Origin of the sequence: Kitasatospora sp. NPDC091207 (assembly GCF_044768625.1) — a bacterium.
Taxonomy (GTDB): domain Bacteria; phylum Actinomycetota; class Actinomycetes; order Streptomycetales; family Streptomycetaceae; genus Kitasatospora.
Genome location: NZ_JBIVVS010000005.1, coordinates 1 through 57,671, shown reverse-complemented (window position 1 = coordinate 57,671; position 57,671 = coordinate 1). Strand labels below are relative to the sequence as shown.

The following is a 57,671-nucleotide window of genomic DNA, read 5'->3' as shown; positions in this document are numbered from 1 at the left end:
GCGGTTCGGGGTGCGGCGGGCCGGCGTCAGCGCCTTCGGGTTCGGCGGCACCAACGGGCACGCGGTGCTGCGTGGGCTGACCGACGTCGAGCGGGCGTCCCGTCCGGTCCGCCGTTCGCCGCTTCCACCGCCGGTGTTCCACCGTCGGCGCCACTGGGTCGAGCGGGTCCGCCCGCAGCCGGCCGCACCGAGCCTTCTCCCCCTTCTCGATCTGGAGGAAGTGATCCAGCCATGACGGAGAACCGACCTGAGCAGACCGCGGGCACGGAGGTGCTGCGGACGCTGGCCGGCCGCCGGGTGGCGACGACCGTCCGCCCCGAGGACGAGGCCGTCCGCAACCATCTCGTGCACTCCGTGCCGGTCCTTCCCGGGGTCTTCCTGCTCGATCTGGTGCTGCGGCTGGTCCGGCACACCGGGGTCGACCCGGCCGGGGTCGAGCTGCGACGGATCCTGTTCCTCGCGCCGGTCGTCGGACAGGGGGCCGGTCGCCGGGTCGAGGTGGTCCTGGGCGAGGCGGTGGGGGAGGCCGGGTGGCTGTCGGTCACGGTGCGCAGCCGGCCGGCGGACGCCCCGGATGACCCTTGGCAGACCAACTGCCGGGCCGAACTGCACCCTGCCGACGAACCGCACGCCGCCGACGAACGGAGTCCTCGCGCCGGCCGGCCGATCGCCGACCTCGTGGCCGACGCCGGCGGGGCCGCCCGGCAGGTGGTCGACATCGACGAGCTCTACGGCTTCGTACGCGCCCTGGACATCGTCCACCGGGGGTTCATGAAGGCCTCCGGGACGGTGGAGGTCGTGCCGGGGCACGCCCTCGCCAGGATGCGGCTCGCCCCCGAGGCCGAACCGTACCTCGGCCACTTCCACGCCCACCCGGCGGTTCTGGACTTCGCCACGCTGGTACCGATGCTGCTGTTCGACCGCGACCGGCTGGAGGCCGCCGGGGCCGCCTTCATCCCGATCTTCATCGACTCCTTCCACGTCGCCGGGCCGCTCGGTGCGGAGAATCTGGTGCACGTCCCGGGGCCGGTGCGCGGAGGGCTGGACGCCGAGCTCTTCGAGGCGGACCTGCGGATCTGCTCGCCCGACGGGCGGGTCGTGGCGAGCCTCACCGGCTTCCGCGCCAAGCGGATCCGGTCCGCCGACCTGATCACCCGTCTGCTCGCCGGGCCGGCCGTTCCCGAGCGGCCGGAGCCCGCCCCGATCGCCGGGGCCGCGCTCCCCGTCGCTGACGGGAAGGAGGGACCGGACGGGCAGGACGGGGCGGGCGGAGGGCTGTACTCCCTGGTGGCCGCCCTGGCGGCGGGCCCGCTCGGCCGCCCCGAGACCGAGATCGACCCGGACGCGGGATTCTACGAACTCGGGCTCTCGTCGATCGACCTGCTGGCCATCGCCGGCAAGCTGGAGGAGCGGCTCGCCACCCAGCTGTACCCGACGCTGCTGTTCGAGTACCCGACGGTCCGGGCGCTGGCCGAGCATCTGGACTCCCGGGGACTGGCGGCGGCCGGCAGCCCGGAGCCGCCGGCCCCGGAGCCCGCCGTCCCCACCGCCCCACCCGCACCGGTGAGCCGGTCGGCGGCCGACGACGAGCCGTTGGCGATCGTCGGCCTGGCCGGACACTACCCCGGCGCATCGGACCTCGACGCCTTCTGGGAGGTCCTGAGCAGTGGCCGGGACGGCGTCACGGAGATCCCGGCCGACCGCTGGGACCACGCCCCGTACTGGACCGCCCAACGGGGCGTGCCGGGGCGCAGCTACGCCAAGTGGGGCGCGTTCCTCGACGGCGTCGCCGAGTTCGACGCGCCGTTCTTCCACCTGACCGCCCGACAGGCCGACCTGATGGACCCCCACGAGCGGCTCTTCCTGCAGACCGCCTGGGAGGCGGTGGAGGACGCCGGACACTCCCCGGAGAGCCTGGGCCGTCAGACCGACGGCGCGGTCGGCGTCTTCGCGGGCGCGATGTGGAACGACTACCAGCTCACCGGGCTCGACCGGCTGCGGGACGGCGCGCCGGAGGTCGCCGGGTCCTGGGCCTCGTCGCTGGCCAACAGGGTCTCCTACGCCTTCGACTTCCAGGGCCCGAGCCTGACCGTCGACACCGCCTGCGCGGCGTCGTCGACGGCCCTGCACCTCGCGGCCGAGAGCATCCGGCGAGGTGAGTGCCGCGCCGCCGTGGTGGGCGGCGTCAACCTCTCCCTCCACCCCTACAAGTACCTGCGCTTGGCCGAGTTGGGTCTGCTCTCCGCCACCGGCCGGTGTCGCCCGTTCGGCCGGGACGCCGACGGCTACGTCCCCGGGGAGGGCGTGGGCGCGGTGGTCCTGCGGCCACTCGGCGACGCGCTCGCCTCGGGCGACCACGTGTACGGCCTCCTCCTCGGCTCCGCGCTGCGGCACAGCGGGCGCACCGGCGGCTTCTCCGTTCCCAGCCCGGAGGCCCAGGCCAAGGTGGTGTCCGCGGCCCTCGCGGACGCGGGCGTGCCGGCCGCGACGATCGGTTACCTGGAGGCTCAGGCCGGCAGCACCACACTGGGCGACCAGATCGAGATCGAGGCACTGACGGCGGTGTACGGGCCGGCCGGAACGGGAGCTTGTGCGCTCGGTTCGGTGAAGAGCGGCATCGGCCACTTGGAGGCGGCGGCCGGGATCGCCGGGCTCACCAAGATCCTGCTCTGCCTGCGGCACGGGACGATCCCCGGGATCGGCGACATCGGGGAGCTCAACCCGGGGATCCGGCTCGACGGCACGCCCTTCCGCCTGCCCCGCAGCACCGAGCCGTGGCCGGCTCCGGTGGATCCGCAGCACGGAACGCCGCTTCCACGCCGGGCCGCCCTCAGCACCTTCGGTGCCGGCGGGACCAACGTCCACCTGGTGGTGCAGGAGTACGAGGCCGCGCAGGCCCAGCGCCCCGCCGCCGGCGCCGAACGGGTCGTCCCGCTGACCGCGCGGACCGAGGAGCAGCTGCGCCGACAGGCCCGCCGACTGGCCCGGCACCTGCGCGACCACCCGGAGCGACACCTGGACGACGTGGCCCACACCCTGCAGAACGGCCGCCGGCCGATGGAGCACCGGCTCGCCGTCGTGGTGCACGGTACGGACGAACTCGTGGCGCTGCTGGAGGACTTCGCCGCCGGAGGCCCGGCGCAGACGGTCCATCGCGGCCGGGTCCTCGGCCGGGGCCCTGCCGGTCCGGCCCCCGAGGGCCTGTCGGCGGACGAGCTGGCACGGCGGTGGACGGCCGGCGGCCCGATCTCCTGGCCGCCGATACCGGGCGCCCGCCGGGTGCCGCTGCCCACGTACCCCTTCGAACGGACACGCCACTGGGTGGGCGGGTCCGCGACCGCCACCGGTGGCACCGGGCCGGACACCCGTCTCTACGCGCCGCGCTGGCAGCCGCAGCCGCCGGCCGGCGCCACGGACCGGTACGCCCGGGCCGTGGTGCTCGCCCTGGACACCGACGAGCAGCGGGTGGCCGACCTGCGGGCACGGTGCGGCCGGCTGATCCAGGTGCGGCCCGGCGTGTCCTTCGCCCGGGTGGCCGAGGACTGCTACGAGATCTCGCCGACCGACGACACGCAGCACCGGGAGCTGGCTCGCGAGTTGCGCGAGCGGGGCATGGAGCCGGAGGCCGTACTCCACCTGTGGGCGCTGCGCCCCGGCGGCGCCGATCCGGTCGCGGACACCGGCGGGCTGCTGTCCGTGTTCTCGCTCGGCCGGGCCTGGCTGCTCGGTCGCCGCGAGCCGCTGCCGGTCCTGCACGCGTACCTCGCGCCGGACCGGGAGCACCCCGCCCAGGCCGCCGTCGGCGGCCTGGCCCGGAGCATCCGGCTGGAACAACCCGCACTGGCCCTCACCACGGTACGGTTCACCGCCCTGCCGTCCGCCGAGGTCCTGCTGGCGGAGGCCGCCGCCTCGGTCGGAGGCCCGACCGAAGTCCGCCACACGGCCGAGGGCCGGTCGGCGCTGGCGTTCGCGCCGCTCGCCGCCGCGCCCGGAGGGCCGGCGACCCCGCCGGCCCGCGACGGAGGGGTCTACCTGATCAGCGGGGGTGCCGGCGGGCTCGGCCGGCACACGGCCGGCCTGCTCGCCGAACGCGCGGACGTCTCCGTCGCACTGCTCGGACGCTCCCCGGCCGGCCCGGCGAGCGAGGCCGCCGTCGCCGAGCTGGAAGGGCTCGGTGCCCGGGCCCTCTATCTGTCCGCCGACGTCACCGACCACGCCGCCGTGGAACGCGCGGTCGCCACGGTCGAACAGCGCCTCGGTCCGCTCACCGGTGTGATCCACTGCGCGGGCAGGGTCGACGACGGACTGCTCGTCACCAAGTCCGGCACGACGATTGCCGGGGTGCTGGCCCCGAAGCTGTACGGGGCCGTCCACCTCGACGCGGCCACCCGCTCCTGCTCCCTCGACTACTTCCTGCTCTACTCCTCGGTGGCGTCGGTGCTCGGCAACGAGGGCGCCACCGACTACGGTGCGGCCAACCGCCACCTCGACTCCTTCGCGGCCTGGCGCGAGAGCCTGCGTCGGGCGGGCGAGCGCAACGGCCGGACGATCGCCGTGAACTGGCCGCTGTGGCGGGACGGCGGGATGCGGATCGCCCCGGCCGCCGAGGGCCCGGTGCTCGCGCGGACGGGCGCCCGTCCGTTGGAGACCGCCGAGGGCCTCGCCGCGTTGGAGGCCGCCTTCCGTCTCGACGAGAGCCAGGTGGTCGTGCTGCACGGCGACCTGCCCAGGCTGGAGGAGCGGCTCGGCGTCGTGCCCGGGCCGGAGCAGCGGCGCGGTGTCGCGGGTGGCGACGGCGGGGAAGTAGGCGCGCCGGATCGCGGCCTTCCGCCCGCCGACGGACCCGACCTCGCGGAGCGCGCACTCGATCTCCTCACCCCGCTGCTGCGGTCGGCGCTCGGTACCCCGGAGGCGGACACCGCGCACCTGCACGGCGCCGGATTCATGGCACTCGGACTGAGCTCGACCGGGGTGGTGGACCTCGTCGACCGGCTGGCCCGAACGCTCGGCGTGGAGCTGCGGCCCACGGTGCTCTTCCGCCACCCGGACGCACGCTCCCTGGCGGCCCATCTGGCGGCCGAGTACCCCTGGGCGGTGAGTGCGGCGCCGGACCTCTCGGTCTCCCCGGTGCCGGCACCGTCCGCCGTACCCGCCGTGACAGCGACCGGCCGCGAGGGCGGGGAGCAGCCGATCGCCGTGATCGGGATGGCCGGACGCTTCCCGGGATCCGACACCGTCGATGGTCTCTGGGCCGATCTGCTGGCCGGCCGCGACCTGGTCACCCCGGTGCCCGCGGACCGCTGGGACCACGGGCTGCACCACGATCCCGAAGGGCTGCGGCCCGGGGGTACCGACTGCGGCCACGGGGCGTTCCTGAGGGACGTCGCGCGGTTCGACGCCCGGTTCTTCGGCGTGCACCGGGCCGAGGCCGAGGGCATGGATCCGCAGGCCCGGCTGCTGCTGGAGGTGCTCCACGAGGCGGCCGAGGCCGCCGGTGTGGCGCCTGAGCTGCGCGGCTCGCGGACCGGGACCTTCGTGGGCCGGTGCTTCAACGACTACGAGGACGAGATGCTGGCCCGGGGCCTCGCCCCGAGGGCCCACGACGTGACCGGCACTTCGGTCGCGATGGCGGCCAACCGGCCCTCCTACGTCTTCGACCTCACCGGTCCCAGCCTGACCGTCGATACCGCCTGCTCCTCCTCGCTGCACGCCCTGCACCTCGCGGTCAACGCGCTGCGCCGAGGCGAGTGCGACATGGCCTTCGCGGCCGGCGCCAACCTGATCCTCAGCCCGCAGCACTACCTGCGCAGTTCGGCCCTGGGCGCGTTGTCGCCGTCGGGCCGCTGCCACAGCTTCGACGCCCGCGCGGACGGCTACGTGCCCGGCGAGGCGGTGGTGGCGGTGCTGCTCAAACCGCTCGACCGGGCTCGCGCCGACGGCGACCCGGTCCATGCGGTGATCAGGTCCGTGGCCGTCAACCACGGGGGCCGGGCCGGCTCCGCGACGGCGCCGAACCCGGCCCGCCAGACCGAGCTGCTGCTCCGGGCCTGGGAGGAAGCCGGCATCGACCCGCGGAGCATCGGTCTGCTGGAGGCCCACGGCACCGGCACGGCCCTGGGAGACCCGATCGAGGTGGAAGGCGCCGTCGAGGCCTTCCGGCGGCACACCGACGCCGTGGGCTTCTGCGCCCTCGGCACCGCGAAGGCGCACCTCGGCCACACGGAGGGCGCGGCCGGCCTGGTCGGGGTGGTCAAGGCCGTTCAGTCGCTGCGGCACCGTCTGCTGCCCGCGATGCCGGACTTCCGGACGCCGAACCCGCATCTCGGTCTGGACGGTGGCCCGCTCTACATCAACACCGAGCCGGTCCGCTGGGAGGGGGCCCTGCAAACACCGCGCCGGGCGGCCGTCAGCTCGTTCGGGTTCGGCGGTGCCTACGCACACGCGGTGCTGGAGGAGGCCCCGGAGGCCGAGACCCCGCCGCAGGTGCGCGGGCCGCTGTTCTTCCCGTTCTCGGCGTCCGACCCGGACCGGTTGCGAGCGCTGGTCCGGCGGCACCGGCACTTCCTGGCGGCGCGGCCGGAGCTGCGCCCGGACCGGGTCGCCGCGACGTTGTGCCACGGACGCGCTCCGATGGCGGCCAGGTTCGCCGTCGTCGCCGAGTCCCTGCCGGAGCTTGTCGGCCGGCTCGACGCCTTCCTGCGCGGGGACTCCCGTCCCGGCACGGTGGTCGGTGACAGTGAGCCGGGCGAGGCCGCCCGTCGCTGGGTCGAGGGTGGGCAGGCGCTGCCGGCGTCGCCGCCGGTGCGTACGCCGCGGTTGTCGATGCCGACGCACCCGTTCGAGGGTGAGCGCTACTGGTTCGACGACGTTCCCTGGTCGGTGGCGGGAGCGGACGGGCCTTCGCCCGACCCGGCCCCGGTGGCAGCGGACGACCCGGCTCCTGTGCCGGCCGTCGCAGCAGCCGCCGACGACACGGGTCACGTGGTCGAGAGCACGATCCGCTTCGTGGCCGGCTCCGGGTTCTCCGGGCAACGGCTGTCGGCCGGGATGGACCGGCTGGACGAGCTCTTGCGGCGCTGGTGCTCCGCGCTGCTGGCACCGGAGGGCCGTACGACCACCGCGGCCGAACTGCGGTCCGGGCTAGCGGACCAGGAGCGTTTCGGCCGCCTGGTGGACGCACTCGCGCCGCTGATCTCGCGCGCGGCGCGGCCCGGAACCGCCCCGGCGGCGCCGCAGTTCACGGCCGAAGCGGCCGCGCTGGCCGCCGACCACCCCGAACTCGCCCCCTGGCTGGACCTGGTGGCGGTCTGCATGCCGCGGCTGCCGGAGATGCTCGCCGGCATCGTGGATCCGCTGGAGGTGTACTTCGCCGGCGACAACCCGGACCTCCTGCTGCGCATCTACGACGGCAATCCGGTGGCGGACCACCACAACGAGATCGCGGCCAGGCTGGTGGCCGCCCAGGTGGCGGCCGTGCGTCGGAGGCGGCCGGACGGACCGGTCCGGATCCTGGAGATCGGCGGTGGCACCGGCGGTACCACCCGGAGGCTGCTGGAGGTCCTCGCCGAGCACGGCCCGGGCGTGGACTACACGTTCAGCGACGTGTCGCCGGCCTTCTTCCCCGCCGCGCGCGCCCGCTTCGGCCAGGCTCCCGCCTTCGTGACGAAGGTGCTCGACCTGGACATCGAACCCGAGCAGCAGGGCTTCACCCCGGGCTGCGCGGACGTGGTGGTCGCGGCGAACTCGGTGCACGCCACCCGGTGCATGGCCGACAGCCTGGCCCGGATCCGTCGCCTGCTGGCACCCGGCGGAGTGCTCGTGCTGGAGGAGCTGGTCCGCAATCGGGACTGCATGACCGCGATGATCGGTGCGCTGCCGGGCTACTGGGCCGCCACCGACCAGGAGGTGCGCCTCCCGCATTCGCCGTTCCTCGACGTGCCGGGCTGGCGGGCCGCCCTCGCGGCCCAGGGCTTCGAACGGACCTGGGCCCTGGGCGCACCCGACCTGGCGGAGACGGAGTTCGACAACGCGGTGCTGTTCAGCCGGGTACCCACGACGGTGGTGACGCCGGTCGAGGTCGGGGCGACCGAGGCGGCCGAGCCCGAGCACGTGGCGCCCGCGGTGGTGCCCGGGCCGCCGGCCGACCGGTCCGGTAGCGAGCAGGGCGTCCCGGCGGCCGTCGCCGACGCCGCCGAGGTCGGCGAGCTGCTGCGGCCTGTCTTCGCCCGCTTCTTCGGTCTCCCCGTCGACGACGTGGACGTGCACAGCCCGTTCGACGCCTACGGAATGGACTCGTTGAGCGCGATCCAGCTGGCCCGCACACTGGAACCCACCTTCGGCCGGTTGCCCAAGGTGCTGCTGTACGAGCACCCCACCATCGCCGCTCTCGCGGCGCACCTGGCCGAGCACGCCCCGGTGCCCAGTACCCGGTCGGTGGCCGCGACCACGGTGCAGGCGGGTCCGGCCGCGGAGGTCGAGCCCGCTCCGCACGACTCGGCCGTGACCTCGGTCCGTGTGCGCGAGGACGACCCGGTGGCGATCGTCGGCATGGCCGGCCGGTTCGCCGAGTCGCCCGACCTCCGCACCTGGTGGCACAACCTGCGGGACGGCGTCGACCTGGTCACCGAGATCCCCGCCGACCGCTTCGACTGGCAGGAGGTGTTCGGCGACCCGCACCGGGCACGGGGCACCGTGAACAGCCGCTGGGGATCGTTCATCGACGGCGTGGACCGCTTCGACGCGGAGTTCTTCGGCATGACGCCGCTGGAGGCGGAGCTGATGGACCCGCAGCAGCGCCTCATGCTCCAGACCGCGTGGCACGCGGTCGAGGACTCCGGCCACAGCCCCGCCGAACTGCGCGGCAGCCGCACCGGGGTGTTCATCGGGGCGACGTCCCGCGACTACGACTGGCAGCTCCACCGTGCGGGCCGGCACCGGGAGGCACATGTCGTCAGCGGGAACGGACACTGTCTGATCGCCAACCGGATCTCCTACCAACTCGATCTGCGCGGCCCCAGCGAAGCCGTGGACACCGCCTGCTCCAGCTCCCTGACGGCCCTGCACCGCGCGGTCCGTTCGGTGCGGTCCGGCGAGTGCGAGGCCGCGATCGCCGGCGGTGTGCACCTGTTCCTGACCGCCGACCTGTTCGTCGCCCTCGGCCAGCTCGGCGTGCTGTCGCCCGACGGTCGCTGCGCCGCGTTCGACCGGCGGGCCAACGGAATGGTGCGCGGCGAGGCGGTGGTCGCGGTCCTGCTCAAGCCGTTGTCACGGGCCCTGGCCGACGGCGACACGGTGTACGCGCTGGTGCGGGGCAGCGGTGTCTCGCACGGCGGCGGCGGCCACATGGACTCGCTGATGATGCCCAACCCCAACGCCCAGGCCGACCTGATCGCCTCGGTCCACCGGGAGGCCGGCGTCGCCCCCGAGACGATCGGCTACGTCGAGGCGCACGGCACCGGCACCGAGATCGGGGACCCGATCGAACTGCGCGGCCTTCGCAAGGCGTTCGCCGCCTCTGCCGGACGGCCCGAGAGCGAACCGGTCGAGCCGTGGTGCGGCATCGGCTCGGTCAAGTCCAACGTCGGCCACACCGAAGCGGCGGCCGGCCTCACCGGTGTGGTCAAGACCGTCCTGGCCATGCGGTACGGGCTGCTCCCGCCCACCCTGCACTTCACCGAGCCCAACCCGCTGCTGGACCTCGACGGCAGCCCCTTCCGGGTGGTGGACCGGCTCACCCCGTGGCCGTCCGGCGCGGGCCCGCGCCGGGCCGGGGTCAGCGCCTTCGGCCTCGGCGGCACCAACGCCCACGTGCTGCTGGAGGAGTACCGCGCCCCGCGTCCCTCGGTCCCGGGGCCGACCGGGCCCGAGGTCGTCCCCCTCTCGGCCCGCACGCCCGAGCGGCTCCGCGACCAGGTGCGCCTGCTGCACGACTTCCTGGCCGCGGGGGAGGAGGACAGGGCGGTACCGCTGGACTTCGCCGCGCTCGCCCACACCCTGCGGGAGGGTCGGGACGCGATGGGTCACCGCCTGGCCGTGGTGGCCCACGACCTCGCGGAGGTGCGGCTGCTGCTGCGCGGGCACCTGGCGGGCGAGGCCGACGAACGGGTGGTCACCGGCCGGGTGGGCCGGCCGCGGCCCGCCGGTCCGGACGGGGACCTGCCCGTCCCCGAGGATCCGTACGAGGCGGCTCGTGGCTGGGTGGGCGGTGGTCCCCGGTGGCGCCGCCCGACGGACGGCCCGCCACCGCGCCGGGTCCCGCTCCCGGCGTACCCGTTCGAGGCCCGTCGGCACTGGGCCGACGTCGTTCCCCCGTCGCCTGACGAGCCCTCGCCCGGGGCCTCGACGCCCGGGCAACCCGATGTTCCGGAGCTGCTGCGGGCCCTCCAGGAGGGCCGGGTCTCCGTCGATCAGGCCGAACAGTTGCTGGAAGGTGTGCTGTGATCCCCAAGTCGTTCCGGCGGGACATCCTCGACCGGGTGCGCCGCGGCGAGCTGACCCCGGCGGAGGCCGCCGCGCTGCTCACCACCGCGCCGCCGCTGGTGTTCCTGCGGCCGGGGTGGGAGGCGCGTCCCGTGCCGCCATCGGCCGGAGCCGGAGCCGGAGCCGGAGCCGGAGTCGCGCGAGGCGTGCTGATCGTCGCCGACGGCGAGGTCGCGGTGCGGGTCCCGGACGGCGCCGTGCTGGTGCATGCCACTCCCGGCGCAGGCCTTCGGAGTGACGGCACCGGCCGCTTCCGGGTGGGGACGGACGAGGACGCCGGCTGGGAACGCCTCTGGGGCGAGCTGGAGCGCGGGGGCGTGACGGTGGAGCGCGTCGTCCTGGTGACGTCGGGCGGTCCGCAGCAGTGCCTCGACGCCGTGTACCCCCTGGTGCGCACGCTGATCCGGGGCCGGATCGGCGAGCGACCCCGGGTGGCCCTCGTCGCCTGCGGCCCGGACCAGGCCCAGTCAGCCGACGCCTTGGGGGGCTTCTGCACGGTGGCGGCCCGCGAGGACCGCCGGCTGAGGATGGTCGCGGTCGGTTGCGCCGACCCGTCGGCCGATCCGGTGCCGCTCGCGCTGGCGGAGCTGGCCGCGGCAGAGGAAGCCGCCCTGTGCCAGGTCCGGTACGACGACGCGGGCCGGTGGGTCCGGGCGCTGCCGGCCGTCGAACTCCCGATGGACACGCCGCACCGTCTCGCCGACGAGGCAGTCCACCTGGTGACCGGTGGCGGTGGCGGGATCGCCCTGCGGCTGGCCGAGCTGCTGGCCGCCCGGTCCCGGGCCAGGCTGGTGCTGCTGGGGCGTTCCGAACCCGACACCGCCCGGCGCGCCGCCTTCGCCCGGATCGAAGCGGCGGGCGGCCTGGTGCGCTGGAGCCGGGGCGACGTGACGGTCCCGGAGGACGTGCGGCGGGCCGTGACGCTGGCCCGTTCGGAGTTCGGACCGATCACCGGGGTCCTGCACCTCGCGGGCGTCAACGAGGACGCGTACATCGTGAACAAGCGGCCCGGCGCTCACCGGAGGGTGCTCGGCCCCAAGGTGCTCGGTGCCCGGAACCTGGACGAGGCCACTGCGGCCGAGCCGCTCGAAGCGTTCGTGCTCTTCTCCTCGATGGCGGGGTACCTCGGCCATGCCGGCCAGGGCGACTACGCGGCCGCCTCGCGGACGCTCGGCGCATTCGCCCGGGCCCGGGCGGAGGCCGTCGAGGCCGGTCGCCGTTCGGGCCGGACGGTCTCGGTCGGCTGGCCGCTCTGGGAGGGCGACGGGATGGCACTGGCCGCGGAGGACGCCAGGGCCGTGGAAGAGCTCCAGGGCATGACGGCGATGCCCGCCGGAACAGGGCTCGACGTCATGCTCGCCGCGCTGCGCGCCGGCGAGCCGGAACTCCTGGTGGTGCATGGGGACCGGCAGCGGATCCGGGAGTTCGTCGACGGGCGGACCGCGCCGGGGCCCGGACGGTCGGACCGTGCCGAGCGTGCGCCGGCGCCGGCCGACGGGCTCGCCGAGGCGGCCCGGGCCTTCGTCGCCGGTGTGATCTGCGGGCTGACCGGGATCGAGCCCGGGCTGTTCCGGGCTGACCAGGAGTTCTCCACCCTGGGCGTGGACTCGGTCATGATCAAACGGATCTCGGTGGCGCTGGAGGACCGCTTCGGCGAGCTGCCCGCGACGTTGATGTTCGAGTACCGCTCGGCCGCCGAGCTGGCCGGGTACCTGGCCGAGCACCACCCCGAGCCGCTGCGGGGCATGGCGGGGCCGGCGGCTACGAGCGGCGGACCACGGCGTTCGGTCCGGACCGAGGCCGCCACGACCGTCGTCCCGGTCGGTCCCGCCCCGGAGCCGGTGGCCGAGGACGCCATCGCGATCGTCGGCATCGCGGGCCGCTACCCGGGCGCCGCCGACCTGGAGGCGCTCTGGGCGGCGCTGCTGGCGGGGCGCGACCTGACCGGCGAGATCCCGGCCGACCGCTGGGACAAGGAACGCTGGTTCGACCGGGGCGAGCGCCGCCCCGGCAGCAGCTACGGGCGCTGGGGCGGCTTCCTCGACGGCGTCACCCGCTTCGACTCGCTGCACTTCGCCATCGCGCCCCGAGAGGCGGAGCGGATGGACCCGGCCGAGCGGCTGTTCCTGGAGGTGGCCTGGTCGGCCATCGAGGACGCCGGCTACTCCCGGACGCGGCTGCACCGGACCACGGCCGGTGAGGACGGACACGCCCTGGGGGTGTTCGTCGGCACCACCGGGATGGCGTACGAGCTGGTGGCGGCCGAGGAGTGGGGCAAGGGCAACCCCGTCCCGGCCTACTCGATGGAGTTCTCGCTGGCCAACCGCCTCTCCTACCTGCTGGACGCGCACGGGCCGAGCATCGTCGTCGACACGGCCTGCTCGGCCTCCCTCACCGCGCTGCACCTGGCGTGCGAGAGCCTTCGGCACGGCGAGTGCCGGATGGCCGTGGCCGGCGGGGCCTATCTGAACCTCCATCCGATGAAGTACGCGATGCTCGCCGAGCAGCGGATGATCTCCGCCGACGGTGTCTGCCGTGCGTTCGGCGAAGGCGCCAACGGCTTCGTGCCCGGTGAGGGGATCGGCGCGGTCGTGCTCCGGCCGCTGGCCGACGCGCTCGCCGACGGCGACCATGTGCATGCGGTGATCCGGGGTACGGCCGTCAGCCACGGCGGCCGGACCAACGGGTACACCGTTCCGTCGCCCCGGGGGCACGCCTCGGTGATCCGAACGGCGCTGCGGCGCGCCGGCGTCGACGCCCGCCGGATCGGCTACGTCGAGGCGCACGGCACCGGCACCGAGCTCGGCGACCCGATCGAGATCGACGGGCTGACCCGGGCCTTCGCCGAGCACACCGCGGACCGCGGATACTGCGCGATCGGGTCGGTGAAGCCGAACATCGGCCATGCCGAGGCGGCGGCCGGAATCGCCGGGCTCAGCAAGATCGTCCTTCAGCTGCGGCACGGCACGCTCGCGCCCACGCTGCACAGCGAGCCGGCCAACCCGAAGATCGATTTCGAGTCGTCCCCGTTCCGGCTCCAGCGGACCGCCGAACCCTGGGCACCGCCCGCCGGCGGTGGTCCGCGCCTGGCCGCCCTCAGCTCCTTCGGCGCGGGCGGTGCCAACGCCCACGTCGTGGTCGAGGAGTACCGGGCGGCCGCGCCGCCGACCACGGAGCCCGAGCCGGGCGAGGAGCACCTCGTCCTGCTGTCGGCCCGGACCGAGGAGCGGCTTCCGGTCCTGGCCGCCAGACTGGCCGACCGCATCGACGCGGCCGACGCCCCGGCATCGCTGCGGGACATCGCCTTCACACTCCAGGTCGGCCGCGACGCCCTGGACCACCGGCTCGCCACGGTCGTCCGGAGCACCGGTCAGCTGCGTGACCGCCTGCGGCGGTTCGCCGCCGGGGCCGAGGACCCCGGGCTGGTCACCGGCCGCGCGGACCCGATCCGCCCGGGACCGGCCGCCGGGGCCGGCCCAGCGGGCTCCCGCCACGACTGGGACAGCCTCGGCCGGGCCTGGGCGGACGGCGCGGACATCGACTGGCAGCCGTTCCATCCGGTGCCGACCGCCCCGGACGCGCCCCGGGTGGTCCCGCTGCCCGCGTACCCCTTCGCCGGGCCCTCCCACTGGCCGGCGACCACGCCGCCCCCGCGAGGGACCGGCACCCGCCTGCCGGTGCCCGAGCCGTTCACCTCCCGCGCCGACGGGCCGTGGTCCGGGGACACCACCTTCACCGTCGTCCTGGACCCGGCGGAGCCGGTGGTCGCCGACCACGTCGTCGACGGGCGGCCGGTACTGGCGGGGGTCGCCCATCTCGAACTGGTCCGGGCCGCGGCGGGCGCCGCGACCGGCCGCCGGGTAGCCGCGCTGACGGACGTGCGCTGGCGCTCGCCCCTGGCCGTGACCGGCGCCGCCGTGACCGTGCGGGTGAACCCGGGAGGCACCTCGGCGGACATCGGCGTCACCGGCACGGGCGACGACCTGCACGCGACGGCCACCGCCCACCTCGCCGACGGGCCGACGCCGCAGCCGGAGCCGCTCGACCAGGCCTCGGTCCGGGCGCGGTGCCGGCGCGAGCGACCGGCCGGGCAGCTGTACGGCGACGCCGAGCGCCAGGGCCTGCGCTACGGCCCCTCCTACCGACTGGTACGACGGCTGCTGTGCGGACCGGACGAGGCACTGGCCGAACTCGCCCCGCCGCCCCGGGGATCCGCCCGGGGGTGGTGGCTGGAGCCGGGCATCACCGATGCCGGCCTGCACGCCGTCCAGGGTGCGCTCCCGGCCTGGCCACGGCCCGCGACCGTGCCGGCGTCCCTCGGCCGCGTCGACCTGTACGCACCCACCGGCACGGCCCGGTTCGCCCACGCCAGAGTCACCTCGGCCGACGAGGAACACGGCATCGTCCACTGCGAGGTGACGATCGCCGACGCACACGGCGCACCGCTGGCACGCTTCACCGACCTCGTGGTCGTCCGCTCCCGGACGGTGCCGGAGGAGGTGCCGTACTACCGGCCGGTCTGGCGGGTCGACCCGCCGGCGACCGCACCGCAGGTACGCCCCGCCGACGGGCCCGTGCTGGTGCTGACGGCCGGTCACGACCACGGTCTCGCGGACGCGCTGGTCGCCCGGCACGCCCCGCGGGCGCGCCGGGTCGACCTCGCGGGGCTCCGCGACACGGAGGCCTGCCGGGCACTGCTCGCCGGCGGGCCCGGGCCGGCCGCGGTGTACTTCCTCGGCGGCGTGGACCACCGCCGGTACTCGGCCACCGACCTCGACCACCTGGAGGAGACCCAGCGTGACGGCAGCCTGGCGCTGCTCCGGCTCGCCCGCGCGCTGGCCGAGCGACGACCGCGCGGGGCCCGGCTCACCGTCCTGACCAGCGACTCCCAGCAGATCGACGACCTCGTGCCGGCGGAACACCCGTTCGCCGCCTCGTTGCACGGGCTCACCCGCACCATCGCTCGGGAACTCCCGTTCCTGGAGGTCACCGGAATCGACCTGGCCGGCGCCGACCTCACCCGGCACGCCGAGGCCGGCGACTGGGACGCCCTGCTCGCCCTCATCGACGCCGAGCCGGCCGCCTCACCACCCACCGAGACCGCGCTGCGCGACGGGGCCCGCCTCGTCAAACGCCTGGAACCCGCCGTTCTGGACGAGCCCGAACCGGGGCGCCTCCCGCTGCGCCGAGGGGGCAGGTACCTGCTGGTCGGCGGCGCCGGCGGACTCGGCCAGGCCATCGGCGAGCACCTGCTGTCGGAGTACGGCGCCCGCCTGCTGCTGGTCGGCCGCAGGACCGTGGATCGTCTGCCCGAAGGGCTGCTCGACCGGCTGCGCCGGATCGGCGGAGAGGTCGACTACCTGTCCGGCGACATCACGGACCCGGAGGCCGTACGGGCCGCCGTCGACCGCATGCGGGAGCGCTTCGGCGGGATCGACGGCGTGGTGCACACCGCGTTCGTGCTCGCGGACCGCACCGTCGCACGGATGGACGAGGCCACCTTCCGGGCCGCCCTCGACCCCAAGACCCGTGGGACGGTCGCGCTCTGTGCGGCGCTCGGCGACGAGCCGCTCGACTTCGTCGCCTTCTTCTCCTCCGCGATCGCCCACACCGGCAACCCGGGGCAGTCCAACTACGCTGCCGGATCGACGTTCCTGGACGCCTACGGCCGCTACCTCCAGAGCAGCCGGCACTGGCCGGTGACCGTGTTCGACTGGGGCTACTGGGGCGAGCAGGGGGCGGTCGCCACCGACGAGCACCGCGAACGCCTGGCGAGCTGGGGTGTCCGGCCGCTCTCGGCAGCCGAGGGGGTCCAGGCGTTCCGTCGGGCCCTGGGCGGCGGAGTGGTCCAGATCGCCCCGCTGAAGGCTTCCGCCGCGCTGGCCGAGGCGACGCCGGTGGCCACCGGCGTCGTGCACCGGGCCGAGGCGGTGCCCAGGAGCCCCGTGGCCGAGCGGGCCGCCGCGGCGATCCGCCGGGCACAGACCGCCCACGGGGCACCGTTCGACTCCGGTTACCTGGACGCCGTCGACGCCTACGGTCGCCGCCAGGTGCTCCGGGCACTCGCCTCGACGGGCCTGCTCCGACGGTCCGGCGAGGACCACGACGAGGTGGCGCTGCGGACTGGGTTCGGTGTGACCGACCGGCAGCGACCGTTGTACGAAGCGCTGCTGGCCGCGATCGACCGCGGCGGCTGGATCCGGCGCTCCGGTGGGCGGATCGTCACCTTGCCGGGGCTTGACGAGGTCGTCGCTGGCGGGAGCGGGCCCTGGACGCGGGGCGCCCTGCTGGAGTCCTTCCCCCAGGCCGGACCGACGCTGGACCTGCTCGACGACTGCGTGCGGGCCCTGCCGGACGTCCTCACCGGCGCCCGCCGGGGACTGGACGTGCTCTTCCCCGGCGGCTCGGACCGACGGGTCGCCGCGCTGTACCACGACGACCCGCGCACCGCGTACTTCAACGCGTTGTGTGCCGCGGCGGTCCTGGCGGCGGTGCGGTCCGCCGATGCGGCCGGCGACGCACCGGTGCGGATCCTGGAGATCGGGGCCGGAACGGGCGGGACCACCCGGCCGGTCCTCGACGCCCTCGATCCGCTGGCCGACCGGGTGAGCTACACCTGCACCGACCTGGCCGCCACCCTGGTCGCGGGTGCCCGCGAGCGCTTCGGTGCCTCTCGGCCCCAGGCCGAATTCACCGTGCTGGACATCGCGGGCGACCTGGCGGAGCAGGGCTTCGGCGGTGCCAGGTACGACCTGGTGATCGCGACCAACGTCCTCCACGCGACGGCGGACCTGCGCCGCACCCTGCGCAACGTCGCGGCGCTGACCGCGCCGGGCGGCCTGTTGCTGCTCAACGAGGCGACCAGGGTGCTGGACGCCGTCACCGCGATCTTCGGCCTCACCGACGGCTGGTGGCTCGCCGAGGACGGACGGCTGAGGCTTCCCCACTCGCCGTTGGCGGGGCCCGGGGCCTGGCCCGCCCTTCTCGTGGAGGCCGGCTTCGCAGGGGTGTCCCGCCACGGTGTTCCGGGCCTCGGCGCCGACCAGGGGGGCCAGCACCTCTTCCTCGCCCGGCGCGGCTCCTGGCGGGAGCACCCCGTCCGAGTACCGGCGCGCGGGCCGGCCACCTCGTCGGACCCGGGTCGGCCGGACCGCGCACCGGCACCGGTCCCGGTGCCCGACAGCCTGGTCGCCAGGACCGTGGGTCACCTCACCGGCCTGTACGCACGGCTGTTGAGGATGCCGGTCGAGGAGCTCGATCCCTCGGCTCCGCTCAGCGCCTACGGCAGCGACTCGCTCACCACCATGGAGGCGGTCGAGCAGCTGGAGCGGGACCTCGGGCCGGTACCGCAGGGAGCGCTGCTCGGCGGCGAGTCCGTGACCGGCATCGCGGAGACGCTCGTCGCCCGGATCGGCGGGCAGCTGTCGGAGCGTCTGGCACCGCTCGAAGAACGAGTCTTCGTGCCGACCGATCCTCCGGCGGAAGCAGCGGCGCCCACTACGGAGTCGCGGAGCACCGAGCCGCGGGCCATCGAGCGGCAGACCCCGGAACCGCGAGCCAGCGAGTGGTACACCACCCCCCGGCCGGGCCCGGCCGGGGGCGCTCACGAGCCGATCGCCCTCGTCGGGATGGCCGGCCGCTATCCGATGGCCGCCCACCTGGACGCCTTCTGGGACAACTTGCTGGCCGGCCGGAACGCGATCACCGAGGTGCCGGCGGATCGTTGGCCGCTGACCGAGCACGACGATCCGACCGGCACGGACCCGACCCGCAGCTACCACCGTTGGGGGGCGTTCCTGCGCGACGTCGGCCACTTCGATCCGTTGCTGTTCCGGATCTCTCCGCGCGAGGCCGAGCGCATGGACCCGGCCGAGCGGTTGTTCCTGGAGACGGGATGGGAGGCGCTGGAGGACGCCGCCTGGCCGCCGGCGCGGCTGCGGGAACAAGCCGGTGGAGGCAGCCCGAAGGTCGGCGTGTTCGTCGGCGTCATGCACGGTGACTACCAGCTGCTGGCGACCGAGCAGTGGGGCCGCGGCAGGCGACTGCTCGCGCACTCGTCCCCCTGGGCGATCGCCAACCGCGTCTCGCACTGCTTCGGCTTCTCCGGCCCCAGCATCGCCGTGGACACGGCGTGCTCGTCCGCGCTCACCGCCCTCCACCAGGCCGCCCAGAGCCTGCGACTCGGTGACTGCTCCGCGGCGCTGGTCGGCGGCGTCAACCTGATCCTCCACCCGAGCCACCACCTGGGCCTGTCCGCTTCCCGGATGCTCTCGCACGACGGGCGGAGCCGGGCCTTCGACACCGAGGCCGACGGCATGGTCATCGGCGAGGGAGTAGGCGCCGTAGTCCTGAAGCGGCTGTCCGACGCGCTGAGGGACGGCGACCGCATCCACGCCTGCGTGATCGGATCGGCCGTCAACGCCGACGGTGGGCGCGAGGCCTACGCCGTTCCCAGCACCGAGGCGCAGGTCGACCTGATCACCACCGCACTGCGCTCCGCCGGGGTCGATCCGGCCTCGGTCCAGTACGTCGAGGCCCAGGCGACCGGTTCGCCGGTCGGCGACCCGGTCGAACTCGCCGCGCTGCGTGAGGCGTACCGGCGGGGCGAGAACGGGGTGCCGCTGGCGATCGGTTCTCTCAAGCCGAACATCGGCCACCTCGAAGCTGCCTCCGGAATGGCGCAACTGGCGAAACTCGTCCTTCAGTTGCGGCACGGCGCCGTCGCGCCGACGCTCGGTACCGACGGCCCGGCGACCGCGGACGACTTCTCGGTGGCCCGGCGCCCGACCCCGTGGCCGGAGCGCCCGGCCGGCGCGCCGCGCCGGGCGGCGCTCAGCTCCTTCGGCGCAGGCGGGGCCAACGCCCACATCGTTCTGGAGGAGGCGCCGCCCACGGAGACCGGGGCGCCGGAGGCCGAAGGCCCGGAGTTGCTGGTGCTCTCCGCCCGGCGCCCGGAGCAACTACGCGAACAGGCCCGTCTTCTGCGGGACTTCCTGGGGCGGGCGGCTGGACTGCCGCCGCTGGCCGACATCGCGCACACCCTGCGGGTCGGCCGGGAGCCGCTCGCCGCGCGCCTGGCCATGGTCGTGGGTGCCACTCCCGAAGCCGTCGAGGTGCTCGACGCCTTCCTCGACGGGCGACCGCACCCCCGGATGCTGACCGGCGCGTCCGCCGAGGACCGTCCGGCGCCCGAAGGGCCCACGAGCAGTACGACGAGTGAGGCGGAACTCGTCGAACTGGCCGCCGCCTGGGCAGCGGGTCGGTCCGCCGGACCGCTCCGGATCGACGGCGGGCCGCGCCGCGTCGTCTCGCTGCCGCACTACCCCTTCGCCCGCCGGCGGTACTGGCTCGACCTCTCCGTCGCCGACCCGGCCGAAGACCCCTTCCGGGCGCAGCCCCGGCCCACCGAGGAGTACCGCGTGACCGAACCGACCGAACCGACCGAACCGACCGAACCGACCGAACTCATGGCGCTGTGCCCGGCCCGGCAACCCGCGGGCCCGTCGGTCGATCAGTCGTCCGTCGAGCAGGCCGTCGTCGAGGTGATCTGCGATCTTCTGGGACTCCGGCCGGAGGACATCGACCTCGGTGACCACCTCAGCGACTTCGGATTCGACTCGGTGACCATGGTGCATCTCGCCGACCGGATCGCCGGGGAGCTCGGGGTGGAGATCGGGCCCGCCGTCCTGTATGGCTTCCGCGACCTCGCCGCCCTGATGGCCCATGTCGCCGTTGCCCGCCCCGAGGACGCGGCCGCACCGTCCGAACCGGTCCGGCCGGCCGCGCTCAGGCTGCCGGTGACAGCCGGGCCCATGGCCACGGACGCTCCCGCACCGGCGACCGCCCCGCTGTCGCCGAACTCTCCGCCCACGAAGCCGGACCGGGCGGAGTTCCCGGTACACCCTGCCACCGGCGCGGAGGCCGAGCCGGTCGCGGTCGTCGGAATGGCCGGAGCCTTCCCTGGCTCACCGGACCTGGACTCCTACTGGGCGCACCTCGTCGCCGGCCACGACCTGATCGGACGGGCGCCTGCCGATCGGTTCGGCGAGGATGTCCCCGGCTCGCCCCGCTGGGGCGGATTCCTCGACGGGGTCGACCGGTTCGACGCCGGCTTCTTCCGGATCAGCCCGCGCGAGGCACGGCTGATGGACCCCCAGCACCGGCTCTTCCTGCAGACCGTGTGGGCGGCGATCGAGGAGTCCGGCCACGACCCGGCCTCGCTGGCCGGAACCGCCTGCGGGCTCTTCGTGGGCGTCGCCTCCACCGAGTACGGCGAACTCGCCCGGGCCCGCGGCGCCGAGGCCGACGGCCAGTTGATGACCGGCAACGACCACAGCGTGCTGGCCAACCGGGTCTCCTTCCTGCTCGACCTGCGCGGCCCGAGCGAACCCGTCGACACCGCGTGCTCCAGCTCCCTGGTGGCACTGCACCGCGCCGTCCGGTCCATCCAGACCGGAGAGTGCGACCTGGCCGTCGCCGGCGGGGTCAACGTGATCCTGACCCCGACCGCCTTCGAGGCGTTCGACCGCTCCGGGATGCTCGCCGCCGACGGACGGTGCAAGGCCTTCGACCACCGCGCCGACGGCTACGTCCGCGGCGAGGGCGTCGGGGCCGTGCTGCTGAAGCCGCTCTCCCGCGCTCTGGCCGACGGTGACCACGTCCATGCGCTCATCACCGGCAGCGCCACCAACCACGGTGGCCGGTCGGCCTCGCTGACGGCTCCGAACCCCACGGCCCAGGCCGAGGTGATCGCCCGGGCACAGCGGCGCGCCGGTGTGACACCGTCGCAGATCGGCTACGTGGAGGCCCATGGCACCGGCACGGCGCTGGGTGACCCGATCGAGTTCACCGGTCTGTGCACCGCCTTCGGCTCCGACGAGAGCGGGCGGCGGCAGTACTGCGGTCTCGGCAGTGCCAAGACCAACGTCGGCCACCTGGAGACCGCCGCCGGCATGGCCGGACTGTTCAAGGTGATCCTCGCCATGCGCCATCGCATCCTGCCGGAGACCCTGCATCTGGAGCAGGTCAACCCGTTGATCGAGCCGGCCGGATCGCCGTTCTACCTGGTCGGATCGGTCCGCCCTTGGGAACGGATGTCGGACGCGGCCGGCCGGGAGCTTCCGCTGCGGGCCGGGATCAGCTCGTTCGGGTTCGGCGGGATGAACGCCCATCTCGTCGTCGAGGAGCCACCGACCGGGACCGCGGCCGGCGCCGACCGGGAACCGGCCGGGACGCAGGTGTTCGTCCTCAGCGCCCGTGACCACGAGCGGCTGCGCCACGCGGCCGGTGGCCTGGAGCGGTTCCTGCGCCGGCAGGAGCGTGAGGGCGGCCTGCGGACGCTGTCGCCGGCGGACGTGGCTCACACCCTCCAGGCGGGCCGAACCCCCTTCGAGGCCCGGCTCGCGGTGGTCACCGATTCGTTGGTGGAGCTCGCTGACGCCCTGCGTGCCCATGGCGAGGCGCAGACGCACCCGGGCCTGTGCATGGCCCCGCCCGGAGGTGCGGCGGCCGACCCGGACCTGTTCGCGCTCGCGGTCGAGCAGGCGCGCGCCGGCGAGCCGGGTCGGCTCGCCGGGCTGTGGACGGCCGGCGCCGACGTCGACTGGAGCGTGCTCCACCCGGAGCGGAGCCGTCGCCGGGTCTCGCTGCCCGGCTACCCGTTCGCCCCGGAGCGGCACTGGGTGGACGCGCCGGCCGAGCCCGTTCCGGTGCCGCAGCCGGCCGAGAGCGGGGTGCCAGACCCGTCCCCGAGGCACGTGCCCGAGGCGGCCGTGGTCCCTGCACTCCCCTCCGCGCCTTTCCCCATGCCCCTTCCCGACCCCGCCCCCGTCGTGCCCGCCCCCGCCGCGGCCGCCACCGAGGACCGGCTGGACGCCTTGCGCCGCCACGTCCGCGAGGCCGTTGCCGAGGGGATCGGGATTCCGGCCCAGGACATCGACCCGGCACGGGAGTTCGCCGGCTACGGCGTCGACTCCATCGGCGCCATGCGGATCATGCAACAGATCCAGGCCCGGTACGGGGACCACATCCCCATGGCGGCCATCCTGGAGTACCCGAGCGTGGACCGGCTGGCGGTCCACCTGGACGAGAGCTATGTGCTGCCCGACGAAGTCCCCGAGGACGGCGAGGTACCGCTGCCGCCGGAGGGCACACCGGTGCCTCAGCCGGAGCTTCCGGCACCCCGTGTCGTGGAGTTCCCCGGACCCGACACCGGTGTCCCCTCCTACTGCCTGTTCGGCGACACCGGTGAACTGACCTGGCTGCTCCACCTGAGTGCCCGTCTGGCCGAGACCGGCCCGGTGGTCGGCCTGGAGGCTCCGGGCTTCGACCGGGAGGGCGGCCCCGCGGGGGACGTCGAGGAGCTTGCCGAGCGCTGTGCCGCGGTGATCGCCGAACGGCACGGCACGGACGGTCCCTGCCGCATCGTCGGGCAGGGACTGGCGGGCCGCGTCGCGGCGGAGACGGTACGCGGCCTGCTCGACCGAGGCGTCGACGTGGCGGAACTCCTTCTCCTCGGTACCCCGGACCCGGCGCTCGCTCTGCCGCCGGAGAGCCGGGCCGAGGCGGTGGCAGAGGTCGCGGGCGTGTTCGCGGCCTCCTGGGGCGCACCGCCCGTACCACGAGCCGACAGCGGGTCGGCGCAGGAGCTCGCAGACCTGGCCCAGGGCGCGGCTCGGCACCTCGTCGCCCACGCCCCGCTGGCGGGGGAGGCGCTGACCCTGCTGATGCGGCGGGCCGCGCGCTGGCGGATGTTCATCCGTGCGGCGGTCACCGGCCACACGCCGCGCCCGCTGAGCGGAATCGGCGCGGGAGTCGTCGTCCGCGCGACGCGGGGGGTGACCGGCCGCCTCGGAGACTTCGACCGCTGGATCGCCCCGCCGCCGCTCGTCCACGACCTCGACCGCGAGCCCTGGACACTGGCGGGCCCGGAGGCCGTGGATGAGATCGCCGAGCGGCTGGCCGGCCGGAGCACGTCTACCGTGGCCGCCTCCGGCGCACCGTCGCCGCTGGTCGCGATCAACCAGCACGGCAACGGGAGGCGATCCGTCTGGGCCCACAACCTCTACGGGGAGGTCAGCTACGCGATGTACCTCTCCCGCCATCTGGGGCTGGGCAAGCCGGTGGTCGGTCTGGAGCAGATCGGCGCCGCGTCGCTGACCGTCGAGCCACGCGCCTACGACTCGGTGGGCGAGATGGCCGCCCACTACGTCGACGAGCTGCGCAGTCGGTTCCCCGGTGAGGCGTATCTGCTCGGCGGCTGTTCGTTCGGCGGAGTGCTCGCCTACGAGATGGCCCGCCGGCTGCAGCAGGCCGGTGAGGAGGTGTCCCACCTGATCGCGATCGACCCCATCATGCCCGGTACCGAGGCCTGGGACAGCGTCGACTGGGGCACGGTGACCGCGGTCGAGGCGGAGGCCTTCTCGGTGGTGATGCTCGGCAACGCGATGTGCCAACGGTGGGGCGTGACCGAGCAGATCAGGCTCTCCGACCTCGGCGGGCTCGATCTGGACGGGCAGCTGCGGGTGGTGGCCCGGCACATCCACGACCGCTCGCCGTCGCATCCCGACCCGGCGGTGATCACCCGGCAGATCCTGGTCCGCCACGAGGTGATGCTGCGCAACGGCGACCTGCTCCAGGACTACCGGCCCGAGCCGCTGCTCGCACCGGTGCCCACCACGCTCTTCCACGCCACCGAGGGATTCCTGGGCGAGGGGAACAGCAACGACCTGCCGGCCGTGCCGCGTGCCAGCTCCGACACCACCAACGGCTTCGCCGCGTTCGTGGGCGGACCGATCACCGTTCACGAGATGGCGGCCGACCACCACACCATCGCCCACAGCGAGAACCTGGAGCGGATCGCACGGATCCTCTCGCCTCTGCTGGACGACGGAGGATTCCCGGTCAGCCTGTTCCCGGCCTCGCTGTATCCGGCCGCGCCCAGGCCGGCCGGCCCGAACGGGAGCAGGTGAGGACCTGATGGAGTTCAGCGTCTACTTCTTCTCGGCCAACGACCGCCACGACTTCGGCGACCGCTACCGGTTCGTCCTGGACGTCGCCCGGTTCATCGACCGACGCGGCTTCACCGCGATCTGGACCCCGGAGCGGCACTTCCAGGAGTTCGGCGGGAGTTTCCCCAACCCGGCCGTGCTGTCCGCCGCCCTGGCGGTAGCCACCGAGCGGCTCTCCATCCGGGCCGGCAGCGTGGTGCTGCCCCACCATCACCCGGTGCGGGTGGCCGAGGAGTGGGCTCTCGTCGACCAGCTCTCCCGAGGCCGGGTCGGGGTGTGCGTGGCCACCGGTTGGCACCAGGGAGACTTCGTCTTCTACCCGGACAACTATCCGACCCGGCGCGAGTACACGCTCGGCCATGTCGACACGCTGCGCGCGCTGTGGCGGGGCGAGACGGTGAGCTTCCCCGGGCCCGACGGCCGGGAGCTTCCGGTCCGCACCTATCCGCGGCCGCACCAGCCCGAGCTCCCGCTCTGGCTGGTGCACACCTCCAACCCCCGGACCTGGCGCGAGGCCGGCGCCCGAGGTCTCAACGTGCTCTCTCTGCTCACCAGTTGGGAGAAGCTTGCCGAGGACGTCGCGGGCTACCGCAAGGCGCGGGAGGCGGCGGGCCACGACCCGGCTGCAGGCGTGGTCACCGTCGGCATGCACACCTACGTCGGTGTGGACGAGGACCAGGTGTGGGAGACCGTCCGGGGGCCGGTCAAGAACTACCTGGCTTCCTTCATGACCCAGCAGCGCGCCGGCGAACGGGCCGGCGGGACCGCCCGGGGCACCGATGCCGTGGAGCAGGACCGCCTGGCGGAGCTGATGGCCGAGGACTACTACCGGCGCCGGTCGCTGCTCGGGACCCCCGACAAGTGCGCGGCCACCGTCGAGCGGCTGCGCGACTGCGGGGTCGACGAGGTCGCCTGCCTGGTGGACTTCGGGCTGCCGTTCGACACCGTCCTGGCTGCACTGCCCGCTCTCGACGACCTGCGCCGCCGCTTTCCCCCGGCCCGGCAGGGGCGGCCCGAACCCGCTACTGCCGACCCCCTGAACTGGTACTACGACCGCTGACCGAACCGGTCGCCAGGACCGGACGAACCGGCCGCGCTGCGGCCGGCTCCGCGCACCGAGCGCGGCACCGACGAGCCCGAAGGAGCACGGGATGACCGAGACACCGACACCGCCGTCCAACGCGGAGGACGTGGCGGACCTGTACGACGAACTCAGTGAGTTCCACGCCCGGATCTGCGACAACAACCTTCACCTGGGCTTCTGGAAGGACGAGCACGACCTCTCGTCCTTCCAGGCCGCCACGGAACAGCTGACCACGGAGATGGTCACCCGGCTGGCCCCGGAGGACGGGCAGCGGGTGATCGACCTGGGCTGCGGCATCGGCCAGCCGGCCTTCGGGCTGGCCCGTGCCCACCGGGTCGAGGTGGTCGGGATCACCGTGAGCGTCCGGCAGGTCGAGCGGGCCACGGCCCGGGCCCGCGAGCTGGACCTGGCCGAGCGGGTCACGTTCGAGCGTGCGGACGCCCTCGCCCTGCCGTACGCGGACGCTTCGTTCGACGCCGGTTGGTTCTTCGAGTCGCTGATCCACATGCCCGACAAGGGACGTGCGCTGGAGGAGGCCGCCCGGGTGCTGAAGCCGGGCGCACGGCTGGCGATCGCCGACATGTTCCACGAGCCGGAGCTCGACTGGTCGGCCATTCACCCGCTCGCCTCGGCCATCCAGCTCGATCGGTACGCCCCGCTGCTGGAGCAGAGCGGCTTCGAGGTCCTCACCGTCGAGGACGTGACCCCGCACATCCTCGTTCCCGATCCGGTCCGAGTCGAGCTGCGTCTCCAGATGCTGGAACACCGCGACGACTGGGTGCGGATCGCGGGGGAGGACGTGGTCAAGGCGATGCTCGACCCGGAGGTGAACACCTTCTACACCCCTGGCCTCGGCTACGCGCTCATCACCGCCGAGCGTCGCCGACAGGTCTGAGCACCACGCCGACGGCCCACCGGAAACGGTGGGCCGTCGGCGTTGCCGGAGCGGTCAGGGTGCCAAAGTCCGCAGCAGCAGCGGCGCGAGTTCGTCGAACAGCGGCCCGCGGTGCGACTGGAGGAAGAAGTGGCCACCGGGCAGCAGCGACGACGAAGCGCCACCGTCGGTCAACTCACCCCAGGAGGAGAGGCTTTCGAGCGACATCTCGGGATCCTCCGCCCCGCCGAGCGCCACCACCGGGCAGCGCAGACGCCGCCCCGCCCGGTACCGGTAGGTCTCCAGGAGCCGCACGTCCCCGCGCAGGAGCGGCAGATAGACGGCCAGCAGACCGGCGTCCTCGCGGATCGCCGGCGGGATGGCCCGGTACCGCAGGTCCAGGGCGGCGAGGAAGTCCTCGTCCGACAACTGGTGCACCGTGCCGACATGGCCGCGCAGATGGGGGGCGTTGCGGGCCGACACCACGAGGAGCGAGGCGTCGAGACCCCAGCGCTCGGCGAGGGACCGTACGGTCTCGAAGGCCACGAAGCCGCCGAGGCTGTGCCCGAAGAAGGCGAAGGGCATGTCGTGGAGTATCGGCGCCAACGCCTCGGCCGCCTCCGCGGCCGCCCGGACGAGATCGGTCGCCGGCGGTTCCGCGAAGCGTGCCTCCCGGCCGGGCAGCCTGAGTACCCAGGGCTCCACGACGGCCGGCAGCCGGTCCGCCCAGCCGTGGAAGACGGCCGCGCCGCCTCCGGCGTACGGGACGCAGACCAGCCGCAGCCGGCTGCCGGGGCGCGGTGCGGCGGGGCGCAGGACCCAGCGCTCCGCTGGTGAAGCGCCCCCTGGCGCACGGGGCATCGTGACGGTTGCCAGGGGGCGCGGCTCAGTGGTGCGACCGTTCACGGTCGGCCCGTCCGGGGCGGCGCTCCGACCAGTTCGACGATCGCACAGGAGAAGGCGATGCCGGCGCCCGCGCCCAGCATCATGACCCGGTCCCCCGCGCGCAGCTGACCGGTCGACAGCAGATGGTGGAGGCCGCTGGTCTGGTCGTTGGCGCCGGTGTGGCCCGTGGACCGGCCGAAGTCCCAGACGCCGCGCGCCACCGCGTCCGGCCCGAACGGCTCCAGCAGCCGCTGGAGGATTCCCGCACTTCCGACGAACTGGTGGGCGATGCGGGTGATCTCCTCGGGCTTCAGGCCGGCCTCGTCCAGGGTGTCGAGGATCAGCGCCCGCTGGGTCTCGCCCATCAGCTGCCCGGCCTGGACCAGATCCTGGCCCCCCTTGTACGTCGCGGCCCGTTCCCGCAGATCCACCCGGGTACCGGTGGTGGCCCCGGGTGGGAACAGCGGCTCCCCGCCACGGTTCAGTTCCTCGAGCTCGGGCAGCGAGAAGGTGCGGATGTTCACCAGGCGGGCGAAGCCGGACCGCTGCGAGAGCACCATGGCGGTCGCCGCGTCACCGAAGAGGCCGCCCGGTGTCGCTCGCCACCGGTCGACCAGCGGGTCACCCCAGTTGTCGGCCGACGTGACCAGGGCGGCGGTCCGGCCGGGTGCCGCACCGAGATAGCAACCGGCCAGTTCCATGGCGGCGAGGAAGCCGTTGCACCCCTGCTTGATCTCGATCGCAGGGATGTTCCCGCCGACCGTGTGGCGCAGGACGTAGTGCTGCGGGGACCACATGTCGGGCCCCTGGTGATTCGCGGTGGCGTGCAGCAGCAGGGCGATCTCCCGCGGCTCGTGGCCGCTGTCCGCGAGCGCCTTCCGGGCGGCTCGCACGGCCATGTCCGGTGCCGATTCGTCGCCCGCGACGGCGACCGAGAGCCAGTCGAGCTGCCGGGCTTCCTCGGCGTCGTACCAGCCGGCCGCGACGGCCTGTTCGGTGGTGACGAGCTCCGGGATGTGCGCACTGAGGGCGGAGATCCAGAGGTTGTCGAACTTCACGGGCACCCCTCGGGGTTCGGGCGGCTCACGGCCGGACTGCGGTGGGCTCGGTGGCCGGGCGTGGAGCCGGACGCTCCTCCAGCCCGTGGTTGCGCAGGGAGAAGAACCGGTGGTTGAGCCACATGCACGGCTGGATCAGGGTGTCGACGAAGACCAGGAAGCAGAGCGTGCCGACACCGACCGGCCCGCCCAGGAGGTAGCCGGACACCAGGAGCAGGAGTTCCAGGCACCCCTTCGACACCCAGAAGGGCCAGTTCCAGCGGTGGGTCATGGTGATGGCGATCAGGTCCATCGCGCGAATCCCGGTGCCGCTCATGATGATCAGCGCCGATCCGTAGGTGCACAGGGCGACGCCGATCAGCATGCGGGCGGCATCCGGTACCGGGACTCGTCCTGCGGCGTCCACGGCACGCAGGACGTCGATCACGCTGCCGCAGAGGAAGAAGGTGATGAACGGCGAGATCACCGGGCGCCGACGGTTCCAGGCCGACCAGACGAGGATGCAGACGGCGGCGACCAGCGACTGGGCGATGCCGATGGTGAGCGGTACGTGCTTCAGCAGGCCGAGCGCGAAGACATCGAGGGGATCGGTGCCCAGGTCGGACCGGATGAAGAAGGCGGCGCCGGTGGAGAACAACAGGCAGCCGAGCAGGTAGACACCGTAGCGGGCACGATGGGCGCGCAGCCGGCTCACCGGGCCGGGCGGGGGGCCGAGGTCGGGCATTCCTTCAGGGCTCCCTTCGAGAACCGGCGCTACTCCGGGACATCCGGGCGCGCCGACCTACGACCCTGGTCGAGAGAGCACCTGCCCGGCGCCGATAGCACCCCCAGCAGTCACCCCAGTTCGCGGCGGACCGGGGTTCGACCACTGGCAGGATCCCCGGCCTTTTGGCGCAATCCCGTGCGGGCGGCCTCACCCGGGCCAACGTTCCGCAACGGGAGCGGTAGGGCGGTCGCGAGCTCAGGCTCTGCTGGGCTCGACGGCGCCGGGCTGGCAGGATCGCCCGCATGAGGATCCTTGCATTGGGCGGAGGCTGGTTCCTGGGCCCGGCAGTCGTGAGTGATGCCCTGACGCGAGGCTGGGAGGTGACGACGTTCACGCGCGGGCGGTCTGGAAATCCCGTGCCCGGCGCGAGCGCTGTGCACGGCGATCGGGAGCGACCCGAAGACCTCGCCCGACTGGCAGCGCACGGCCCGTGGGACGCGGTGATCGACACCTCGGCCTCTGCGCTCCACCCCGGAGCCGTACTCGCCGGCGCCCGCGCCCTGGAACCGGTCGCCGGCCGGTACGTGTACGTCTCCACGGTGGCGGTGTACGAGGGCTGGCCCACCGAGCCCCTGACCCCCGACTCACCGGTCTGGGAGGCTCCGGCCGATGCCGGCGCGGAACACGGTCAGCCGCCGGAGGGAGCGTCCGGGGTCAATCCCTACTACGGGCGGCGGAAGGCCGGCACCGAGCGTGCGGTGACCGAGACGTTCGGCCTCAGCCGCACGAGCCTTCTCAGGCCAAGCGTGATCCTCGGACCGGGGGAGTACGTGGGTCGGCTGCCGTGGTGGCTGCGCCGTGCCGAACACGGCGGCCGAATCCTCGCGCCCGGGGATCCTGCGAGGAGCATCCAGCCGGTGGACGTCCGGGATGTCGCAGCGTTCGCGCTCGACCAGGCCCTGCGCGTCGACCACCAGGTCCACAATATCGCCGCACCGGCCGGCCAGGAGACGATGGGCACCTTCCTCCAGGCGTGCCTGGACGTGACCGGCAGCTCCGGAGAGCTGGTGTGGGTCGAGGACGAGGTCCTGCTGCGCAACGGCCTGCGCCAGTGGACTGAGCTCCCGCTGTGGTGGACCCACCCAGGGGTGTCAGTCATCGACTCGTCAACGGCGGTCGCGGCCGGCTTCCGCAACCGGACTCTCGCGGAGACCGTTGCGGACACGTGGTCCTGGTTGAGTCAGGGCAACGTCCCTGTACCTCACCGCCGTTGGGCCAGGCACGGCATCGACCCGGCCAAGGAGCACACCATCCTGGAGAGCGTCCGCTAGGCGGTCCGCGGGTCGAGGGCGAGCCGCACCGCGCCAGGCCCGAGGATCTGGGGTGCAGCCACCACTGTGAAATCGTCGATCTGTTCCGCGAGGTCCCGAGCCAGCTGCGTGTTGCGTAAGGTCGGCGACGCCAGTTCGGCTCGGATCGCGTTCACACGGACGGTGAGGCCTGCCCCGCGCCACTCCCGGGGCAGGCTGAAGACGGGGCGCAAAACATCGGCGGCGCCGTCCAAGTCGTTGCGCATCAACAAGGCGGTGGCCAGATCAGCGCCGGCCTGGGGGGCCACGACCAGCGGGCTGGAGCCTGTGGAACGAGCCGCGATCAGTTCCAATGACTGCCGGGCAGAGGCCTCGGCGCCGGCGCCATCCCGTAGGAGCAGGAGGCTGGAGCTGTTGCTCATCGCGACCCGTTCCACGCTGAAGTCGAACTCGCCGGCCACGTTGTCGTGAAGATCATCCACGGCAGGGCCGCGGTCGGCCACGCTGCGTTCTATCGCTCGGTGGGCCTCCTCGGCGCGGCCGAGGTGCGCGTAGGCGCGTGCCGCGATCGCGGCGAGCCGCGCGTTGCCCGTAGCACCAACGCCGGGGAAGGACTGGGCCTGCTCGATCTGGCGGACAGCCTGGGCAGGGTTGCCGTTCCAGTAGTACAGCACGGCCAGGTAGCCGTGTGCATAGGCCTGGAGCGGCCCGTGTTCGGCGACCTGGCCGTACAGGGCGGCTGCCCGGGTCAGTTCGAAGGCGTTGGGCATGGATCCGAGGTCGAAGGCGCAAGCGGCCAGCAGCGCCGATGCCTGGCCGGCGACGAGGAACAGGCGCCCCCGCTGCGACAGTACCTGGGTGCGGTCCAGCATCACCGTCGCGAGACCAAGCAGCTCCTTCGCCTGCATGAAGATCACGTGAGGCGGTGTGAAACTCGTGGCTCGGACCAGGCGCACCAGGTCGTCTTCGAGTTGGTCGAGGCTGAGGTCGGGCAGCAACTGTGAGGCCGCGTCGGCCGCGTGGGCCCGGGCATCTCGTGCGGTCATGGCCAGTTCTCTTTCATCGAGTACAGGAGCCGGCGCTGAGTGCAGCGCTTGGACCTGCTCGTCGGTGCAGGGTGCGAGGAGTTCGTGCGCGGGCTTGCCGAACATGCGCTTGAGGATCGCGGGGGTCGGGTGATGGGGCCGGGTGACATCGCCTGCACGCCACCGCCCGAAGCTCTTCTCCGTCAGAGTGGCGTTCCTGAAGGCGAGATCGCCGCTCTCCTGGTGGAGAGCCCCGGCGACCTGCTTGTACTCGGCGAGGAAGCTGCGGAAATCCATCTTCGCCTGAGTGACCAGGGCATCGAACAGTGTGCTCATCGCGGTCCCTTCGGAGCCGCAGCCCCAGCTGCGAACGACCTTCATCCCCTTGCCTACCACCACCGGGCGGCTGATCACAGAGGACTTGGAGAAGTGCCGGCGAACTGTCCGCACTCTGTCTGCGCTGTCACCTGAACAAGGACCAAGTGTCGCTGCTTAGGCGGTGGTTATGTCCCGATAGCCGGTCCACTGTTGATCCCCGCAAGCGAACCAAGAACGGGGCGTGCAGACGCTCCTGATGACGGGAGCGATGCAGATGGTGGCCGTCAAGCAGCCGAGGTCACGTCTCCGCCAGTGGGGGACCACCCTTGAGGCGACGCAGACGATGGTTGCCGTCGCGCGCCGAGGCGTACGGTCGGTGCTCACCGAGTGGGGATGGGAAGGCGAGCGAGCGGACGACCTTGTCACCATCTGCTCGGAGCTGGTGACGAACGCCATCCGGCACGCGAGCCGGCCAGGCGACACGGTCGATCTGCGGCTCCAGGAGATCGATGGCGACTGCCGGATCGAGGTCCTGGACTCACGCCCGGACCTGTCGTTGCCGAGGCTCTCTGTCCCCTGCGGGGAGAGCGGCCGTGGACTGATCCTCGTCCGTGAGCTCGCGGACGACATGGACGTGGCGGCGACCCCCACGACCAAGAAGGTGTGGGCGAGGGTTCTGCTCACCGCCGCCGCTTCGCTGAGGAGCACCGCGTGAAGCGCACGCGACAGCCCGAAGTTCCGTCCGCCATCCCGCCCGCCAACGTCGCCGGGCTGCGCTGGCTCGCCGGATTCCACCGCGACGCGGTCGCTTGTCTGGACACCTGGCACTCCGGCGACCTGGCCGAAATCCCCCTGAAACACCTCGCGGCCGTGCAGGTGAGTGCCACGCTCGGCATACGGGCGGTGCAGCGGCTCGATCCGATCGGACCCGTGCTCCACAGCGTCGGCCGAGGCACGGTCGAATTCCTCGTCGCGCCGACCACGATGCTCGTCGACCAGCCCGGGGTGCGGCTACTCAGGGATGGGGCGCTGCTGTGCCCGCCGCCCGGCCGGGCCGTGGAGCAGCGCAGGGTGCCGGTCTGGGTGGTCGAGCCCGATGGCATCGGTCGCCTCATGGATATCCAGATGGTGCTTGGCGCCGTGGCCGCCGAGTACGCCCACTTCGCCACGGACCCCCAGGACGGCAGCGTCGGCGTGACCGACGCCACCGTCGGACCGCGGTCCGCGAGCGCGGTCGCCAGCTTCTTCGCCGCCGCTCGAAGAGCCGCCGATTCGGCGTGATCGGGCTCCGGCCCGGCCTGCGACTCCTGGCGGTCATCAGTGGCTCTGACTTGGCCCGCCAGGGGCCCGAGTTCCCGTCCGTCACCGGGCGGGCTGCGGGAGAAACAGCGTGCCCCACCCTCGTGGGCACCACGTTCACCCCGAGCGCCGCCGTCCTCCCCTGTGACTCCTTCGGGGAAGACATGCGGATGGCCGACCGTCGCGCCCGGAGGGGACGCGGCGGTGGGCCATGGTCGCTGGTGTGCCGGCCGGCACACCAGGCGGGGCCCGGACTGACGGTCGGGTCCGGGCCCCGCTACCAGGCAGCGGAACAGTCGGAACGAGAGCGAGAGGGACGGAACGGGTGGGAGTGGACGACGAGGCGGCCGCACCGGCATGCCTGAGGGCCGGGTCCGCGCCGGGGGTTTCCGGGGAGGGGCAGTTGCCGCGGTTGACCGCCGACGAGGCGCGAAGCCGCATCGCCGCGGACCTGCGCCGCTGGGGCGCCCCCACGCTCCTCGCACCGTCGACCGAACAGTTGGCCAAGGCCTGCGACGCCCTGGCGTGCGCCGGTGTCCACTTGGGCCTGGCCCGCGATGCGCTCGACTTCCTGCACACATGCACGGACTGGCTCAACACCATCGCCGGTATCGAACTGGCCGACGAGGACCCCGACCGGCAACTGGAGTTGCTGCGCCGGGTCTGCGGGGCACTGCGCGCCAGCAGGCAACTGCTGCAGGCGCAGCGGTGAGGGCGAGGTTTCGCCGCCTGGGTTCTGACCCTACCGACCACCGACCCTGGCACCGGCCACCGGCCGCCGCCACACCACCACACCGAAGGACACCGTGACTCCCAGCTACACCTTCCACAACGAGGCCGACAGCTCCGACGCGGTCATCGACCACGTGGAGCGCCTCCTTCACCTTGCCGCGCCGCTTACCGAACGGCACTCGGGCCTGCCCCTGCCCGAGGCGATAGCGGTGCGCCTGGTGCACCCGGACGGCTTCGTCGACCTGATGACCGAACACGCCGAAGCCAGCGTCCGTCGCGCCGCCGAAGCGTTCGACGCGAACTCGACTGAGCAGGCCGCGCTCCTGGGGCAGATCGAGCCAGGCCGCAACGCCCTGGGCGGCTACGCCGGCCGGTTGTGGCCGGGCGTCAGGGCAGCGGTCGCGCTGCGCCTGGACGACAGCCTGGAGATGGTCGTCATGCCCGCCGCCCTGGCTTCCACACGCGCCACCGACCGGAACCTGGTCGGCGCCTTCGCCCACGAGCTCACCCACACCGCCCAGCTGCTCATCTGGCCGACCATGCCGTGGGAGCACTTCACCTCCGGTGCGCGCGTCCTGGTCGCCGGCCTGGCGCAGGATCAGACGGTGGCCTCCCAACCGGTCTACGAGGGCCACGCCCAGTGGGTCCAGCGCAGGGTCATGGTCGAGTACTGCGGTCAAGCCGAGGTCGACCGGATCGACGGCGAGCCCGAGCCGAGCCTGCTGTGGGCCCTGGGCCAGGACCAACACACGGGCAGGAAGAACCCCGTCGATATCGGCGAGGCCTTCGTGGCCGCGCTCGACGACCACGGCGGACACGACCTGGTCCTGCACCTGCTCGCCCACCCCGACCAGCTGCCCACCATGGCCGAGATCATCGGCACCGACCCCGCGGTTCTCGCCAGGACCTACGCCGAGACCGTCGGCGCGGTCCCGGCTGCCGGCTGACCTGATCTTCTGCCGCTCGGGGAGCATGTTGGTGGTGGCAGAAACGGCGGCGGCTCGCGGAGCCCCGGGACCTGGGTAGGGCTCGGGCCCGCGAGCCGGCCGCCGGCACGCACCAGCCTTCCGGCCGGTAACGGACCACCTGCCCGGTGGGTGACCGGGCAGCCGCGACCGCATCGCGCGCGCTTTGGACCGCATCACCGACTCGTTCGCCCCGGTGTACCTGACCCACGGGCACCCGCCCGTCTGACCCGGCGCCTCATCCCTGACCTTCCGCGGAGACCTCCGATGCCCCCCGCCCTGCCGATCACCGGCCGGCCCTGCCCGCGATGCGGTGCCGTGCCCACCCTGGACGCCCTGCCCCACCGGGTGCTCGCCCTCCAGGCCGAAGGCCTGACCCACCGGGCGATCGCCACTCGCCTCAGGTGGACGACCGACACGGTCGGCACGTTGGCGTACCAGGGCCGCTGGCAACTCGCCGCGACAACGGCCGCGCAGGCGGTCGACATCGCCTGCCGCACCAACCTGCTCAACCCGCCGCCCGGTGACCCGTTCATCGCGGCCCGGGTCACCGGCGGCCAGCTGAACACCTTCGAGCCCATCACCCGCGGCTTCGGCCATGAAGCGGCCGCGCGTACGCTCGGCGTCAGCAGGCAGACCGTGAACGGGCAGCTGCGGGTGCTCTTCGCCGGGTCGGCGCCCGCACCGCCGCGCACGCCGTCTATCTCCTCCACGGCCTGCGGCGCCTGTCGGCCAGCCACCCGTGCCGTTGTCCGAGCCGTGGTGACGCCACCGCACCGCCCGGGCCGGCGCCGGACGGCCGGCTCGCGCAGGTTGCCCGATGAACGGGCTACGGGCGATGCCCGTCCCTGCCGCGCTCGCACGCCTCGACCGCGGTCCGCGATCTCGCTTCGCGGACCCCCGACCCGGTTCCGGGGTGACGTCGTGACGGAGCCCCGTGTTGTCAGAGGGCGACCCTGCCCGTGGTGCGGATCCCGGATCGATCTGGACGCGAAGCGGCACGGGGCCCTCGCGCTGATCGCCGCAGGCCTGAGCAATCCGGAGATCGCCACCGGAACCGGCCTCTCGGAGGACAGCGTGCGCCGTCGGATTCGCGGCCTCTATGAGGACCTCGGCGTCGCCGGTCGGGTCCAGGCCGTGGACATCGGCTGCCGCGTCGGCCTCCTCGCGCCGATTCCCGGCCTCCTGAGGCCGGAGGAGGGGATCACCCCGCGCATGCTGTGGATCGTCGAACGGCGCGCTCGCGGGACAGCGGTGCGGGAGATCGCCAAGCAGCTCCACCTCAGCGAGAACACCGTCAAGACCGACCTGTACCAGCTCGGACGGCGGCTCGGAATGGGGGGCAGCGTCCGTGCGGTCCACGCCCTGCACTCCCTCGACCTGCTGCCCGGCCGACACCCCTGCCGGTGCGTCGACGACCGGCAGGGGCGAGTGGCAGGGGTCAGGCCGCGGCAGCGATCGTCCGCATCTCGGCAATGGCCAGGTCGAGCCGGGCGGAGCTGACGGACGACGCCAGCGCGAAGGCCGACGCCGCGTAGCGGTCGGCCTCCTCGCGCTTGCCCTGCGCGTAGAGGGCGCTGGCCAGGCGGGTGGAGACCATCGCCTTCACCCGGGCCCGGGACGGGTCGGTGCGCTGCTCGGCCTCGCCAAGGGTCCGAACGAGGTCCGGGGCGTGCCGGCCGGTGGTGACCATGGCGAGGTACAGGGCGTAGCCGGTGTCGCTGTTCAGCTTCTCCGCGGTGATGGACCAGGTCCACCGCGGTCCGCTGTGCGGGTCGGTGGACCTGCTGTAGAGCGTCTCCGCGTTGTTCATGCGGCGCAGCAGCTGGCCTTCGTCGCCCTGTAGGGCGTAGGCCTGGGCCTTGACCGCTTCGACCATGGCGAGTGCGGCGGGGGAGAGGGCGGCGCCGGCCGTCATGCCGGTCAGGGTGAGGGCCTGCGCGGGGTTGCGTTCCTGGATCTCCTGGCGGGCGAGGTTGGTGGCCAGGTGGCACAGGGCGTCCGGGTCCTCGGCTTCCCGGGCGGCGTCGATGCCGAGGTGGAAGACGGGGCGCGAGTGCGCGCCGTGACCGGCGTCGAAGGAGGACCAGGCGGCGAGGTTGGCCAGATGGGCCACTGCCGCGCACAGCCGCCGGCGCACGCCCGGGAGCATGGACGCCTTGGTCAGGCGCAGGGTGCGTTCGAGTTCGTCGAGCGCGTAGTGGCGTACGGGGGCGCCGCCGCTCTGGCGGTCGAGTGCGCTGAGGGCGTGGACGCGTTCCTCGATGGCGGCGAGGTCGTCCATGCCGAGGCGCTCGGGTGGCGAGGCCAGGGACGGGACGGGAACGAGGCCGGCGAGTGAACCGGCGAGGAGGGTACGGCGGTGCGAGGTCCTCACCCCTTCGGCGAGCGGTTGGGCCCTCTTGGAGTACAGCCCCAGTGCGCTCGGGGTTGTCACGCCGAGTACATAGCACAGGGCGTCCCGGACGTCGCGCCCGGGCCATGTGACCTTTCCCCGTTCTAACTGGCTCATGGCCTTGGCGTCAAACGAGACCGGCCTGACCGGCCTTGTGTTCGAACGAACTTGACGCTCCATCAGTTCACGTATGCGATTCTGGACCGCTTCAGCGACCTGTTCCTGCGTGAGCCCGTTCAGCGTCCTGGCGTTGACCAGCGCCTCGTTGACCACGGTGGCCCCCCGGCATCGGCGTTCCGTTGAGGAAGGGCGGTCAGCGTAGCAGCGGGCGGCCGCGTCGAAGAACGACCCGGATGGGTGAATCGCGCACCCAAAATGCCGACAAAATCTGGGTGTTGGCGGCTCCCCGGCCCGCGCTTTCATGGCTTTCCGGCCGACAGGACAGATGCCTCGGCCCCACAGTCAGTCACTCTCCGTGCCCGAGTGCTGGCGGATCAGCTCGCCGGTCGCAGATGCGGGCAGCCCACCGCCGCCCGCCCGGCCTCCACCACTCCCAGCAGAGGAGTCCCCACCGTGCAGAAGATCCTCGTCACGGGCGGGGCCGGCTTCATCGGCTCCCACTTCGTCAACCGCCTCCTGCAGCGCACGGACATCGAACGCGTCACCGTGCTCGACCTCCTCACCTACGCAGGCAACCCGGCCAACCTGAGCGCCGCGTGGGACTCGCCCCACCTCCACTTCGTCCACGGCGACATCCTCGACCGCCCGCTCGTCGACAGTCTCCTGCAGCGCCACGACGCCGTCGTGCACTTCGCCGCCGAATCCCACGTCGACCGCTCCCTCCTCGACGCCAGGGGCTTCCTCACCACCAACGTCACGGGCACCCAGACCCTCCTCGAAGCCGCCCGCCACGCCGCCATCGAGAAGTTCGTCCACGTCTCCACCGACGAGGTGTACGGGCCGCTGCCCACGGGCTGCGCCACCGAGGACACCCCGCTGCGTCCCACCGTCCCCTACGCGGCGTCGAAGGCCGCCTCCGACCTGGTGGCGCTGTCCTACCAGCAGACCTACGGCGTGCCGGTGTGCGTGACCCGCTCCTCGAACAACTTCGGGCCGCGGCAGTACCCGGAGAAGGTCATCCCGCGGTTCGTCACCCTGCTGCTGCAGGGGGAGCCGGTCACCATCCATGGCCGAGGCCAGCACGTGCGCAACTGGCTGCACGTGGAGGACAACTGCGCCGGCATCGAACTCGTCCTGTTCGGCGGCGTGCCCGGGCAGGTCTACAACATCGGCGGAGGGACCGACCTGACGACCGCCGCCCTGACCGAGCTCATCCTGACGGCCTGCGGCGCCGGCCCCGGGAGCGTGCGCTACATCCCCGACCGCCAGTCCAACGACGAGCGGTACGCGATGGACTGGTCGAAGATCGCCGGCACCCTCGGCTACCAGCCCCGGCGGCCGCTGCGCGACCACCTCGCCGAGACGGTCGCCTGGTACCGCGACCACGCCGCCCGCTGGCCGCTGCCGGTCGACGCCGTCCCCACCTACGCAGGGAAGTGACTGTCATGACGACCGCACCCCGCCGCATCGTCGTCACCGGGATGGGCGCCAACCCTGGCTTCGACCTCGCCCGATCCCTCCAGCGCCGCGGACTGCACGTGATCGCCACCGACGCCCACCCGCTCGCCCCGGGCCTGCTCCTGCCCGGCGTCACCGCCCGCACCACCCCGCGCGCCGACGATCCCCGCTACGGCGAGGCGATGATGCGGCTGTGCCGGGAGACGGCCGCCGACGCGATCATGGTCGGCATCGAGAACGACCTCGCGCCGCTGCTGGACCTGGAGCACGCCCTGGCCGCCGCCGGCGTGCGCCTGTGGCTGCCGGAGCCGAGCGCGGTGGAGACCTGCCTCGACAAGGCCGCCTTCGACGCCGCCCTGCGCGCGCACCGCATCCCCACCCCCCGCACCTACCTGCCCGAGCAGCTCGACACGGTCCCCGACGACGGGCGCCCGCTCGTCGTCAAGCCCCGCCGCGGCCACGGCGCGCAGAACGTCTTCTTCTGCCACACCCGCGAGCAGGCCCGCGTGCTGTGCGAACTGGTGCCCGAGCCGCTGATCCAGGAACGCGTCCGCGGCACCGAGTTCACCGCGGACTGCGTCGTGGACCGCACCTCCCGCGCCTCCGCCGTCCTGCGCCACCGCGACCTCGTCAAGGCCGGGCTCGCGGCCGTGGCCACCACCTTCCACGACCAGGAGGTCGCGGAGCGCGTCGAACAGACCCTCGCCGCGGTCGGCGCGCAGGGCCTGTGCTGCGTCCAGGGCTTCATCACCGACGACGGCCCGCAGCGCGTCCTGATCACCGAGCTGAACGTGCGCGTCGCCGGCGGATTCGCCCTGAGCGAGGCCGCCGGCGCCGACCTCGTCGGCCAGACCGTCAACGGCCTGTTCGGCCACCCGATCGACCACAGCCGCCTCGCCTACCGACCCGGCGTCTTCCTCACCAAGTACGTCGAGACCCTCGCCACCGGCCACCGCGCCACCCACCCGGCCTGGAAGGACACTTCCCGATGACGACAAGCCCGGCCCTCCAGCGGCCCGACGCCACCCGCAACGCCAGCCCCTACCTGTACGGGCCCGAGCACCAGGCCGTCGCCCGTGTCCTGAACAGCGGCCACTACGGCCACACCGCCGTCACCGAGACCTTCGAACAGGCCGTCGCCCACTTCCTCGGCGTCCCGGACGCCGTCGCCGTGTCCACCGGCACCGCCGCCCTGCACACCGCGCTCGTGGCCGCCGGCATCGGCCGAGGCCACGAGGTGATCGTGCCCTCCCTGACCTTCGCCGCCACCATCCAGGCCATCCGCGCCTGTGGTGCCCGCCCCCGCTTCGCCGAGGTCGACCCCGCCACCGCCTGCGTCACCCCCACCACAGTGCTGGAAGCCATCACCGCCGACACCGCCGCGGTGATGCCCGTCCTCTACGGCGGCCGCGCCATCGACCTCACCCCGATCCACCCCCACCTCACCGAACACGGCATCACCGTCATCGAGGACGCGGCCCACGCCTTCGGCTCCTACCAGGGCACCCGTCGCGTCGGCGCCACCGGACAGCTGACCTGCTTCAGCTTCGGCCCGATCAAGAACCTCACCTGCGGCCAGGGCGGCATGGTCATCCCCCGCACCACCGCCGAAGCCGCCCGTCTGCGCGAACTACGCCTGCTCGGCATCACCGCGAGCGCCGACCAGCGGGCCGCCTCCACCACCTACCAGGTCACCAGCGCCGGGTTCCGCTACCCGATGTCCGCGCTCAACGCGGCGATCGGCACCGTCCAGCTCGCCCACTTCGCCACCGCCGAGACTGCCCGCCGACACCTGTGGCGCACCTACCGCGCCGCACTCGCCGACCTGCCGGTCACCCTGGTCGACGTCGACGTCGACCACTCCGTCCCCCACCTGTGCGCGATCACCGTCCCCCACCGCGACCAGGTCTGGCGGCACATGCACGAACACGGCATCGGCGTCGGCGTGCACTACCCGCCCAGCCACACCCAGCCGGCGTTCACGCCCTGGCACCGGCCCCTGCCCGACACCGAACGCCTCGGGGAGCAGATCATGACGCTCCCTTTCCACCAGCACCTCACCGACGACGACATCCACCACGTCACCACCGCCCTCCAGCAGGCTCTCACCAGCACCGGAGCCCACCGATGAGCAACCCCACCCCCGAGCGCGTCCGACGCATCCTGACGGTGTGCCTCGGCAACTACTGCCGCAGCCCCCTCGCCGGCGCCGTCCTCGCCACCAAGGCCGGCCCCGCCCTCGACGTCCGGACCGCCGGCCTCATCGACATGTGGGTCGGCAAGACCGCCCACCCTGACGTGATCACCGCGGCTGCCCACCTCGGCTACGACCTCACCGACCACCACCCCACCCAGGTCGACCGGGCCCTCATCACCTGGGCCGACCTCGTCCTGGCCATGGACCGCTCCGTCCTCGACCAGCTGCGCCCCATCGCCGGCCCTCGCAACGAGCACAAGCTGCGCCTCTACCTCGCCGACGGCCATGACGTCCCCGACCCCATGGGCAAGGGCCCCGAGGAGTTCGCCGCCAGCGCCGCCATCATCGAAGCCGGCGCTGCCCCCTACCTGCCCTGACACCACGACGCGGCCGGTCCGCCCCCGACAGGGCGGACCGGCCGCACCACCCACCGGCTCTCAGCCGGCCGTGGCCACCGACAGCAGTAGGTCCACCAACCGCTCCGCCGCATCCGGGCGACCGTGCGAGCGGGCCCGCAGCGCCATGTCGCCGCGCCGGGCCGGATCGGCCAGCAGCGGCGCCACCGCCTCACGCAGCGCGTCGCCCGTCGCCTCGCCCACCAGCGCGAGCGCCGCCCCGCTGTCCTGCAGATGGCGCGCGTTGTGCTCCTGCTCGTTGCCCGCCGACGTCCCCAACGGGATCAGCACCGACGCTTTCCCCAGCGCGGTCAGCTCCGCGACCGTCCCCGCGCCGGACCGCGACACCACCACGTCCGCCAGCGCCAGCACGTCCGGCAGCTCCGCACCCAGGAACCCCGTCACCAGATACCGGCCCGCCAACTCGGCCGGCAGCGCCGCGGCCGCCTGCCGCAACCCCGCTTCATGACTCGGACCGCACTGATGAACCACATTCGCCTGGGACAAAAGCCACGGCAGCACCTCCCGCACCAGGTCGTTGATCTGCTGCGCTCCCTGGGCGCCTCCGGTCACGTACACGGTGGGCCGAGCCCGGTCGAACGACCACAGGCCCAGTGCCTCGATCGCCTTCGACGCATGCCCGGTCAGGACCTCGGGCCGGACCGGGTTGCCGGTCACCACTGCGGCCGCACGCACCCCGTCGGCCAGCAGCGCGAGCGTCGACTCCGAAGACACCGCGATGCGCGTCGCCCGCCGCGCCAGCGTCCTGTTCGCGAGCCCCAGGCGCACCGTCTGCTCGTGGATGACCAGCGGGCAGCCGCGCATCTTCGCTGCCACGCCCACCGGAACCGCGACGTAGCCGCCGGTCGCCAGCACCACATCGGGAGCGAACCGGGAGATCAGCGACCGGGCCTGGGCGATGCCCAGCGGCACCCGGCTCATGTCCCGGATGTTCGCCGGCGACACCAGCTTCAACGGGTTGCTCGAACGCCGGATCTTGCCGGTGGCGACCGTCGCGAACTCGATCCCCTCCGCCGCGGCGACCCGGGCCTCCAGCCCGTCGGCCGTCCCCGCCCACAGCACCTCCAGCGACCGCCCCGAGGCCTCCAGGCGTCGTTCCAGAGCCCGCAGCGCGGTCAGAGCCGGGTACGTGTGCCCGCCCGTTCCACCGCCCGTCACCAACAGCCGAAAGGCCCGCCGCGGAAGGCGCTCGACGCCGTCGCTATTCACGTATTAGCTCCCAAATCCCTCTGACACCAACACAGTTAGCCGGTGGGGCGGCACATTGCGGACGATAGCAGGCCATCTCCCTCCAACCCGCCCCGAACCTTGGCAGACCCGCCACCTCACACATCCGGGAGACCACGATGATCCCCGCGTTCGACCACACCGTGTCCATCGCCGCCGAAGCCCGCGACCAGGCCCAGGCCCACCTCAACGGCCTCTTCCGACGGGCGGCCGACCACGTCGAACGCACCGCCCCCGGCACGGCGCTGCTGGTGTCCGGGTCGATCGGCCGCGGCGAGGCCGCTGTCACCAACCGCAACGGCCGCTGGGAGCTCGGCAGCGACATCGACTTCGCCCTCGTCCTGCCCGACGGCATCGATGGCACCACCACCGCTCAGAACCTGATCGACCACCTCACCCGCCTCTACCCGCAGATCACCACCACCGCCTGGCCGCTGTACCGAAGCGACCTCCCGCACGCCCGCTCCCACTTCGCCCGCGACCTCGCCCTGGCCGCCGGATCCCCGCTCACCGGCACCATCGCGCCCGCCAGCATCCCCACCCCCGACCTCGGCCCCAACGACTCCCTCCAGGTCATCACCCACCAACTCGCCACCTACCTCATGCCGGGCACCGAACCCGAACACCGCCACGACACCGACGATCACCTGTTGCGCAAACTCCTCCTGGAGACCCTGCGGGCCCTCGCCCCGGCCGGTGCCGACGGCTGCACCCGCCACGAGGACATCCTCAGCGCCCATGCACGCACGCAGTGGGAACCGGTCCTGCCGGCCGCCCAGGTCGAGAAGCTCGTCGCCGATCGCGAACACGGCCGCCCCCTCGGCATCGGCCACGACCACGCCCACCACCTGTTCATCCGGCTGATCGCGCGCTTCCTCGCCCCCGCTACCGGAGACCTCCCGGACGAACTGCAGCGCCTCGCCCCCGCGGCCGCCGACGTCATGGCCGCTTACCAGCTCGCGCTCCTCGCCTACACCGGCCTGCTCCTGACCGGCGGCTCCGCCCGCTACACCAGCACCCTGTGCCTGATCTGGGACCGCATGGGCACCACCGGCCTCACCGATACCACCATCGACGTCATCCAGAGCGCCAAGTCGGTCGACCCCACCGCCGTCGCACAGCACCGGCCCCGCCAGCTGTCGATCCTCGCCGGCGCGATGTGGAGGCTGCGCGACGACTACTACCGCCACCTCGGCGCCCGCATGTTCGGCCGCCCCCTCCTCGACAGCCCGTACGCCGACCTTCCCCTCGCCCGAACCGAAGTCGCCGGCGCCCGCCAGTAGCCCAGGAAGTCCGCACGCGAGCGCAAGTACTCCCGACAACCCCCGAGGTGAAACAACGTGAAGGCACTCGCACAGCGACTCGGCGTGATCGGCGGGGTCGGCCCCGTGGCGACTGTCGAGTTCTACCGAAGCCTGATCGAACAGGTCCGCCGCCGCACCGGAGCCTCCCCGGACCTGGTGATCCACAGCCTGCCCATACCGGTCGACCTCGAACTCGCCGTACTGGCCGGCAACCTCACCGACCCCGACAGGGCACACATCACCAACCTGCTCACCACCGCCCTGAACACGCTCGAACACGCCGGCTGCAGGACCATCGCCATGCCCTGCAACTCCTTCCACCCGTTCCTGCGCCCCCTGCTCACCTGCAGGCCCCTCACGCTCATCGACATGGTGGAAGCGACCATCGAGACCGCCGCAGCCCACGGACTCAAGCGCGTCCTTCTGCTGGCGACAGGAACGAGCCTCAACGGCGCCGCCTACGCGGCCGCGACCGACCACGGCATCGAACTGATCGAGCCCCCCAGCCAAACGGGCATCGACCAGTTGCTCGAACGGTGCGTGGGCGGCGACCTCCGGGCGATCGACCTGGACGCGCTGCGAACCGCACTTCACGACGTCCCCGACGCGCAAGGCGTCCTGCTGGGCTGCACCGACCTCACGGTCCTGCGCGACGCCCTTACCCCGCTCACCCCCGTCGTCGACAGCCTCGACTGCCTCGTCGAAGCATGCGCCGCGGCCCTCGCACCTACCGACCGGACAACAACTCAAAGAGCGTCGACCTGCTGATCCCCAGCTCCGCCCCGGCAGCGGCCTGCGACCTGCTGTGGTCAACGAGCAACTGGGCGGCGATTCCGCGCTTCGTCCGGACGTGCGCCCCGACGGTTCGGCGAGCAGCTCGGTGACGGTCGCGGCCGCCCACGCTCCGGCCTGGGTCCGCTCAGGGCGCGCAGTACCCGGGGTGCCCAGGGACTCGACCAGCCGGCGGGCGTGCCGGGCGGCGAGCAGCACAGGGGAAGGCCGTCCTCGCGCATAGTGGGAAGGCGATAGACGAGCTCGGCGGCCGCAAGCTCGCCGATCTCGGCGAGCTCTCCGGACCGGTCCGCGGCCAGGTACCGCCCGCACCGGGTGACGATCAGCTCCAGGTCCGGGCCGGTCACCCGCTGCGCGCTGGCGACGTCGACCACGCGGGCCTGCTGGGCCAACCGACAGAATTCGTCGACCTGCGGAGACGTTGGTCGACCGGACATCACTTCCCGCGTCGCCGGAGATCATCTCCCAAGACACTCGTTCGGCCGGTCGGCAACTGGACGGAAGCGGCAGGCCTTGCACGTCGCCTGGGGCGTTCCCTCTGCTTCCCTTCCTGCCCTTGGCTTCGTGGGTGGTGGTTGGGCCGGCGATGGCACCGAGGGGTCGCTACGCCTGTGGCGGGCTTCTTCCTCTCTCGCGTTCGGCGGCTGGTGTCGGCCTCGGTCGCCGGCGCAGGAGTTGGGGCTCCGGTGGGGATAGCTGGGGCCGTCCCCACCGGAGCCTTCCTCGACGGTGCGGTGATCAGAGGGAGGCGTTGATCACGGTGCCGGTGTGGTTGCCGGGTAGGGCGGTGAGGGCCCACCTTCCGGGCCCTGTTCGGACCATGGCCGGCAGCTTCTGGTATCCACGGTGTCGCCCCGGGCGGGTGCGCGGGGTGCTTCATCGGCCAGGGACGGCGATGCCCTGGGTCGACTTACCGTTGCCGTTCCAGTCGCCGGTGACCGGAAATCCGCTGTCGCCGTAGTAGACGTAGGTGGAGGATCCGTCGCCGGTGGCGCCGCGGAAGCGGAAGACGCTGCCGGTGGCCTGGTAGACGCCGACCTGGGTGGTGCCGCTGCCGTTCCAGTCACCGGTGACGGGTGTGTCCCCTGGTGCTCCGAACGTGAAGGTGATGTCGGCCTCGCCGTCGTGGGTGGAGTTCACGAGGTAGAAGGTGGCGGTATCGGGATTGAAAAGCCCCGGGGTATCGTAGCCCTTGTGTGTCCAGTCCCCGGCGATCGGCTTCCAGTTGCCGCCGTCGCCCAGCTTGAAGGACGTCACGGTGCCGTCGTGGTGGCGGAGGTGGAACTCGGCGGTGCTGGGGCGGTAGATCCCCACTTCGGTGGTGCGTCCGCTGTCCCACCGGCCGACCACGGGGACGTCGCCCGGATTTCCGAATCCGAAGTCGGTGGTGCTGGGGCCGCCGTCGAGTGAGTTCGTCAGGTAGAAGTGGGCGGCGGTGGGGTCGTAGGCGCCGGGGGTGTCCCCGCCGATGCCGTCCCAGTTGCCCGTCAGCGGGATCATCGGGCTCTTGCCGAAGTCGAACGCGGCCCGGGTGGAGACGTTCGACTGCGCGGAGTCGGAGAGGAACCAGCGCAGGACACCGGGTGCCTGGGGCGGCATCGTGCCGGAGCGGACGAACTTGATCCAGTCGACGAGGTCGTCGGTGCGAGTGCTCACGGCGCCGTCGCGGGTGGTTTCGGTGCTGTCGAGGCAGCCCTTCTGCCAGGAGGTGCTGCTGACGGCGACGAGCTGGACGGTGCCGCCCGTCTCGCGGACGGCGGGGCCTCCGGTGTCGCCCTTGCAGACGGCCGCGCCGGCCGGTGCGACGCCCGTGATGGCGATACCGGTGGCGGTGACCGTGTTCACCCCGAAGGTCGCGCCGTGGAGTTTGTCGGGCACCCACTCCGTTCTGGTCCGGCCGTAGCCGACGACGTGCAGGGTTTCACCCTGGACGGGTGCCCCGGCGGCGACGACCAGGGGGGTGATGTCGGTGACGGGGGTGGCGAGCCGGGCGAGCACGAGGTCGCGGTCGGTGCGGGGGACGAGTTCGGCGATGTCCCGGACCTGGCCCGCCGTGGTGGTGAGGTCGGCCCGCCCGACAGTGACGACGGCCTTGAGTGTCGGCGGACCGGCAGGGACGGTCGTCGGCTGGGCGGGGTTGTCGGCGAAGCAGGAGGCGGCGGTGACGACCCAGTACGGGTCGACCAGGGCACCGGTGCAGGCGCGTTTGCCGTCGCCGATGTCCAGCTTGGCCGTGAACGCGAAGGCACCGGCCGGCGCGGCGTCACCGCTGAGAGCGGGCGCGGGCGTACCGGCCAGCAGGGCAGCTGTCAGGGCGACGGTCGTGACCGTCCCGGTCATCCACGCCGAGCGTGGGCGTGAGCGAGGCATGAGGTGGCTCTTCTCCGTTCTTGGACCTGCTGGCGTCCCGGGCGGGTGGATCACGGGTGCGGTCAGCCTGTCGCGGGGATCCGGCCGACCACGGACCAGCCGGACCAGCCGCCGCCGTTGGTGTTGTAGGCGTGGGCCATGACGCAGTCGGTGCCCTGGCCGAAGACCTCGGCTGTTCTGGTGTCCGGGTTGTAGACCGCGGCGGGGGAACTGCCGAACTTCCAGTTGCCGGTCATAATCCAGGGCGCCCAGCCGGTGGCCCGGCTCCACGCCGCCCGGTAAATCGATGCGTCGGTGCCGGTCGCGAACACCTCCAGGGCGTTGGTGACCGGGTTGTGGAGGACGGCCGGCACCCCGACGAACGCGCCTCCGGGGTTGAGGGCGTACCAGCCGGACCAGCCCTCGCCGTTGGTGTTGTAGAGGTGCGCCATCACGCCGTCGGTCCGCAGAGCGAACACCTCGGCTGTCCTGGTGTCGGGGTTGTAGACCGTGGAGGCGTCGCCGCGGAACTTCCAGTCACCAGTCATAATCCAGGGCGCCCAGCCGGTGGCCCGGCTCCACGCGGCCCGGTACATCGATGCGTCGGTGCCGGTCGCGAACACCTCGAGCGAGTTAGTGATCGGATTGTGGACAACAGCCGGTTCGCCGACGAACCGGGCCCCGGGATCCAGCGCGTACCAGCCCGACCAGCCCTCACCATTGGTGTTGTAGAGGTGCGCCATCACGCCGTCGGCCCGCAGAGCGAACACCTCGGCCGTCCTGGTGTCCGGGTTGTAAACGGTGGTCGGGTCACCGCGGAACTTCCAGTCACCAGTCATCGTCCACGGCGTCCAGCCGGTGGCCCGGCCCCACGTCGCCCGGTACATCGACCCGTCGGTACCGGTGGCGAACACCTCCAGGGCGTTGGTGACCGGATTGTGGACAACGGCCGGTTCTCCGACGAACCGCGCGCCGTCGCCGAGGATGTGCCAGCCCGACCAGCCCTCGCCGTTGGTGTTGTAAGCGTGGATCATGGCGCCGTCGGCCCGCAGCGTGAAGATCTCGGCGGTCCTGGTGTCCGGATTGTAGACGGTGCCGCGGTTCCCGGACCGGACGGTGGCGGCCCAGGCGGAGGTGGTCTGCTGGATCCAGCTCCCGAGATCATCGACCCGGATGTCGTAGGCGCCGGTGCGGGTGGTCGGGGCAGCGCCGAGGCAGCCGTTCTGCCAGGAGCGGCTGTTGAGGGCGGCGAGTTCGTAGTGGTCGCCGACCTGCCGTAGCGCGGGCCCCCCGGTGTCGCCCTTGCAGACGGCGGCGTCCGAGGGGGCCTTCGCGGCGATGCCGATGCCGGCCGGGTCGACGCCGCCGACGGTGAAGAGGGCGGTGTGGAGCTTGTCGGGCACCCACTCGGTCCTGGTGCGGCCGTAGCCCGTCACCCGGAGTTCCTCACCGGCGGTGGGAGCGGTCGTGGCCACCGCCACCGGGGTGATGTCGGTGACGGGAGTGGCGAGCCGGGCGAGGACGAGGTCACGGTCGGTACGGGGGACGAGTTCGACGATGTCCCGGACCTGACCCGCGGCGGTGGTGAGGTCGGCGCGTCCGACGGTGACGAAGGCCTTCAGTGTCGGCGGACCGGCAGGGACGGTCGTCGGCTGGGCAGGGTCGTCGGCGAAGCAGGAGGCGGCGGTGACGATCCAGAACGGATCGACGAGCGTGCCGCTGCAGGCGCGTGCACCGGCGCCGATGTCCAGCTTGGCGGCGTACGCGTAGGAACCAGCTGGCAGGGCGTCACCGCTGACGGCAGGAGCGGGTGCGCCGGTGAGCAGGGCACCTGTCAGGGCGACGGCGGTGACAGCCCCGGTCGTCCAGGCCGTACGTGTGCGGAAGTGAAACATGGGATGGGCTTCCTTCGTTGCCGTTCCGACCGGTGGGTGACTCGGTAAGGGGCGGGGCCCGCCCGGTTCAGCCGGTGACGCGGAGTTCGACGAGCATGGTCGGCTTCTGGCCGACGCCCTCGCCGACGCCGGTGATGCCGCCCTTGGGCACGTCGACGGTCTGGGCGACGCCGTCGGCGGTGAGGTTGGCGCGAACCGCGCGGTCGTTGGTCTGGATGAGGAAGGTCTGCGGCAGTTCGAGGGTGAGCTGGCCGACGGCACCGCTCACCCGGAAGCAGACCGAGGGTCCGCCGGCCGGGTTGGGGACGGCCCGGCTCCAGAGCTGGATTTGGGTGGTGGTGTTGCAGTCGGCGAGGAGGATGTGGCCGTCGCCCCGTAGGAGCTTCAGGTTCGGGAAGGGGCTGGCGCCCGGGTAGCTGAAGTCTTCGACCGCCGGCGGCGGGGTCACGTCGTCGGCTGCCGCCGACGCGGCGGCGGGGGCCGGCTGGGTGGCGGAGGCGGCTGAGGAGGAGTCGGCCGAGGCGGCGGCCACGGCGGTGAAGGTGACAACCACGGCAAATGCGGCAGCTGTCAGCCGACTGAGCATGCGACGGCTCATCCGATTCCCTTTCTGGACTGATCATGCAAGCAGGTTTGCAGGCATCGAAAGCATTGAGGCCGCGTCCTAATTCGCCGGCATCTCGGGGCGTTGGGACGCGAAGAACGCACCCTCCACCCTGAGGGGATCATCAAAGGAAAGTCAAGAGTTGCTCTTACCGCTTGGTCCCGAATGTCACCGGCACGTGCGGAAATCCGCGCATGGCCCCCTTAGTACCTGATGTCCGGGCAAGGTGTTACCGCCTGCCTCATTCGTCCCACCAGAACCACTGGCCCCAGGTCTGCGAATCTGGCATTCCTGTCACCGGTTCGGAGGCTGAAGCGGGCAACTTCTTCTTCGGATTCAGATTCCGGCCGCGCGGAATATTTCTGCCGTGGCTGGACTGGGCCCATGAATTCGTGCTCTGCTCTCAGGTAATGCCAATAGCCAGGCCGTGTTCGAACGAGGCCTGAGTGAGCCGGGAGGGTTTCTCGTGACGCACGGGTGGGGTGGCTTCGCCATGCGTAGAAGGCGACGCCGGGTGCTGGCGGGCATGGGCCGGGTGTGGCTGGGGATGCTGCCGCTGGCCCTCGTCGCGGGGCTGTTGGGGACGAACCCCGCCACGGCGACCGACGACGACGGGCAGCCGGCGCCGTTGACGGACCGTGCCCGGGTGGTGCTCTTCTGGCAGGAGGGTGGTCCCGGGGTCAAGGCCGCGGCGGAGGCCGCGCTTACCGGCTCGGATGCCGACGTGCGCCGGTTCCTGGACAGCGAGCAGGCACCCGCCCGAATCCAGGACGACCAGGTCGGCGCGGCCCAGATCCACTCTGCGGGCGGGCCCGGTGTGCAGGAGGCGGCGCGCCGGGCCCTGGCCGGTACACCCCAGGAACTCGCGGCGTTCCTCGACGGGGGATGGCGTGAACCGCTGAAGGCCGACCAGCAGGTCCGGGTCGCCCAGCTGATGAACGGGGCCGGACCGGGCGTCAGGGAGGCCGGGCAGGCCGCTCTGAACGGCACCGAGAACGACGTCGACGCGTTCCTGAACGACGGCCAGTACACCGCGCGGGACTCCGACGACCGCGTGCAGCTGGTCCAGATCCTCAGTCAGGGCGGATCCAACACGCAGGCCGCCGCCCGCCTGGCGATCAACGGCACAGCCGAGGATGTCCACGAGTTCCTCACCGTCGGCCAGCACGTCGCCCGCGCCCGCGACGCGGAGCGCACCACCGTGGCCCAATTGGCCCAACAGGCCCAGGAGGCCGGCGCCCAGGCGGTCCGCGAGACGGAGGCGGCGAAGGCGTCCGCCGCGCAGGCACTGGCCGCCGCCGCCCTGGCCAAGGAAGCAACGGCGAGGGCGGCCGCAGAGACGCAGGCCGCGCGCAACGACAGCGTCAAGGCTGCGGCAGCCGCCGCACGGGCGGCCGATGCCACGGAGCGGGCCGGTCGAGCCGCTCAGACCGCCGTGAAGGCCTCGCAGGCGGCGACGAACTCGGCGCGCGCTGCAGCCAGTGCCGCCTCCCAGGCCGCGTACGCCGCGGCCGGCGCCGCGCAGGCCGCGTCGAACGCACGGTCAGCCGCCGCGGCCGCCGTCTCCGACCGCTCGCGCGCGGGCGCCGCAGCCCAGGCGGCGACCGCCGCCGCCACCGCGGCAGCCGCCGCAGAAGTCTCCACACAAGCACTGACCCAGGCCAACGCCGCAGCGTCGGCCAGCAGTGAGGCGGCGAACGCCGCGGAGAGCGCCGGTCGCAACGCGCTGGCCTCCGCCGACTTCGCCGACCAGGCCGGCGACTTCGCGGGCCAGGCCGGGGCCCAGTCGGCCCGGGCCAAAGCCGCCGCCGCGGCCACCCGCCGCCACGCTCAGGAAGCCGCACGCGCCGCCGGCGCCGCCAGGTCGCTCGCGCAAGACGCGGCGAAGGCCGCGGCCAGTGCCCGGACCCTGGCCGCGTCCGCCGCCACCCACGCCCGCGCCGCGGCAGCCGCCGCCGACGAAGCGGCGCAGCACGCGACCGAGGCGTCCCAGGCCGCGCAGGTGGCCACCGCGCATGCGGACGCCGCACAGGTGGCCGCCAAGGAGTCGAGCGACGCCGTCGAGGCCGCCAATACGATTCAAGACCTCGCCCGCCGCGCGGAGGCGGAGGACCTCAACTCCCGCACCACCGCCACTGTGGAACGGGCGCGGGACGCCAAGGCCGCCTACGAGGACAAGCAGAACGCGGCAGGTGAGGCTGTCCAGCAGGTACGCCGGATCAAGGACGAGGCGGATCGCCTGGCCGCCGCTCTCGCGCAGCCAGGCGCCGACACGGCCCGAATCGTCACGGACGGACGCAAGCTGGCCCTGCTCTCGATGCGGATCTCGGACGCCTGGGGCACCGCCGCCGCCGGCGCCGCACTCTCCGGTCCCGACAGTGCCCTCCTGGAGTACCTCACGACCGGACGCCGCCGGGCCATCGAGATGGACGAGCGCGAACGTGCGAGCGCCCTCGCCATCGACTCCGAACTGCCAGCCGTGCGCGCCGCCGCCGCCCAGGCCCTCACCGAGGGACCGGCCGCGGTCACCGCGTTCCTGAACACCGGCCAGTACCAGGTGGCCGCGCCCGACCTCCAGGTCAGCGTCACCCAGCTCATCGCGAGCAGCGGCCCCGGGGTGCAACAGGCCGCCCGCGCGGCCCTCAACGGCCCAGTGAGCGGGCTACGTGACTTCCTCAGCCGCGGCCGCTACACCGCCCAGATCAGCGACGACCAGGTCCAGGCCACCCAACTCGCCGGCACCGGCGGCCCCGAGGTCAAGGCCGCCGCACGCATCGCCCTCGAAGGACCGCCGACAGTCCTGCGCGCCTTCGTCGAGACCGGGCAGTACACCGCCCAGCGCAAGGACCAACTCGCCGCCACCCATATCGCCGAGATCCAGCGCCTCATCGCCGAAGCCTCCGCCGTCGCCGCCTACGCCCAGCAAAGCGCCGCCGAGGCCGCACAGGCCGCCGCCATCGCCCGCCAGGCGGCCGCCGAGGCGAACGGCTACGCCGTCCAGGCCCGCCAGCACGCCGACCGCGCCGCCGGCTACGCCGCCGACGCTCGGGCGAAGGCCCAGCAAGCCGAGGCCAGCGCCAACAGCGCCGCCGCCGCGGCCCGGACGGCGACGGCCGCCGAGGGCACCGCCCGCAGGGCGGAGGCCTCGGCCGCATATTCGTCCCAGCAGGCCCAGGCCTCGGCGTCATGGGCGAACTGGTCCGCCCAGAGCGCCTACGAGTCCGCGGCAACAGCCCGAACTGCCGCGCAGGAGGCCGGTCAGGACTTCGAGACCGCCGCAACGGCCTGGATCCAGGCCTTCAAGTCCTACACCGACATGGTCGCGGCCGAGCAGGAGGCCGCCCGCCGCGCTGCCGAGAACCGCGACGCCGAAGCGAAACAGCGGGCCGAACAGCAGAAGCAGGACGCCCTCGCCGCCATCGAGGCGGAACTGCGCAAGCAGGCCAAGGACGGCAGTTCGGGCGGCCGGTTCGCCGACCTGATCGACAAGGTCCTCGACAAGGGGATCGACGGACTTCACCAGCTCCTCGACGTCGCCGGATTGTTCCCCGGCTTCGGAGACATCGCCGACCTGATCAACTGCGGCCTCTACGGCTTGCAGAAGGACGTCGAGAACGCCCTGCTCGCCTGCGCCGGGGCCATTCCCCTCGCCGGCGACGCGCTGGCCATCGCCAAACTCGTGAAATGGGCCGAGAAGGTACCCGGATCAGGGAAAGTCGTCGACTTCCTCAAGAAGCTGTTCGCCAAGGTTCCCGGGACCTGCTTGAAGAAGAATAGCTTCGCGGCCGGGACTCGTATTCAGATGGCAGACGGAACCACCGAGCCGATCGAACGGGTATCCACCGGGGAATGGATGCGCGTCAGCGACCCATTCTGGGCAACCGGCCCCGAGACCGGCGAGACCGACGGGCGTCGCGTCGACGCCACCATCTACACACCCGACGACCGAGACGTCACCGCCATCCCCCGGGCCGGCGGTGGCTCGCCCATCACCACGGACCGTCACCCGTTCTGGTCGGAGAACCATAAGGACTGGGTCAATGCCGGCAGCCTGAAGGGCGGGAGCGCCCTCCGGACGCCGGACGGCCACAGCGCACGTGTGGAGAGCGTTGCGGATCTCGGCACCTCCCAGCCAGCCTTCAACCTGACGGCCCAAAACCTGCACACGTACTTCGTCGTGGTGGGGAACACGCCAGTCCTGGTCCCAAACGGCGAGAAGAACTCCCTCAATCTCTGTGGTGAAGACGCCAAGGCCCTCAACGACTGGGTGGGAACCAACATGACCGTCGAGCAAAGTGCGGAGTACCACCTGAAAAAGCACGGCAAGGGCCGCACCTTCGCTGAATACACCAAGGAAGCCAAGAAGCTCTTCTCGGACCCTCGGGCTTCCCGCAGCGACGTTCGGTTGGAGAACGGGGAAATGGGGGTTAGGATCGACGGCGGCCTCATGGGGGGCCAGGGGATCTACACGAAGGAGGGGAAGGTTGTCACCTGGTGGGACTGACGGCCGAGGCTTCGTGGCCGCGTACACCGCGTTTCGCGATCACGCTTTCCCGAGTTATCCGAAGAGTTGCAAGTTCAGCGACGCCGGCTTTGAACTTCTGCAGTTGGACACGCACATCGCGGGAATTGCCATCAGTGTGATCAACGGCCGGGTCCGAGCATGCGACGTCCCGGAACTCGCGAACCTTGCCGACGAGCTCGAAAGGCTTGACGGCCTGCTCGAATCGGTGACGGTGGAAAGCGATCAAGACACAACGACGGTCAGGGAATTCCGCGAGTACGGACTCCTGCTGTCGAGCCTGATCCGGGAGCTTCGGAAGCTGGCCTTCACTTAGGTTCTTCGGTCCCGTGCACGGCAGCCCCCCTCCAGGCCTGGAGGGGGGCTGCCGTGCATGCAGTATCTCGAAGCAGCCTCGGCGCTGGCTGCTTGTCCGGAGCAGCCAGGCGGAGGGGGCCATCGTCGTCCTTGAGCAACTGCCGCGATGAGCTGTCGGTGGCGGGAGTGCCGATCCAGCAGGCCCTCGAGCATCGTCGCAAGTCGACACGCACACCAATCCGCCCTATCGGAATCTGGAGCTGGTCTTCGAGTACTGCCCGGATGGCCAAGGCCAGGTGGCCGGGGTCGCGGACAGCGAGTCGGTGAAGGTCGGCTGCTTCGCCCAGACGCTGCCTCCGAGACGAGAGCGGACCGAGAGGTGGTCATGCCAGACATGGAGGAAGGGCGCAGGGTAGGCGTGGTTCCGTCCGGCCGGGTTGTGCTGGGAGTCTCTCAGGGAGATACCGTGACCCGCCCCGCCCCTACGCCACTCCCCGGCCACCCCGCCGTGCCCGCCGCGTGGCTGAGCCAGCCGCTCGAGCGCCGCCGTCCCGCAACGCGCGCCGACATTACCCGCGCCCGCCAGTTCGTCGACCGTTGCGGCGTCGTCCCGCTCCTCACCCACGCCCTCGACTCCCGCCGCCAGTTGCCCGCCGGGGCGCCCGCGCACCGTCACCCTCCAGGCCCTGTTCATCGGTATGACCCTGGACTCCTGGCGTAACCAGGGCCGAGTCGTCCTGGTGGAGGTGGCCGACCTGCTCGCCCACCAGCTGCCAACCACTGCCCGCACCCAACTCGCCCTGCCTGCATGGAAGGACAACGCCGACGGTTTCGAAGTCGCCTACCTCGCCGTGCGCCGCACCTTCCGCGCCGCCGAGCAGGTCATGGACCCCTCCCCGTTGCCCAAACGGCGCATTGCCCGCACGGACACTCGCGCCCTGGAGAAGCACGCCGACCAGACCCTCCTCACCGACCGCCAACGGCTGCTCGTCGAGGTCACCAACCGCACCGTGGAGGCCACCCTCGCCCCGCCCCGTGCCCTCGTCGACGAGTACTGGGACGGCTCGGTGGCGGTCGACGCGACTCCCGTGCGCACCTTCTCCGTCGGCGTCCACCCCTCGAACGAGGACACCGCCACCGACCCCGACGCCGCCTGGTACGTACGCGAGGGCGACCACCGCGACCCCACCAACGCCGGCACCGATCGCAAAGCCAGGATGAAGGTTACGCGCACCCTCTTCGGCTACGAGGCCACTCTCGTCGTCACCGGCGACACCACCGCCGCCGACGCCGAGCCCGGCTACCCGCACCTGCCCGCACTCGCCCTGGCCTTCACTGTCCACAAGCCCGGCCATGACCCCGCCGGCAACGCCCTCACAGCCCTGAGCAACCTCAACCGGCGCGGCTACCGGGCCGGCTGGTCCGGAGCCGACCGCGCCTACAGCAGCGCCATCCCCGAGACCTTCCACATTCCGGTCCGCGACCTCGGCTACCGGGCCGTCTGGGACTACCACCGCGACCGGCTCGGCATCCAGGGCACCCACGCCGGTGCCCTCCTCAGCGACGGCACCTGGTACTGCCCCGAAATGCCGCCACCTCTCGTCACCGCCACCGCCGACCTCCTCGCCAAGAAGATCGAACGCACCACCTGGCGCCACCGCGTCGACGCCCGCCCCGCCTACTGCCTACACCCCAAAGCAGCCCCCGACCAGCCCGACGCCCGACGCCTGCTCTGCCCCGCGTCCGGCACCCACCCCACCGCGGCCTGCCCATCAAACCCCGTAGCCAGGGCCGCGACCCCCGACTCATCCCCATCGACTCCACCCCCGCGCCCGCCGGCCCGCCCGAGGTCTGCCGCCGCGAATCCCTCAGCTTCCACCGCGACACTGGCATCCGCTTCTGGCAGGAACTCGACCACGGCCGCCCCGACTGGGTCCACCACTACTTCCACCTGCGCAACCGCGTCGAGTACTTCAACCAGTACGTCAAGGACCACGAGGCCATCGAACGCTCCCGCACGCGACGTATCCGCGGCACCGCCGCCCAGTCCCTCCTCCTCGCCTTCCAACTCGCCCATGCCAACCACCGCAAGCTCGCCGCCTGGCTCGACACCCTCCAAACCGACACCCGCCCCGCCCGACGCTGCCCCACCAACCGCACCAGCCCCCGCGACCCCCGGCACTGGACCCCCGACGGCTACCGCACCCGCGACTGACCCACCCGGCATCCACCCGCCCCCTAGACCTGTCGGGGGCGGGTGGTGTCTGCCAGACTCCCGCTGCGGCGGTGGATGTAGTGAGCTGCGTCCACTCGTGGAGGAGGTGTCCGGAGGCTCGACTCCCATAGCCACCGGGATCTGACCGACATATGCCCGCAATTCGGCCTGCCACCGGTGCCCCCGCCGGAGGCAGGCTCGAAGCACGAGCGACTGGAGGCGTGCCTGGCGCAGCTCGCGGACGAGGACCTCCTTCCGGTCGCGCAGCGGTTCCTCGACTCCGACAAGGTGTTCATCGGCCGGGCGGAACGCTTCGCTCTCGAAGACGCCTTGTGGGCGGCGGGCCCCGTGGTGGAGATTCCGGGGCGGGTACGCCGTGAGCTCGCCCGCACCGTCGGCCTCGAGCTGCTGGTCCACCGGCCGGAGCGCTTCGGGTGGCTGCTGTAACGGTGGTGGGTGCTCGACGACCCTGCTCGCGTTGCTCACGCGGTCGCCGAACAGCCTGCGTGCCCGGATCGAACGCCACGTGTTCCGCAACCCCGGGAACTGGTCCACCGAGGACCTGTTCGAGCAGCTGGGCGCGTTCGAGGCAGGGCACGCCCGCTTCGGCGCGTTCCTCGAAGGCCTTGTCTGCCCGGACACGATCCCGGACACGGCCGCGCAGAACCGCATCGTCGAGGCGTTCATCCCGTACTAGTACTGCAACGGTGTTTACCGTGACTACTGTTGGGTTTGCTCGTTGGGCTGTTCATGGGTGGGGACATATCCGAGGTCGATGCTCGTCGCTGGTCGGATGGGCTGGTCGGGTTGCATGAGCGGTTTGGGCACCGGTTCGCGCGGAGCGAGTCGCGGGAGTCGGCGTTGGCCTACATGCGGGGCTTGCTGGCGCCGCTGGAGCGCAAGAACGGGTGGACGGTGGCCGAGGAGGCCGGTCACAGCGGTCCGGACCGGATCCAGCGGCTGCTGAACCGGATCGACTGGGACGCGGACGAGGTGCTCGACGACGTGCGCGCCTACGTCGTCGAGCACCTGTCGGATCCCGGTGGCGTGCTGATCGTGGACGACACCGGCTTCCTGAAGAAGGGAGTGCGGTCGGCCGGTGTCCAGCGGCAATACTCGGGCACCGCGGGCCGTAC

At 72.6% G+C, this 57,671-nt stretch carries 32 protein-coding genes (1 of these 32 running past the window's edge); 23 read left to right on the top strand and 9 right to left on the bottom strand.

The window, feature by feature from the left end; all coding sequences use genetic code 11:
* The 5 genes from ACIQTO_RS11870 to ACIQTO_RS11850 all read left to right on the top strand — a co-directional run.
* A protein-coding gene (locus ACIQTO_RS11870) for an SDR family NAD(P)-dependent oxidoreductase (RefSeq protein WP_402386964.1) crosses the window boundary here: on the top strand, nucleotides 1-235 show its 3' portion. Its footprint begins 11,468 nt before the window's first position; 235 of the gene's 11,703 nt are visible here — the last part of the coding sequence; its start codon lies off the left edge, out of view; the stop codon is at nucleotides 233-235.
* Nucleotides 232-10,440, top strand: a complete 10,209-nt coding sequence (locus tag ACIQTO_RS11865) for an SDR family NAD(P)-dependent oxidoreductase (RefSeq protein WP_402386381.1) — start codon at nucleotides 232-234, stop codon at nucleotides 10,438-10,440. Before ACIQTO_RS11870 ends, ACIQTO_RS11865 begins: the two co-directional genes overlap by 4 nt.
* A complete protein-coding gene (locus ACIQTO_RS11860; RefSeq protein WP_402386379.1) occupies nucleotides 10,437-24,449 on the top strand; it encodes an SDR family NAD(P)-dependent oxidoreductase in 14,013 nt (4,670 codons plus the stop codon). Before ACIQTO_RS11865 ends, ACIQTO_RS11860 begins: the two co-directional genes overlap by 4 nt.
* Nucleotides 24,450-24,456: 7 nt before the next feature.
* On the top strand, nucleotides 24,457-25,548 hold the full coding sequence (locus ACIQTO_RS11855) for a MupA/Atu3671 family FMN-dependent luciferase-like monooxygenase (protein ID WP_402386377.1): 1,092 nt from the start codon (nucleotides 24,457-24,459) through the stop codon (nucleotides 25,546-25,548).
* A 91-nt stretch (nucleotides 25,549-25,639) separates the two neighbouring features.
* A complete protein-coding gene (locus ACIQTO_RS11850) occupies nucleotides 25,640-26,467 on the top strand; it encodes a methyltransferase domain-containing protein (protein WP_402386375.1) in 828 nt (275 codons plus the stop codon).
* Between the two features lie 54 nt (nucleotides 26,468-26,521).
* Here ACIQTO_RS11850 and ACIQTO_RS11845 read toward each other — a convergent pair whose 3' ends face one another.
* The 3 genes from ACIQTO_RS11845 to ACIQTO_RS11835 are packed head-to-tail and all read right to left on the bottom strand — an operon-like array spanning nucleotide 26,522 to nucleotide 29,113.
* A complete protein-coding gene (locus ACIQTO_RS11845) occupies nucleotides 26,522-27,307 on the bottom strand; it encodes a thioesterase II family protein (RefSeq protein WP_402386373.1) in 786 nt (261 codons plus the stop codon).
* Nucleotides 27,308-27,348: 41 nt separating this feature from the next.
* The gene (locus tag ACIQTO_RS11840; protein WP_402386370.1) at nucleotides 27,349-28,389 is read right to left on the bottom strand and encodes a ketoacyl-ACP synthase III family protein; all 1,041 of its coding nucleotides are present in this window, start codon (nucleotides 28,387-28,389) and stop codon (nucleotides 27,349-27,351) included.
* 25 nt (nucleotides 28,390-28,414) lie between these two features.
* Nucleotides 28,415-29,113 (bottom strand): YitT family protein, encoded by a 699-nt coding sequence (locus ACIQTO_RS11835; protein ID WP_402386367.1) that lies wholly within the window; start codon nucleotides 29,111-29,113, stop codon nucleotides 28,415-28,417.
* Between the two features lie 284 nt (nucleotides 29,114-29,397).
* Between ACIQTO_RS11835 and ACIQTO_RS11830 the strand changes: the two genes are divergently transcribed.
* Nucleotides 29,398-30,426, top strand: coding sequence for an NAD-dependent epimerase/dehydratase family protein (locus ACIQTO_RS11830; RefSeq protein WP_402386365.1), 1,029 nt, complete (start codon nucleotides 29,398-29,400; stop codon nucleotides 30,424-30,426).
* Here the strand turns inward: ACIQTO_RS11830 and ACIQTO_RS11825 are convergent.
* Complete coding sequence (locus ACIQTO_RS11825) at nucleotides 30,423-31,766, bottom strand: hypothetical protein (RefSeq protein ID WP_402386362.1); 1,344 nt, start codon at nucleotides 31,764-31,766, stop codon at nucleotides 30,423-30,425. The genes ACIQTO_RS11830 and ACIQTO_RS11825 overlap by 4 nt on opposite strands.
* Nucleotides 31,767-31,989: 223 nt before the next feature.
* On the opposite strand from ACIQTO_RS11825, the gene ACIQTO_RS11820 reads away from it, so the two are divergent.
* From ACIQTO_RS11820 to ACIQTO_RS11800, 5 genes are all read left to right on the top strand, one after another.
* Entirely contained in the window at nucleotides 31,990-32,463 is a 474-nt protein-coding gene (locus tag ACIQTO_RS11820; RefSeq protein WP_402386360.1) for an ATP-binding protein, read from the top strand.
* Complete coding sequence (locus tag ACIQTO_RS11815) at nucleotides 32,460-33,029, top strand: hypothetical protein (RefSeq protein WP_402386357.1); 570 nt, start codon at nucleotides 32,460-32,462, stop codon at nucleotides 33,027-33,029. Before ACIQTO_RS11820 ends, ACIQTO_RS11815 begins: the two co-directional genes overlap by 4 nt.
* A 349-nt stretch (nucleotides 33,030-33,378) precedes the next feature.
* Nucleotides 33,379-33,759: a hypothetical protein gene (locus ACIQTO_RS11810; protein WP_402386354.1), complete on the top strand. Its 381-nt coding sequence runs from the start codon at nucleotides 33,379-33,381 to the stop codon at nucleotides 33,757-33,759.
* Between the two features lie 94 nt (nucleotides 33,760-33,853).
* A complete protein-coding gene (locus ACIQTO_RS11805; RefSeq protein ID WP_402386351.1) occupies nucleotides 33,854-34,726 on the top strand; it encodes a hypothetical protein in 873 nt (290 codons plus the stop codon).
* 336 nt (nucleotides 34,727-35,062) lie between these two features.
* Complete coding sequence (locus tag ACIQTO_RS11800) at nucleotides 35,063-36,247, top strand: LuxR C-terminal-related transcriptional regulator (protein ID WP_402386348.1); 1,185 nt, start codon at nucleotides 35,063-35,065, stop codon at nucleotides 36,245-36,247.
* Here the strand turns inward: ACIQTO_RS11800 and ACIQTO_RS11795 are convergent.
* Nucleotides 36,186-37,181, bottom strand: a complete 996-nt coding sequence (locus tag ACIQTO_RS11795; protein ID WP_402386345.1) for a hypothetical protein — start codon at nucleotides 37,179-37,181, stop codon at nucleotides 36,186-36,188. The two genes, ACIQTO_RS11800 and ACIQTO_RS11795, sit on opposite strands and share 62 nt — an antisense overlap.
* A gap of 531 nt (nucleotides 37,182-37,712) precedes the next feature.
* Here ACIQTO_RS11795 and rfbB point away from each other — a divergent pair.
* The 4 genes from rfbB to ACIQTO_RS11775 are packed head-to-tail and all read left to right on the top strand — an operon-like array spanning nucleotide 37,713 to nucleotide 41,291.
* Nucleotides 37,713-38,699, top strand: a complete 987-nt coding sequence (rfbB, locus tag ACIQTO_RS11790) for a dTDP-glucose 4,6-dehydratase (protein WP_402386342.1) — start codon at nucleotides 37,713-37,715, stop codon at nucleotides 38,697-38,699.
* A gap of 5 nt (nucleotides 38,700-38,704) precedes the next feature.
* The gene (locus ACIQTO_RS11785) at nucleotides 38,705-39,709 is read left to right on the top strand and encodes an ATP-grasp domain-containing protein (protein ID WP_402386340.1); all 1,005 of its coding nucleotides are present in this window, start codon (nucleotides 38,705-38,707) and stop codon (nucleotides 39,707-39,709) included.
* Complete coding sequence (locus tag ACIQTO_RS11780; protein ID WP_402386338.1) at nucleotides 39,706-40,848, top strand: DegT/DnrJ/EryC1/StrS family aminotransferase; 1,143 nt, start codon at nucleotides 39,706-39,708, stop codon at nucleotides 40,846-40,848. The genes ACIQTO_RS11785 and ACIQTO_RS11780 overlap by 4 nt, the downstream gene beginning before the upstream one ends.
* Nucleotides 40,845-41,291, top strand: coding sequence for a low molecular weight phosphotyrosine protein phosphatase (locus tag ACIQTO_RS11775; protein WP_402386335.1), 447 nt, complete (start codon nucleotides 40,845-40,847; stop codon nucleotides 41,289-41,291). The genes ACIQTO_RS11780 and ACIQTO_RS11775 overlap by 4 nt, the downstream gene beginning before the upstream one ends.
* Before the next feature lie 60 nt (nucleotides 41,292-41,351).
* Here the strand turns inward: ACIQTO_RS11775 and ACIQTO_RS11770 are convergent, their stop codons facing one another.
* A complete protein-coding gene (locus tag ACIQTO_RS11770) occupies nucleotides 41,352-42,539 on the bottom strand; it encodes a UDP-N-acetylglucosamine--N-acetylmuramyl-(pentapeptide) pyrophosphoryl-undecaprenol N-acetylglucosamine transferase (protein ID WP_402386332.1) in 1,188 nt (395 codons plus the stop codon).
* A 137-nt stretch (nucleotides 42,540-42,676) separates the two neighbouring features.
* Between ACIQTO_RS11770 and ACIQTO_RS11765 the strand changes: the two genes are divergently transcribed.
* Together ACIQTO_RS11765 and ACIQTO_RS11760 are read left to right on the top strand one after the other, a co-directional pair.
* Nucleotides 42,677-43,840 carry a hypothetical protein gene (locus ACIQTO_RS11765; RefSeq protein WP_402386329.1) on the top strand — a complete coding sequence of 388 codons (1,164 nt, stop codon included), beginning with the start codon at nucleotides 42,677-42,679 and terminating at the stop codon, nucleotides 43,838-43,840.
* 57 nt (nucleotides 43,841-43,897) lie between these two features.
* Nucleotides 43,898-44,629: an aspartate/glutamate racemase family protein gene (locus ACIQTO_RS11760; RefSeq protein ID WP_402386326.1), complete on the top strand. Its 732-nt coding sequence runs from the start codon at nucleotides 43,898-43,900 to the stop codon at nucleotides 44,627-44,629.
* A 900-nt stretch (nucleotides 44,630-45,529) separates the two neighbouring features.
* Here the strand turns inward: ACIQTO_RS11760 and ACIQTO_RS11755 are convergent.
* The 3 genes from ACIQTO_RS11755 to ACIQTO_RS11745 form a co-directional block, all read right to left on the bottom strand.
* Nucleotides 45,530-46,993 (bottom strand): S1 family peptidase, encoded by a 1,464-nt coding sequence (locus ACIQTO_RS11755; RefSeq protein ID WP_402386324.1) that lies wholly within the window; start codon nucleotides 46,991-46,993, stop codon nucleotides 45,530-45,532.
* Nucleotides 46,994-47,085: 92 nt separating this feature from the next.
* Nucleotides 47,086-48,897, bottom strand: a complete 1,812-nt coding sequence (locus tag ACIQTO_RS11750; protein ID WP_402386321.1) for a trypsin-like serine protease — start codon at nucleotides 48,895-48,897, stop codon at nucleotides 47,086-47,088.
* A gap of 67 nt (nucleotides 48,898-48,964) precedes the next feature.
* On the bottom strand, nucleotides 48,965-49,483 hold the full coding sequence (locus ACIQTO_RS11745; RefSeq protein ID WP_402386318.1) for a hypothetical protein: 519 nt from the start codon (nucleotides 49,481-49,483) through the stop codon (nucleotides 48,965-48,967).
* Between the two features lie 532 nt (nucleotides 49,484-50,015).
* Between ACIQTO_RS11745 and ACIQTO_RS11740 the strand changes: the two genes are divergently transcribed.
* The 6 genes from ACIQTO_RS11740 to ACIQTO_RS11715 all read left to right on the top strand — a co-directional run.
* Nucleotides 50,016-54,005: a polymorphic toxin-type HINT domain-containing protein gene (locus ACIQTO_RS11740; protein ID WP_402386315.1), complete on the top strand. Its 3,990-nt coding sequence runs from the start codon at nucleotides 50,016-50,018 to the stop codon at nucleotides 54,003-54,005.
* Nucleotides 54,006-54,018: 13 nt separating this feature from the next.
* Nucleotides 54,019-54,339, top strand: a complete 321-nt coding sequence (locus ACIQTO_RS11735; RefSeq protein WP_402386313.1) for a hypothetical protein — start codon at nucleotides 54,019-54,021, stop codon at nucleotides 54,337-54,339.
* A gap of 679 nt (nucleotides 54,340-55,018) precedes the next feature.
* Nucleotides 55,019-56,680: a hypothetical protein gene (locus ACIQTO_RS11730; RefSeq protein WP_402386311.1), complete on the top strand. Its 1,662-nt coding sequence runs from the start codon at nucleotides 55,019-55,021 to the stop codon at nucleotides 56,678-56,680.
* A 32-nt stretch (nucleotides 56,681-56,712) separates the two neighbouring features.
* Entirely contained in the window at nucleotides 56,713-56,982 is a 270-nt protein-coding gene (locus ACIQTO_RS11725) for a hypothetical protein (RefSeq protein WP_402386310.1), read from the top strand.
* A gap of 31 nt (nucleotides 56,983-57,013) precedes the next feature.
* On the top strand, nucleotides 57,014-57,232 hold the full coding sequence (locus ACIQTO_RS11720; RefSeq protein WP_402386308.1) for a hypothetical protein: 219 nt from the start codon (nucleotides 57,014-57,016) through the stop codon (nucleotides 57,230-57,232).
* Between the two features lie 53 nt (nucleotides 57,233-57,285).
* Nucleotides 57,286-57,671, top strand: a 386-nt coding sequence (locus ACIQTO_RS11715; protein ID WP_402386962.1) for a transposase, incomplete at its 3' end; no start/stop codon positions are given.

What these genes read in the sequence shown, in the direction of transcription:
- ACIQTO_RS11865 (WP_402386381.1), top strand. Translation starts at nt 232, where the DNA reads ATGACGGAGAACCGACCTGAGCAGACCGCGGGCACGGAGGTGCTGCGG.
- ACIQTO_RS11855 (WP_402386377.1), top strand. Translation starts at nt 24,457, where the DNA reads ATGGAGTTCAGCGTCTACTTCTTCTCGGCCAACGACCGCCACGACTTC.
- ACIQTO_RS11850 (WP_402386375.1), top strand. Translation starts at nt 25,640, where the DNA reads ATGACCGAGACACCGACACCGCCGTCCAACGCGGAGGACGTGGCGGAC.
- ACIQTO_RS11845 (WP_402386373.1), bottom strand. Translation starts at nt 27,307, where the DNA reads ATGCCCCGTGCGCCAGGGGGCGCTTCACCAGCGGAGCGCTGGGTCCTG.
- ACIQTO_RS11835 (WP_402386367.1), bottom strand. Translation starts at nt 29,113, where the DNA reads ATGCCCGACCTCGGCCCCCCGCCCGGCCCGGTGAGCCGGCTGCGCGCC.
- ACIQTO_RS11830 (WP_402386365.1), top strand. Translation starts at nt 29,398, where the DNA reads ATGAGGATCCTTGCATTGGGCGGAGGCTGGTTCCTGGGCCCGGCAGTC.
- ACIQTO_RS11825 (WP_402386362.1), bottom strand. Translation starts at nt 31,766, where the DNA reads ATGAGCACACTGTTCGATGCCCTGGTCACTCAGGCGAAGATGGATTTC.
- ACIQTO_RS11785 (WP_402386340.1), top strand. Translation starts at nt 38,705, where the DNA reads ATGACGACCGCACCCCGCCGCATCGTCGTCACCGGGATGGGCGCCAAC.
- ACIQTO_RS11780 (WP_402386338.1), top strand. Translation starts at nt 39,706, where the DNA reads ATGACGACAAGCCCGGCCCTCCAGCGGCCCGACGCCACCCGCAACGCC.
- ACIQTO_RS11775 (WP_402386335.1), top strand. Translation starts at nt 40,845, where the DNA reads ATGAGCAACCCCACCCCCGAGCGCGTCCGACGCATCCTGACGGTGTGC.
- ACIQTO_RS11765 (WP_402386329.1), top strand. Translation starts at nt 42,677, where the DNA reads ATGATCCCCGCGTTCGACCACACCGTGTCCATCGCCGCCGAAGCCCGC.
- ACIQTO_RS11755 (WP_402386324.1), bottom strand. Translation starts at nt 46,993, where the DNA reads ATGACCGGGACGGTCACGACCGTCGCCCTGACAGCTGCCCTGCTGGCC.
- ACIQTO_RS11750 (WP_402386321.1), bottom strand. Translation starts at nt 48,897, where the DNA reads ATGTTTCACTTCCGCACACGTACGGCCTGGACGACCGGGGCTGTCACC.
- ACIQTO_RS11745 (WP_402386318.1), bottom strand. Translation starts at nt 49,483, where the DNA reads ATGCTCAGTCGGCTGACAGCTGCCGCATTTGCCGTGGTTGTCACCTTC.
- ACIQTO_RS11730 (WP_402386311.1), top strand. Translation starts at nt 55,019, where the DNA reads ATGACCCTGGACTCCTGGCGTAACCAGGGCCGAGTCGTCCTGGTGGAG.